We start from the raw sequence: 57,671 nt of genomic DNA, 5'->3' as shown, positions 1-57,671 counted from the left end.
AGTTAGAGTTCCGCCGCTAACTGTTTTTAAAGAAGCTTTTCCTTTACCAGCTTTTATTGCTTTTGCAATATCAGAACTATTCATTTTACCGGCCACTACATGATATGTCAATATAGTTTGTAATGATTTAATATTCTCAGGTTTCAATAATGTTTCAACAGTTCCAGCCGGCAATTTACTAAATGCTTCATTTGTTGGTGCAAAAACAGTAAATGGCCCTTTACCTTGTAAAGTTTCAACTAATCCTGCTGCTTTTACTGCTGCTACCAAGGTGGTATGATCCTTTGAGTTTACCGCATTTTCTATAATATTTTTATTAGGATACATAGCTGCTCCACCAACCATTACTGTTTTTTGTGCAAATGATGTCAATCCAAATCCTAATGCCAGGATTGCTGCTGCTAAAAATTTTCTAGTTTTCATAATTACTTTTTTTAAGTTATAAAGTCATTTACGCTTTAATATTCTTTTTGGTTTTAAAAGAGGTAAAAAAATAAATTAAAATGAATACAAGGGGCGAATTGATATATTAATAATGAAAGCTCCAATATTCCCTATTGCTATTTTAGCATTATTCAGCCCACTCATTAATCCAGCTGCTAACAGTCTGGCACCACTTCTGGTCGTCATTCAAACAGGGAATAGCCAGGAAATTTTCTCCTCCATTTTTCTCAAAATCTTCTTTGGCGCGCATGGCGATTTCTTCGAGTGTTTCTAAACAATCCGAAACGAAAGCCGGTGTTACAACCGCTAGTTTCTTGATTCCTTTTGCCGGCATGTTATCAATTTCAACATCTGTATAAGGTTCTAACCATTTGTCTCCGGCTAAACGCGATTGAAAAGTCAGACTGTATTTATCAGCAGGAAGTCCTAATAATTTTATGACTTGTCTTGTAGTTTCATAACATTGGTGACGATAACAGAAATCGTGTGCTGGAGATGGAATGCTGCAGCAGGAACCGTCAATTTTACAATGTGATTTGGTTACATCTGTCTTGCGAATATGACGCTCGGGAATTCCGTGATACGAGAATAATAAGTGATCGTAATTAAAACCAACTAAATGTTTCTGAATGGAATCGGCTAAATTCCTGATGTAATCCGGTTTGTTGTAAAACGCAGGAACATCAGTAAAAGTCATGTGTGGGAATTTCTTCTTGCGGATTTCTTCAGCCTTTACCAAAATAGTCAAAGTCGAAGCCATTGCATATTGAGGATATAACGGAAAAAGCAGTACTTGGGTAACTCCTTTATCGTTTAATTCCTGAAGTCCTTTCTCGATGGTCATGCTTCCGTAACGCATTGCAAGTTCAACCGGTACATTTACCAAAGGCTGTACTTTTTTCTGCATTCTTTCTGAAAGCACCACAAGGGGCGAACCTTCATCCCACCAGATTTTTGCATAAGCATGTGCCGATTCTTCGGGTCTTTTTCTTAAGATGATGCCTCGCACTAATAAAGCTCTAAACAAATACGGAACATCGATCACGTATTTATCCATTAGAAATTCATCTAAATACGGTTTTACATCTTTTGGTGCGGGACTTTTGGGAGATCCCAAATTTACTAATAATACGCCTTTCATTATCGTTTTTGTTTTAAGCTTTGTTCAAACTCAGTGCTTGCCGTTTCTTAGAAATTAATCAATATATTTTTATTTATGCTCTAATTTATAAAAGCGATACTGTTTTTATGATTGGTGTTAATGGACATTAGATATCTTTTTGGGGTTGTGGAAAATTTTTTCTTGAATCCCGCAATAAAGTGGCTTCCGGTGCTGTATCCTATTTTCAGCCCGACTTCATTTACATTGTAAGAACCGCTGTCCAATAGTTTTAAGGCGAAATCCATTTTGTAGTCAAACAGAAAACCGTATACCGTATCACCATAAATTTGTTTGAAGCCTATTTTTAATTTTTTCATATTCAGTCCAATTTCATCTGCCAGCTGCTGCAGTCCTGGCGGTTCGGCCATATTAGCGATAAGTATTTCTCTGGCTTTTTTGATTTTCAGCACGTTATCTTCATCAATCAAAAACGGACATTGCACTGCGTTTGGATCTTCCATTTTATTGAAATACAAACTCAATAATTCATATCCTTTTCCTTTATAATAAAGGTTCTTTAGGGAAGGATGAAGGCTGTAATGAAATAACTGGCTCAAAACAACAGCCATAGAAGGACAGATGGTCCCTTCGGCATAATACTTTTTTTTCTTCTTATCGGGGCTTAAAATAGAAATATAATCTGCTTGAACGGAAAATAACGAGTGAAATTTATTAATCGAAACAATAACAGAAATCACCCATGAATTTGGAGAAAGTTCTAACTTAAGAAATGACTGATGCTGCAGATTGCACAAAATCAGTGATTTTTCCTCTTTCAATTCTAAAGTGCAATGGTTCTGACTGGACAAAAAAAATGCATTGCCTTTTAGTCCGAAATGAAACTGTATCAGCCCGGCACCTATTTCGCGCTGTGCAGAAAAAGATTCTGAACTGTCGTTCTGGAAACGAATAAGGGTAAGACCGTCCTCAATTTGTATTTCTTCCTCCATTTTTTTGATATAAAAATTACTGACTTTTCAAGATAGTGTTTAGGAGGTTATTGTCTTTTTGTACCTAAGACTGCGACAACTTGGATATTTATTTTATTGGAAAGCTTGCTTTTAACCAAATTTGGGATTTCAATATTAAAATCACTGGCATTTACGCTGAAATTACATGAAATGCTGACACCTGATGGTGATCTGCTTATCTTTGCAGCTGTATTTATATCCCTGGATTTACCGTGAAGTTCTAATTTGCCTTTAATGATAAAATCCTTAGCATCTGCGCTTAAACTTTGAAGATCAAATCCTTCTATTTTTCCTTTAAATACGGCTTTTGGATATTGGTCACTTTCGATGTAATTTTCATTAAAGTGTTCTTCCATTAAAGCAACCTTAAACTGGAAACCTTTCATCAGTGCTAAACTTGCAATCTCTCCTGTTGCTGGATTCAAAACAAAAGTAACATTCCGATTTACTGCTTTAACTTCTTCAAAAGAAGGAACGGAAGCTTCAAAAGTAACTTTTGCCGATTTACTGACCATTTTTTCTTGTGATACGCCAATGGCGCAAACACACAGCATTGCAATAAGTATTGTTTTTTTCATTATTTCGCCTTTATTTTTTTATAAAATCATTCTACTTTTGCGCAGTCTTATTTTAAAACTGCAATAATTTGAATTTTGACTTTATTATCCAGTTTATATTTAATAAGCGCTGGAATTGGAATGTTAAAATCACTTGCATTTATTTCAAAATCAGATATAAGGGTGACTCTGGAACCCGATCTTGTAATTTTTGCACTGGCACTTATATCCTTGGATTTTCCATGTACTTCTAATTTTCCTTTTATGATATAATCTTTATAATCTTCAGTTAGATTTTTAATGTCGAATCCTTCTATTTGCCCTCTAAAAATAGCTTTTGGATATTTATCGGTTTCCATGTAATTTTCATTAAAATGTTCTTCCATTAATGCCATTTCAAATTCAAATCCTTTCATTAAAGCCAGACTTGCTACTTCTCCAGTTGCGGGATTCAAAACAAAAGTTACATTGCTGTTAGTTCCTGCAACCGGCTGAAAAGAAGGTACTGAAGCTTCCAGAGTTATTGTTGCAGATTTGGTTACTATTTTTTCTTGTGAAAAAACAATAAAAGAAGCCAATAGCATTGGCATTATTATGATTTTCTTCATGTTCTTGTTATAGATTATTTTTCTAATAATCCATCCTGATTCCATTTATTTATAATGTCAATAGTCGCTTGAGGCAATCTTGGGCCACCCTGTGGCATTAAGGAACTATCTCCATTTTCTAAAGAAATTCGTGTAAGCAATCCTCGATTTAAAACTGCATTTTTAACCTGTTCATAAGTAACTAAAGACATCGGCGCTCCATTTTTAGGAACTGCCGCATGGCATACAACACAGTTATTATCAATAATAGATTTTACATTTTGGTTGTATGTTGCCAAACCATTAATTGGTGTAGAGTCAATTAAAGTACTTGGATCATCGTTGGCACAACTTACAAAAATTGAAGCTAATGATGAGATGGCGAAAAGGGTTTTTAAATTCATAAGATTGGTTTTTAGTTATAAATAAATACATGATTTTTTTAAGGATCATCAGGCATTTCAAAATTATATACGTTGAAAAGAATAATACAGATTTGGCAAGAGGCATATTTAATGATTTAAATCCAATAGGTATTTTTTAACGTAGATAATTTGAAATACTAAAAACCAGTTATGAGAAAAAAAATACTAATTACAATTTTCCTTTTTATAATAATCGGAATTTCAGCGTACCTCTACATCTACAAAGGGCATAGAAATATAGAATCAGAAACTGCCGATTATGTTGTAACCGTTAGCGAACTAGAAAGAGAGTTTACTTCAAACGACAGTCTGGCTTACATCAAATATCAGGACAAAACAATTGAACTATCTGCACGAGTAACAAGTATTGATAAAGCCAGTAATGGAATTGTTATGAGCGAAAAAGTATTTGTGACATTCAAAAACCGTTTGCCGCAAAATATTATATCTGGAAAAACCCTAAAAATTAAAGGGCGTTTTTTAGGATATGACGAATTGCTCCAGGAATTTAAAATAGACCAATCTTCAGTTGTACACTAATACAAATAACAATTTAAAACTAACCTCATGAAAAACTTTATTCTATTATTTTTTTTATTTCCGCTGTTAACCTTCTCCCAAACCGATTTATTGTCTGGAGTAGAAACTCCTTCTGCAAAAGAAAAAGTGACATCTGCATTCAAAGCCTTAAAAATCGTTAATCTCGAATCTACAAAATTGGCCGCAAAAGGCGATTTGTATTTTGTTGTTGCACACCGATTCGGCTCTATTAAAGATGGTTTTGAAGGTTTTTATGGACTCGATAATGCCAATACGCAGATTAAATTTATTTACGGTGTAACAAATGGACTTAATGTAAGTGCAGCCCGAAGTGAATTTGCTTATGACTTTGCAACAAAATATATGCTGTTTCCTCAAATAAAAGACGGTTTCCCTGTTACTATCGCCGGATTTAATAGTTTGTCTATTAATAATACATTAAAAGAAAGTCTGTATCCGAAACTTCAATTTAAAGACAGGCTTACTTATGTTGCGCAGCTGCTGATTTCCAGAAAATTTTCTGAAAAGCTGTCTTTAGAAATTGTGCCGTCATTCTTTCATCAAAATTTTGTTGAAGACGTAGACCAAAGCAATACTCAATATGCCGTGGGGTTTGGAGGTAGATATAAATTCGCTAAACGCTGGTCTTTAAATATGGATTATGCGGCGCATTTAAACAGAGCACCAAATTCTCTTTATAAAAATCCGTTATCTATAGGTTTTGATTTAGAAACCGGCGGGCATGTTTTTCAAATGCATTTTACCAGCTCTCAAGCAATTGATGAAGCTGGATATCTTGGAAGAACAACAGGAGACTGGACAAAAGGAGATATATTTTTTGGATTTAATCTTGCCAGAGTTTTCTAGTATCTGCTTTATAATTAAATTATTAGGTAATTTCTGTATTTAAAATGATTCTAAATTGATCGATTTGCAACTATTTCTAAAACCGCAGCTCTGAAGTACACGTAGATAATTTTAAAACCATAAAAAATTATGAAGACTAATAAAATAATCAAAAAAGGACTTTTAATTCTGAGCGGAATATTTGTACTGTTTGTCGCGATTTTGCTTTTTCACATTATAACGGCCAAACCGCCCGTTTATGACACCCCAAATCTTCAGGTAAGCAGAATCGATTTTAAATCAGATATTGATTCTCTGCAGGCCAGAAAAATCTGTGCCGACTTAAGAAGCATAAAAGGCCTGACATCAGACTCTATCATCGTTAAAAGAAATGTTGTGGTGTACTTCCACAATAATAAAATTACAAACTCTGAGAAAGTTTTCAACGAGCTGATGGCTAAAGGACGTTATGATGCCCAGCGTTATATTTTACCAGCCAATTTAGCAAACAAAGAAGTCTGCCCCATGAATCAAAATAGTTTGAGCTATAGACTGTCTCAAAAGATAAATCGTTTTTTTAATTAACCCTTTAATACCTTTAAATTTATGAAAATTTATTCAAAACTTACACTTAGTGTATTACTTGCTGCATCTGCAGCTATGATTTCCTGCAGCAGTAATGACGACGAAACCCCAGCACCTCCTGTAAAGGCATCAATCTATGAACGCTTAGGCGGGACTAAAATGGTTGCCGATCCGGATAATTCAGGTCAGATGATCGAGCAGGGACGTTTGAGTTTCCGAAAAGTCGTAAATTCAGCTATAGGATTAATTGTTGCTGACGTTCAATCGAATGCTGCAGGAAACCTGCAGGCACATTTTGCCCCTTTGTTGGCAGAAACTGGAACTACCCAGTCTACTAATATTGCTAAATTATCAGATAATCTGACTGATTTCTTTTCATTTAACACGGGAGGCACCAATGCTGTAAATACATATTCTGGTTTGAACATGGTTGCTGCTCATGATCCTGCAAAAAATCCTCGTATGGGAACAAAATCAAGCAGTGCAGATTATACAAAATTTGAAGGATATGTTGGAGCTGCGGCCAATGCGAATGGCGTTGCTTCAAATACAGAACTTTATACTGATATTGTTGCTGTTTTAGAATCATTGAGAACTCCTATAGTTCAAAAATAAATTTCTTCTCAAAACGCTGCCTTATTAAGGCAGCGTTTTATATTTCATTACTATTTGCAGTGCCGGACTCTTAATATTATACAATCAGTATATAAATATTTTGAAACTATGATTTCTTGTATAATGGCATGAATTATATAAAATTGCCAATTTGAATCCATTTATTCCACAGCGATATATTAAATCCTTCTGGCGTTATTATATATAAATTAGTTAGTAATATTTTTTTGAACTTTTTAAGCAGAGCATAAATATGGAAAATTTTAATATGTCCAGATCCACTACTTTTTACGCATTAGGGTTAAGCTATAAGAAAGCAGATGCAGCAATTAGAGGAAAATTTAGTTTAGATACTAAAGCGCAATCTGATTTATTGATGCAGGCCAAAGCGGAAGGTATAGAATCATTAATAGTTACTTCTACCTGCAATAGAACTGAAATTTATGGTTTTGCCCATCATCCTTATGAGCTCATCAAACTGCTTTGCGAAAATAGCAATGGATCTGTAGAAGAATTTCGGCAAGCTGCTTATATATATAAGAATGAAGAAGCTGTCAGCCACATGTTTCGGGTAGGAACAGGTTTAGACAGTCAGATTCTGGGTGATTTTGAAATCATCAGCCAGATTAAAACCGCCTTTAACAATAGTAAACGGGAAGGTTTGGTCAATACATTTCTGGACCGGTTGGTAAATACAGTTATTCAGGCGAGCAAAAAAGTTAAAACGGAGACGAAAATTTCTTCTGGTGCAACTTCAGTTTCTTTTGCATCAGTGCAGTATATTATCCGAAATGTGGCGGATATTGGAAACAAAAATATTTTGTTATTCGGAACGGGGAAAATAGGAAGAAATACGTGCGAAAACTTAGTAAAACATACTAAAAACAGCCATATTGCCCTTATAAACAGAACAAAAAACAAAGCCGAATTACTGGCTGGCAAGCTGAATGTTATTGTAAAAGATTATGCTGATTTAAAACAGGAACTGCAGCAGGCCGATGTGCTGGTTGTAGCTACAGGAGCACAAAATCCGACTATTGACAAAACATCGCTTGCTTTACAGAAACCCTTATTGATCTTGGATTTATCCATCCCTCGCAATGTAGATACCAATGTAGAAGAAATCCCCGGTGTAACTTTGATACATCTGGATGATTTATCTCAAATTACTGATGACACGCTAGAAAAGAGAAAACAGCATATTCCTGCTGCGGAAGCCATTATTGATGATCTGAAATTAGAACTGAATACCTGGGTGAACGGCCGAAAATGTGCTCCGACTATTCATGCCTTAAAATCCAAGCTAAATGATATTGTATCAGCAGAATTTGCTTTTCAAAAAAAGAAAACAACCCATTTTGATGATGCACAGATGGATTTAATCAGTTCAAGGATTATTCAAAAATTAACAAACCATTTTGCATCCCACTTAAAAAATGAAAATACTTCAGTAGATCAAAGTATTGAATTTATTGAAAAAGTATTTCAAATAGGACATCTCGCAACTAACAAGCCTGCATCACCAGTAGAAGAAAAATACAAAATCAATCTCTCATAAGTACTTAATTAACTACAGTTCCGGACCTATACGAGGGGACTGAAACAAGCTATAAAAAAATAGAACCCGTCAGCGGCGTTGTATGCTGCGACGGGTCTGTCCATAAACATAATCTTCCAAAAAATGTTTACTTAATTTTGCATAGGAGTAATCAATTCCTTATTGAGTAAAGTTAGATTAATTAATTTAGTGACAATTTACATGATTATTAATTAATTTTATAATTACCTTGTCTACTATAAGTAATCTGAGATCATTAATCCATCTTATAAAAAAGAAGTGAATCAATTTTTTTACTACAGCTGGGCAACAATTGATAATTAGAGTGAGAGCAGAAAACTAAATAGATGATAAATATCAATGTGATTGTAAAAAAGAAAAATACACCAAAAAAAGTATCTACCCCAATATTTCTTTATATTGTCTTAGCTTTTGCATAAGAAAAGGGTATCCACTTCAGCCAGCAGAATTAAAGCAGTCTGTAATCGGTTTGTGTGAAATTCCACCAGTGTGCAGTATTAAATCCAAAAAAGCGCATATTGAACAGGATCAATATGCACTTTTTAGTTAGGACTTCTTATGGGGTTAAACTTTTCCTAAAGTATAAAGCTGCTCCATTGTAGGTGTCAGGCTTCCCCCTGCAGGTTCCAGCGTGATGCCAAAAGCTTCAGCTGAATCGGTTTGGCTTACAGCGAAGATTTTTTGGGAGTTTTCTTCAAAATTATCCAGCAGACCAATACTTGTCGGGGTAAGCACCGGACTTAGTTTTAAAGACCAAACCTGGTAAACCATTCCTTTTGGAGGGTTTGGCAGACCTGCCGCGTCGATATAAGTCGTTTTTGTTTCTTTGTTCCAGTACACTTTTGCAAATGATGTTGGAGATAAAGATTGTCCGCCCAGAGTAACGCTTGTGTTTTTAATATCTCTCACAATGCTTAGGTTCTTCTCAGTCTGTTTATTCTGCTGATCTAAAAAAGCATAATCCCTTTCAATTTTATTTTTTTCGCCTCCAGCCTCAGAGACTGCCTGTTTAGATTTTGACAGTTCTAAAGTCTGATATCCAAAACCTAACAACATTAATACTGCAGCTGCCCAGCCCAAGTATTGCGGCAGGTTTGATGATGGCTTTATATTGACAACTTTGGCATGATTAAGCTCTAGACGCGCTTTTGTTTTCTCGAAATTAGCAACCGAGTGAAAAGGTGAGAAGCTTGATGATAAGGCCGAAACAGCTTTTTCTATTGAAATGATTTCACTTTCAACCTCCGGGTTTTCTCTAGCCAGTTCGGCAATTTCCAGATTCTCTTTTTCTGTCAGCAGGCCGTAAACGTACAGTTCTAAAATGCCTGATTCAATATATTCCTTCGCTTCCATTATATCTTTAAATAATTTCTTAAATCGTTGATACAGTTTCTGTTTTGTGTTTTGATAGTGCCCAGCGGCATGGCAAGCTCGTCCGATGCTTCCTGCTGGGTGTATCCCTTAAAGAATAGCAGATCAATAATCTCGATACATTTTGGTTTCAGTTTTTTTACGAATTCCTGAATTCCTATAGAATCAATTCTGTTTATGAGCTTACTGCTATCATCTAAGAGATTTACGAAATTATCCGAGGAAAGGTTTTTTTGTGTGTTGTTGAAATTTTTGGATCGCAGCTTGTCAATCGATGTATTCCTTGCAATATTAAGGATCCAGGTGTAGAACCGGCCCTTGCTTTCGCTGTACGTATCGATGTTCTTCCAGATTTTTACAAAGACTTCCTGCAGGACATCTTCGGCTTCTTCCCGGTTTTTCACCAGAACATTTATTACCGAAAACAAGCTTTTTGAATACATATCATAGAGATGGGTGAAAGCTCTTTCATCTTTTTTGCGGATTAATACCAATAATTCTTCTTGGCTCATAGGATTGGATTTAAGGCTTAAATAAATTTTAATTTCTTTTAAAGCGGTAATGCCGGATAAAGGTAATTTTTTTTAAGCAAATAGCCCAAAAGATGAAATAAAGGGTGTCATTTTCAAAATGCCAATTTTCGGGGGATTATACTATGCTGATGTTTTTGCCTTGCACCGTTGCTTTTTCTTTTTACATAAACTAAAATTATTGTTAAAATAAAGATTGTGAAAATCTTTAAGTCTAATGTTTACAGTATCTTATGGGTAGTTTGTGTCCTGTAGAGTTAACTCTACAGATTTACAAACCGCTTGCTTTTTAGATGTAAAAGATGGTTAAATCGCAGCAAAAAGGCCAAAAAAAAAGCTAAAACTTTCGTTTTAACTTTTTTTTAAGAGTGAACCTTACTGAACAATTTACAAACCATTTTATGAATGATTTAAAGAAATTGGCTTATTCTGAGGTTGTTTTGTAAGATAATTAATCTGATATTTAATTGGGAGACGGTTTGTATGTATTGTAGGGGTTAAACGTTAAAAAATTTTAAAAAATTTTAATCCATATACATTTTTAATGTTATTAAGTTGTAACATTCTTTTGTGGAATTCTTGAATTCGAAAAAGGCATTTAAAAAAGTTACGGATTTAAAAATATGCCCTTATCATTATCTGCAATTTTCGTTTGCATATCCAAATATTAATGTTCCTCATATTACAAGCAAATTACTTTCTGACTCGTTTTTTATAATTAAAATTTCAACAACAACAGAGATTATGTTATAACTTCAGTTGATTAGGTTACTTCTGCTTTGCATTTAAGACGGAACTTTGTATCATCAAAAAGAGATATTATGAACGCATTGAAATTATTAATTATTGTTACTGGGATTAATATGTATGACGATGGCCAATTGCCAACTGGTCTATGGCTCAGTGAACTTACCCATATCTATGATAAAGCTAAAGAGCAAGGGTTTGAAATTACCATAGCAAGTCCAAACGGTGGAGATACACCGATTGATCCTGAAAGTTTAAGACCTTTAGTTTTGGATAAAGTATCTAAAGGATATTGGAATAATATTCAATTTAGAGAAGAATTAAAGCACACCAAAAGTTTAAAAGAAGTATCAAAACAAGAATTTGATTGTGTTTATTTAGCAGGTGGACATGGGACTATGTATGATTTTCCAAATGATACTATTCTACAAAAAATCATTAAAGATCATTTTGAGAACAATAAAAAAGTGGCTGCGATTTGTCACGGTGTAGGCGGATTGTTGAATGTTAAACTTTCCAATGGCGACTATTTGATAAAAGGCAAAAAGATAACTGGATTTAATTGGTTTGAAGAAAGTCTTGCCGGACGAAAAAAGAAAGTTCCATTTAATCTTGAAGCAGCATTAAAGGAAAGAAACTCCGATTATAAAAAAGCTTTTATTCCTATGACTTCAAAAGTAGTTGTTGACGGTAATTTAATTACTGGTCAAAATCCTTTTAGCTCTAAAGAAATGGCTAGAGTAGTAATGAAAGAACTTGAAAAAATTAAAACAAACTCAGATACTAAATAAAACTATAACACAGTGAAAAAAATAAAAATCATATTTTTTGTAGCAGCCCTTGGTGTAATTCTACTTTTTATACCAGGCTTCTTTCTAAGCAGTGCCATCATTAATACAGCATCTGCAAATTCAAATCTGAAAGCAATAAACAACGATTCAATAGCTAAAAACGATACCATTATTGAATTGGCAGGTCATCAACTACCTGTTTTAAAGGGCGGTATGTTTGACAGATTCCATTCCAACTCACCCCTTTCCGTAGTCGCAGAGGAAAGACCTGATATAGATTTAAGCTGGTTCAAGACCCTTCACAAAGAAAAAAAAGATGTTGGCTTTATCACATATTCACCGAACTTTTATTACAGCAATAGTAGTATTACTGCTATTTATACAGCAGATATGAGCAAAATAAAAGAGCTGCTTCCTGCGGAAGTAAACGAATTGGTCAAACCGATTTCTTATACACCCGGTAGAGGATTGATCGCTATTACTTCCTATGCTTACCATTTTTGTGATAATGATTCATACAATGAACTCTCTATCTCTATTGTAACCACTAAACCAAATAAAAGTAATTGGGGACTGATTTCTTTAATGGGTGAAGTAAATGACAAAAGTCTATGGGGTTATGTGTTGAAATTGCCTGTTAATACCGAATTAGCAAGAGTTCGTGGAAAAGTTGGATATAATTTACCAAAATGGTTAATCCCTATTGATTATAATACTGATGGAAACAATGTAACTTTCACTTATTACGATGAAAAAGGGAATTTAGATTTTTCAATGACAGGTAAAAAATTAGAGGTTACCAATTCAATACCTGAAATTAACCGTTCGAATTTTATCAATCTTAATACAAAAGGCCAGTTAACACACGGTTACAGTGATGTAAGAGCAATAAAAAAAGCAACAAGCAAAAAGGCTGAAGATATTCAATTTAATCTTTCAGATGGTCCGTTATCAGCCTTTATCAAATCATTGGAACTTAAAAAATTAGTTCGCTATGATTACCAACCGGAATTTCAAGCAGCTTTATACACACCTGAATTAGTGACTGAAAACAATAAATAATTCAACTCATTTTTAAAAATTAAGGAAATGGAATTCGCTAAAATATTTCAATCGCAGAAGGAGTTCTTCAACACTCATCAAACAAAAGATGTGGCGTTTAGAAAGGAAACTTTACTAAAGTTGAAAGATATTTTGAAAGGAAACGAACAACAACTATACGATGCGATTTACAAAGATTTTCGCAAAGGTACTTTCGATACTTTTTTAACTGAACTTAATTTAGTTCATAAAGAAATCAACTTTTTTTTGAAAAATTTAGATAAGCTTGCTAAACCCAAAAAAGTAAAAACGGCTCTCAGTTTACAACCCGGAAGCAGCCATATTTATGCAGACCCTTTGGGCGTAACTTTGGTAATTGGGGCGTGGAACTATCCTTATCAATTGACTTTAGTTCCTTTGATTACAGCCATTGCAGCCGGAAATACTTGTGTTGTAAAACCAAGCGAATTACCCGAAAATACAATGCGCCTTTTGGCGGAATTAATCAATACTAATTTCCCTTCCAATTATTTGTATGTTGCTGAAGGCGGCATACCGGAAACAGCCGAGTTATTGAAATTGCGGTGGAGCAAAATTTTCTTTACTGGAAGTTCAAAAGTAGGGCAGATTGTGTATGAAGCAGCTGCGAAAAACTTGGTCCCCGTAACGTTAGAATTAGGAGGTAAATCGCCCGCTATTGTAACAAAGACAGCTAATTTAGAAGTGGCCGCAAAACGTATCGTTTGGGGTAAATTTTTAAACGGTGGTCAAACTTGTATAGCACCTGATTATTTGCTGGTTGAAGAATCAGTCAAAGACAAATTTTTACAATTGTTAAAAGATAAAATTGAAGAAACTGGATATATAGATGGTGCAGAGCACTATACAAGTATAATCAATAAAAGAAATTATGACAGAATATTAAGTCTGATTACTCCTGGTAAAATATTTTATGGAGGGAAACATAATGAAGAAATGCTTTACATTGAGCCCACAGTCCTGACCAATGTAACGTATGATGATGCTGTCATGCAGGAAGAAATTTTTGGTCCGGTTTTGCCAGTGGTTTCCTTTAAAAATTATGATGAAGCTCTTGAAAAAATCATTAATGGAGAAAAACCTTTGGCAGCCTATCTTTTTACAAATAATGATGATGAGAAAGATAAACTACTAAACAGAGTTTCCTTTGGTGGTGGTTGCATCAATGATACGTTGATGCAGATTACAAGTGATTATCTTCCTTTTGGCGGAGTTGGAAATTCCGGGATTGGTCATTATCACGGTGAATTCGGATTTTTGACATTCTCACATCAAAAATCAGTAATAGAGAAAACAACTTGGGGCGAACCCGATTGGAAATATCCGCCTTATTCAGATAAAAAAATGAAGTGGCTAAAAAGGGTAATGTAACAGAGATAATGTTACAACAACCCATAACAGAGTTACGTCTATCACTATGATAATACTGAACTTTGCAGTAGAATTTAAAACTAAAAAAATGCAGGTAATATTAGGAGCCAATGGTCAAATTGGCGAAGAATTAGCAAGAGAATTGAAGAGAAGTTATACTTCAGAGATAAGAATCGTAAGCAGAGAAGCAAAGAAAGTTAATGATACAGATATAGTATTTTCTGCTGATTTATCTAATAAAAAAAGTGCTATTGAAGCTGTAAAAGAAAGTGAGATTGCTTATTTTACTTTAGGGCTTCCTATTAGTTCTGCCTTATGGGAAAAACAATTTCCTCTCATTCTGCGAAATGTCATTGATGCCTGTAAAATCAACGGAACAAAATTGGTTTTTTTTGACAATACTTATATGTACCCACAGGATGGTCGTTTGCTCACTGAAGAAACCCTTTTCGATCCAGTTGGAAGAAAAGGAAAAGTAAGAAGAGAAATGGCTGAAATGGTTTTGAAAGAAATAGAATCAGGTGAACTCGAAGCGGTTATTTGTCGTGCACCAGAATTTTATGGACCTGGTAAAACACAGAGTGTAACCAATACTTTGATTTTTAATAGTATAAAGGAAAATAAAAAATTGAAGGTGCCTTTGAGAGATGATAAATTGAGAAGTTTAATTTGGACGCCAGATGCAAGTAGGGCAACAGCTTTAATTGGTAATACACCTGATGCTTTCGGTCAAACTTGGCATTTGCCGATTGATGATAACATGTTAAATTATAATCAGTTTATCAATCTGGCATCAAAAATTTATGGAAAAGAATTAAAATATTCAGTTGTACCAAAATTTGTTTTTAAAATTGGTGCAAGGTTTAATGAAAGAGTGAAAGAATTGCAGGAATTACTTCCAAGATATAAATATGATAATTTATTTGACGATTCAAAGTTTAAAAAGCGTTTTCCTGAATTTCAGGTGACAACATACAAACAAGGCATCGAACAAATTAAGAATGAAAAATTATTAAAATAAAAAATTGTAACTTAGTGATGTATAAGTCAGAATTTCAACAAATGAAAACTCCTTCAAAAGTTTCATCAATAAGTGCATTACATCAATTTTTAGGATTAAAAAGCCCTTCTAATCCGTTGATCAGTGTATTTAATTTTGATGATGTAAAGTTGGAGCCTGAAACAATTTTAAGCACCATAACAACTGATTTTTATGTGGTTGCTCTTAAAAAAGAGTGTGCAGGAGGCAAATGTAAATATGGCCAGCAATATTATGATTTTGATGAGGGCATAATGTACTTTATAGCTCCACATCAAGTATTGCAGTTTGAGGATGTTCTTCTTAATGGTGTTAAAGGATTTGTTGCGGTAATACATCCCGATTTTTTGCAGGGATACAACTTGGCTGCCATAGTTAGAGACTATGGCTACTTTTCATATTCAACCAGTGAAGCTTTATTTCTATCTGAAAAGGAAGAAAAATCGATAATGGACATAATTGAAAATATCAGTAGTGAGATTGATGGCAACATGGATTCATTTACTCAGGATTTATTAGTGTCTAATATCGATTTGCTTCTGAAGTATTGCAATCGTTTTTACAACCGTCAGTTTTTGACAAGAAAAAAAGCCAATAACGATTTACTTAGTAAATTGGAAAATGTACTTGATGGTTATTTCAAAAATGACAAATTGGAGAAAGATGGCATTCCTACGGTTCAATATGTTGCTAACGAATTACACCTAAGTCCTAATTATTTAAGCGATATGTTAAGAGTTCACACAGGACAAACAACTCAACAGCATATTCAGAATAGAATTATCGAAAAATCAAAAGAACTGCTCTCTACCACTTCTTTGTCAGTTTCTGAAATTGCTTATCATTTAGGTTTTGAACACCCTCAGTCTTTTCACCGCTTGTTTAAAAACAGAACCTCTGTTTCGCCTTTAGAGTTCAGACAATCATTTAATTAATGCTATTTAAAATAACGATGAATTTAACTGAAATATTAAATTTTAGACGTTCCGTGCGGGTTTATGATAAAGAAAAACCTATTGATGAAGAAAAGGTAAAAGAATGCTTAGAATTGGCAACTTTGGCTCCAAATAGTTCCAATATGCAATTATGGGAGTTTCATCATATAACAAAACCAGAATTATTAAAACAAGTATCTAAGGCTTGTCTAGACCAAACTGCAACTTCAACAGCTTCACAAATTGTAATTTTTGTAACCAGAAGAGATTTATTTCGAAAGAGAGCGAAATTTGTTTTAGATTTTGAAAAAGGGAATATTCGCCGGAATAGCCCGCAAGAACGTCAAGAGAAAAGAATTAAGGATCGTGAATTATACTATGGTAAAATAATGCCTTTACTCTATTCGCGTTTTTTTGGGTTACTTGGAATTTTCAGGATAATTTTAACAAAGATTATTGGATTATTCAGGACTATTACAAGAGAAGTCTCTGAGAATGATATGAGAGTAGTTGTTCATAAATCATGTGCTTTGGCGGCTCAAACTTTTATGATTGCAATGGCTAACGAAGGGTATGATACCTGCCCTTTAGAAGGTTTTGACAGTAAAGTTTTAAAGGGCATTTTAAAATTGCCTCAAAGTGCCGAAATTAATATGGTAGTTTCATGTGGAATTAGAAAAGAAAATGAAGGCATCTGGGGAGAAAGATACAGAGTTCCTTTTGAAGAAGTATATATAAGAAATTAATTTTCAAATATATATTTCAACCAGAGATTTGGTTACACACTTATTTGATTCAGTTACACAATCTTGCCAATTTATCAGGAAATTTGTTAGTGATAAGTTTTATCAAAATCTAAGTCAAGAATAAAAATTACTTAGAGCACTTTGTTTAAAAATATTAATCATTAAAATTTACTATTATGGCACAACCAATTCCAGCAGAAAAAGACCCTCAAATCCTCTTACAAATTAGAGATTTTTTAAATGCTCTAAATAACAGTGGTGGCAAACCATTGGAAACAATGACGCCTCAAGACGCAAGACAAGTACTGATAGATGCTCAAAAGTCAGTAGAATTTGATTATTCAAATATTGTTGAATCCGAAAGAGAAATTACACAAGATGGTTATACAGTAAATATTCATATTGTAAAACCTGCCGATGCAGTTTCTGAAAAACTACCAGTATTTATGTTTACACATGGTGGTGGATGGATATTAGGGGATTATCCTACCCACAGGAGATTGGTAAGGGACTTAGTCGTAAATAGTGGGGCAGCAGCAGTTTTTACAGACTATACACCATCGCCTGAAGCTAAATATCCAACCGCTATTAATCAAATTTATGCGGCTACAAAATGGGTTTCAGAAAATGGAGACCAGATAGGAGTAGATGGTAAAAATATGGCGGCCGCCGGAAACAGCGTTGGCGGAAATATGACTGCTGTACTTTGTCTTATGGCAAAAGATAAAGGTGGCCCTGAAATAAAATTCCAATTACTTTTATGGCCAGTAACAGATGCTGATTTTACACGTGAATCTTGGCAAAAATATGCTGAAGGCAGATTCTTAACAGCAAGCTTAATGAAATGGATGTGGGATAACTATACTACAGATTTAGAGCAAAGAAAAGAATACTATGCTACCCCGTTCAGTGCTTCAATTGAAAAATTGAAAGGATTGCCACCTGCATTAGTACAATTAGCCGAGAATGATATTCTTTTTGATGAAGGATTAGCTTATGCCCGTAAGTTAGATGAGGCTGGTGTTCCTACAACAATTCAAACCTTTAACGGATTTATCCATGATTATGGTTTGTTAAACCCATTAGATCATATTGATGCGGTTAAATTTTCATCTGAACAAGCTGCCTTGGGCTTAAAAAAGGCTTTATTTAGTTAGTAAAACTTAAAAATGTGTAGAGGTCAGCTCATAGTTGCTGGCCTCTTTTTTTTATGATTAGTCGGATATTTTCCTCAATACTTCTCTTCTTCAATTTCCACAAACTTAAATTATTGTTAATATAGAGATAATGGATTTGTTGCAAATGTAGTGTTTACAATGTTTTACTGGTGGTTTGTGTCCAGTGGAGTTAACTTGATAGGATTTACAAATCTCTCTTTTTTAGATGTAAAAGATGGTTAAATAGTATAGAAAGGACATAAAAAAACGCTAAAACCTAAGTTTTAACGTTTTTTTAAGAAGTGACCCTTACGATACAAATTCCAAACCACCTATTTTTCAATGATTTAGAAAGGATTTTAAGTTTTAATTTATGCAGTTATAATATATTGGAATATAGTGATTTACGTGTTGCTGCTTAATTAATTACTTTTATTCGTTAAAAAATGATTTTCGTAAAAAAAAAATGAAAAATAATAAGATGTAGAAATATACTGAAAATTTACAAAATTTGAGAACACTATGAAACTATATAGATTTGAAGATTTACCGGATATTATTGGAGAGCTACTTTTGAAAATGAACAGTATTGAAAAACTCTTGCAAGAAAATAAAGTAAAAACTGTTGATGCTGATGATGATTTGCTAACTATTTCTGAGGCTGCAAAATTATTAAAGTTGTCTGTAGCCACTATTTACACCAAAGTCTGTAGAAATGAGATTCCTGCCAATAAACAGGGCAAGCGTTTATATTTTTATCGTGGAGAATTATTAAATTGGATAAAATCTGGTCGAATTAAAACTATTGCTGAAATACAACTAGAAACTGAAGCTAAATTTAATTCAAAAAACATTTATAAATAAACAAGAAAGATATTACTCAAAGTAATATCTTTCTTGTTTTAGGATATCTTATTTTAAACTTATTCTCATCGAAGCTTCTCTTTTTTTCTCATCAATTATTTTGGTATATATTTGAGTAGTTTTTACACTTTTATGGCCAAGCATTTTGGATACAGTAAAGATATCGGTACCCGAAAAAATCTGTAACGTAGCATAGGTATGTCGGAAACAGTGAAATGTAATATGCTTTTTTATGTTTGCATGGGCAAGCCATACAGGAAGAACCCTATCGACGTCCCATTTTTTTAGTCCCAAAAAGACTTTTTCATCTTCATTTCCACTCTTGCCAAGCAATTGGTACGCTTCTTCCGAAATAGGCATAGTCTGGAGGCCTTCGGTCTTTTTCTGTTTGAACCTTATGTAGTATCCATCTTCTTCAATAAATTCAATTTCTGACCATGTTAATTTTGCTATATCTGAGTACCTGAGTCCTGTCAATGTTGAAAACATAGATATTCTATATACAATTTGGTTCGAACACGACGTTTTAAAAAGTCTTTTTGCCTCATTTAAAGTCAAGAAATTGCGCTGGGTTTCAGATTCTTTTATTGAGTCGATCCCGGCGTTGATATCAGTTCTCAATTTTCCCTCTTTGTAGGCTCTCTTAAGTGTAGTTTTAAGTTTGTTGTAGTAGGAGAGGGCACTATTGCGGGCTATAGCATTTCCTGTTTCTCTTCTGCTTTTTGCTTTCAGTAAATACTCCTTGTAGTCATTTACTAAAGTTACTGTAACATCTTTAAAACTGACATCATTGCCGTTAAGGAAATTTTCAAAATGTGCGATTGCAGTTCTCCATATTAAGTAGTTTTTGCCTACTTTTAGAGCTGCCAGATCATTAAAATATTTCATAAAAGAGCCCTTGCCGATTCTCTGCAGTTCCAGTTGTTCTTTTTCAAATGTTGAATACACATCATGTTTGCGGAGTTCATTTTGTCTTCGGATCTGGATAAGTTCTGCTGTTTGCAGGCTCTCCATATTTGAAATTTTCTGAATCTGGTTTTTAGGTTTTTCAAAAAGATAAAGTTTAAGAAATTCACGTCTTGTTTGTCTGTTTGTTTCAGTGTCCAGTATTGGAGGGTAGAAATCCAGATAAAGTGAAATTCTGCCATCAGCGAGAACTTTCTTTCTGAGCGTTACATTAGTCTTTTTCATTGTCTCTTGCATTAAATATAATATTAATATCTTTTTTTGCTACGTAATTAAATTTTCCAACTGAATATTTAGCTATTCCATGACGCTGTATCAACTTATATAATCCTACTGGCGAGATTCCAAATTTTTGCTGAATCTGAGTTATGGTATAACATTTTGAAAGTCCTGGAAATTCCTGTACAGGACGCAGCATTGATTCTTCAAGTGGTAAAGAGAAGAAACCATCCAAATCACATCTGCGGATGACGGTTCTTGTTCCAAATTTGGCGACATCCAGCTCTCCTCGTGAAATAATTCGATAAATGGTCCGCCTGCTTATGCCAAGAAGGGTACTTGCCTGATTTACGCTGATAAAATCTTTGGTTTTTACAATTTCAAGATCAGGGTTTTTGGCAATTTGGGTCTGTCTGTTGCTTTCTGCAATTTTTGACTGCCTGGTTCTTGATTTGTAGGCTCTGGAACTGCATTTAAGCGAGCAATAGAGCGTTTTTGTTGTGCGTGCTGTAAACTCATTTTTACAGAATTCGCAGATTCTGATAATCTCAATTTTTGAACTCATAGATATGTGACGTTAAGTGTCCCACTGTGACTATATGTGTCTCTATGTGCCATAATTTGGCCAAAAAAAAATATTTCTTGCAGCTCAGTTTTTCGAGGTACAAACAAGGTACAAACAAGGTACAAATTTAATCAAAACATTGCCAAACAACCAAAAGAAAAGACGAATAAAAAACGAGTTAAAATATTGTTTATCAATACTTTAACTCGTTTGTTTGTTTTTATTTTGCGTTATTTTGTTGCTCTATTTTCCGATGCAGAAATTAGCAAAAATATTCCCCAGCAATTCATCATTAGTAACCTGACCAGTAATAAGTCCGAATTGATATAAAGCTTCGCGAATATCCAGAGCCATTAAGTCACTTGAAAGATTTGTTTCAAGACCGAATTTTACTTTTTGTATTTCATCCAAAGCTTTAAGTAAAGAATCATAATGTCTTGTATTTGTAACAATAGTTTCGTTATTTCTTAAAGCGCCAGTATTGACAAATGAAAGTAGTTCATTCTTTAATTCATCAACACCAATTTTTTCTTTGGCAGAAATCAATAAAAGTTTTGCGTTCAAATTTTCAAGCTGATTGGTAATGTTTAAAACTTCATCTTCGGACAAAATGTCTTTTTTATTGACTACAATCAAAAGTGGTTTTAATGGATATTTATTTTTAATTTGTTCAATTTCCGAAACAAATTCAGAGCTTGAAGTTTTGAACTTCAATCCATCAAACAAATAAATCACAACTTGTGCCTGATCTATTTTTTCGAATGTTTTTTTGATTCCAATGCTTTCTACAACATCTTTCGTTTCGCGAATTCCAGCAGTATCAATAAATCGGAAACCAATACCGCCAATAACCAATTCATCTTCAATTGTGTCACGAGTTGTCCCGGCAATGTCCGAAACGATGGCGCGTTCTTCATTTAATAAAGCGTTTAATAGAGTTGATTTTCCAACATTTGGTTCGCCAACAATTGCTACCGGAATTCCGTTTTTTATTACGTTTCCAACAGCAAATGAATCAATTAAACGTTTTAAAACAAATTCAATTCGGTTTAATAATTCATGAAATTGGGTTCTGTCGGCAAATTCAACATCTTCTTCCGCAAAATCTAATTCTAGTTCAATTAAAGAAGCAAAATTCAAAAGTTCTTCGCGAAGTTTGGCAATTTCATTACTGAAACCGCCGCGCATTTGCTGCATTGCAATTTGATGTGAAGCTTCGTTATCAGATGAAATCAAATCAGCAACTGCTTCTGCCTGAGATAAATCAAGTTTTCCGTTTAAAAAAGCTCGTAATGTAAATTCACCAGCATCGGCCATTCGGCATCCTTTTCTTAATAATAACTGAATAATTTGCTGCTGAATATAAGTTGATCCGTGACAAGATATCTCAATAGTATTTTCGCCTGTGTATGAATTTGGCCCTTTAAATATCGAAACCAAAACCTCATCAAGTGTTTTTTCATTATCAACAATATGACCTAAGTGTAGTGTATGAGTTTTCTGCTTAGTTAAATCCTTGTTTTTTATAGATTTAAAAACAGAATTTCCGATTGTGATTGCTTCAACACCTGAAATACGAATGATAGCAATAGCTCCAGCTCCAGACGGAGTAGCTAATGCAACTATAGAATCTTGATTTATCATGACGCAAAGGTATAAAAAATGCGCTAAAGTTTAAATGTCGGACTACCTGTTGAATATACAATTTGAAACTTCTTAAAATTTGATTTTTAAGAAATTATTAAGTGTTAAAATACTGATAATTATCAGGTTGTTTTGTTTTTAGAATGATTAAATTTGAGAAAACAATACACTAATTCTAAACAAAATGAAAAAGATATTATTTCCCACAGATTTTTCTGAAGCAGCAACAAATGCGTTTGTTCATGCATTAGAATTTGCAAAAATAGTCAACGCCGAGCTTGTTTTACTTCATACTTTTGAGATTCCGGTGTATGACAGCCAGTTTTTTCCGGAGAATTATGCATCGATTTACAGCTCAATAGAATTAGCTAAATTTGAGATGTTTAAAGATGAAATTCCAAAACTCAGAGCAATTGCTACAGAACGAAAATTAGATGATATTGTAATCAAACATCGTTTAATGGATGGTGATTTGATTTTCAATCTAAAAAACGCCGTTGAAGAAGACGATATTGATTTTGTGATAATGGGAACTACTGGAGCTTCTGACTGGACAAAATTTTTTACAGGATCTAATACAAATTCAGTAATATCGGAGGTAAAAGTACCCGTATTATGTGTTCCCATTGATGCCAGATATAAAAAAGTGAAAATTATTGGCTTTACAACGCGATATCGTGAAAAAGATAAAGCGGTACTTCGTCGAATACTTAAAATTGCAAAGAAAACAGATGCAAAAGTGAAAAGTTTATATGTAAAAACTTCAAATTCTGATGTTTCTGATATGACAATTAAAGAATGGGAACAAGAGTTTGCAAACGATAATGTTGAGTTTTTGGTTTTACCAAGTGATGAAGTCAAAGAAACTATTCTTGATTTTATTTTATACAAAGACATTGACATTCTGACGACTATAACTCATAAGAGATCTTTTTTTGAAAGCATTTTTGAATCAAGTTTTTCTAAAAAAATTACTAAAGAAGTTTCTGTACCTGTTTTGGTCATGCATGAAAAGGAATAAAAGATAAATAATTTTAATAGCAGTTTTGAAAGTGTAAAATATATATTTGTACTTCAATAAAATTTTAAAATGGAAGTATATCATAATAAAGTCACACACTTTTCCAATATTTATAATAAAATCAATAAAAGATACAACAGTATCAGTATTTTGCGTCTGTTAACAGTTTTTCTTTGTTTGTTTATGTTATTTTATTACATCAAAACCAATGATTTGCTGTATGTCGTAGTAGCTTTTTTATCTTTTGTTGGTTTTATTTTTTTAATGAAAATCCACACTAAATTATCTTTTCAAAAACAACTCACAACGGCACTTTTAAAAATCAATGAAAATGAGATTTCGTATTTAAAAAGAGAAAAAATACCTTTTGAAAACGGAATAGAATTCAATGATTTTCATCATCCATACGCTTATGATTTAGATATTTTTGGCGATCATTCTTTATTTCAAAATTTAAATAGAACTGCGACATTTGTCGGAAAAAAAACATTGGCAAATCAATTGCTGCATCTTTTTCCAAATGAGATTATTTTAGAAAATCAAAAAGCTGTTGATGAACTTAAAACTAAGATCGACTGGCGCCAGGATTTTTTAGCATTGGCAACTGTCAGTTCTGACAGTAAGTATTCATACGATTCTATAATTCATTGGAGTTCATTTAAAAATAATTCATTACCTAAAGCTTTAGTTTTATTGTCTTTTGCAATGCCTGCTTTGTTTTTTGGAGTATTACTTGCCTATTTTGTTACTTCGAAAACAATTTTATTATCTTATCTGACATACATTTTTATTGCTAATATGATTGTTTTAGGACAGTCAATAAAGCGTATCAAATCAGAAATTGCGCAGGCGGATAATGTTGATAAAATAATTAAGCAATACGGTTTATTGGTTGAAAAAATTGAATCGGAAAAATTTGAGTCTAAAAAATTAGCTGAATTACAACAACAACTAATTTCTAAAAATATTTCGGCTAGTGCACATTTAAAACAATTGTCTGAATTGTTTTCAAGAATGGATACCATTAATAATTTTGTTACAGCAACTGTTTTTAATGGAACTTTTTTGTTTAATCTTCATGTTTTGAAAGCGCTTTTAAAATGGAAAGAAGATTATTCGCATGAACTTGAAAATTGGATTGCTATTATTGGCGAATTTGAAGCTTTGAATAGTTTGGCAAATCTAGCCTATAATAATCCTGATTTTGTATTTCCAGAGATTAACTCCGAATATAAAATTGAATTTAAAAACTTAAGTCATCCACTATTAAATCCAAATAACAGAGTAGGGAATGATACTTATTTTTATCCAGAATCGTATGTGATTTTAACAGGATCTAATATGTCTGGAAAAAGTACTTTTTTGAGAAGTTTAGGTGTTAATATGGTTTTAGGCGGAATCGGTTCAGTTGTTTGTGCTTCAGAAGCTAATATTCATCCACTTCCAGTTTTAGTTTCAATGCGATTATCAGACTCTTTAGCAGATAGCGAATCGTACTTTTTTGCAGAAATCAAACGTTTAAAGCAAATTATGGATGCGCTGGAAGAACGTCCGGCTTTTGTTTTATTGGATGAAATTTTAAGAGGAACAAATTCTGATGACAAACGAAACGGAACGATTGAAGTGGTTAAAAAAATAATCGCGAAAAATGCAATAGGTGCAATTGCAACGCATGATATTGAAGTTTGTTTGACGACTAACGAATTTCCAAATATTTTAAAAAATCAATGCTTTGAAGTCGAAATCCAAAACAATGAATTGCATTTTGACTACAAATTGAGAAACGGAATTTGCAAAAATAAAAGCGCCACTTTCCTGATGCAGAAAATGGGAGTTATTTAAACCCAGCCTGTTTTTGCATACTGAAGTTTAATTATAATAAAAATGGCTAAAGAATGATTTCTTTAGCCATTTTTTTTGTTTTACAAATGAGATTTTATATAGTCAATAATCTCTTGTATTATTTTGTCTATTTCGCTTTCTTCGGCATTAAACAATGTTCCGTCAAAGTATCTGGCGTGAGTTCCTTCGCCAGTTGGAGATCCGTGATGCGCATCGATTGATTTTCGCCAGTATTCTGCATGATTTTTCCATTCTTCGGTATTTACCAAGGCTGGTTCAACAAACCAAAGATTCCAGGATAACACATTTCCAGGCTGAAGCATATTACCAGAAGCCAGGTTAAAAGCTTTCATGATTAATTCATTGAAGCCATCGACAATTGAATCTTTAGTTTTTTTAATGTCTCCAATTTCTACTGCTATATATCCTGTTGTGTAAGATTCTGCTTCGTGAAGTGCAAATGCCGGATTTTTGAATTCAGGTGAAATTCCTTTATTTACCGGAAAAATAGGTTGGTTGGGATTTCCGGGATCATAAGTGACTACACGAATGGCATTTTCCTTATCTAATGGGAATTTCGGAAGACTGTATCGTAGTAAAGGCCAAATTTCTTTTATTTTGTCACCTTGATGTTCACTTGGCGTAAACCAGATTTTGCCTTCAACGGTCATATCTAAGGCCAGTTCTTTGGTATTTTCATCTACCCAACCTCTTTGTCCAGTAACAGTTACTTCAACATTTAAGCAAATTTCATCTTTAAGCCAAATTCCTTGTTGCGGACAAATAACAGAATAAACTCTTCCTTCATCTGTATATCCCACTCGGGAAATGTATGGTGCAAACTGTTGATAACATCTTTTGGTATCTGGAAAGCCTTTTAAAGTTTCCCAGCTAAATTCTGGCCATTTTACTCCAAGCTGACGCTGAAGAAAATTAATATTGTCCATATTGCCCAACATTGGCAAAGAGGATAAATCGCGGGTAGGGTATCTCATAGGAGAATTTGCAGGAGGGAACCCGCCAACCCATCCGTTTGGGATGCATGAATCTTGATTTTTTTCCATTGTTTTGTGGTTGTTTATATTTGATCTGGTAAAACTAATATAATGTATAATCTTACAATAGAGTAGAATTACCTGTTTTTAAATAATTGTAAATCAATTAAATAAGGTAAATATTATTCATTAGTGTTTGAATTTTTTTTGTATAAAAAAATCCCGATTCTTAATGAATCGGGATTCTGAATAATTAACTATTTGTAGGTTTGTTTAATAATTTGAAATAAACAAGTTAATAAACAATATTTCCGTTGTGAATAAGCATTTTTGGAGGTGACATTCTCGAAACAGCTTCAGCAGAGCAGCTAGTTTTCAAAAATACTAAATCAGCTTTGTCGCCAACTTTTGGCCATTGCTGAGTTCCTTTGTCATCTAAAGGAATTAGTCCAGAAGTTGCTAGTTTCAGCATTCGCGATAAGTTAAATTCTGTCACATGCCCATATAATTGTGCTGCAAGATTGGCTTTTTGTAAAACGCTTCCTGTCCCAAACGTGTTCCAATGATCAATAATGCTGTCATTTCCGGTCATTACATTTACACCAGCTTTCATTAAAGTTGGAATTGGCATTACCAAACTTCCGAAAGGAATTGTAGAAACTATACCAATCTGGGCTGCGCTTAATTTTTCAGCCATTTCTTCTTGTTTGGATTTTTCCAATTTTCCAAGAGCAAAGCAATGGCTTAAAAAAGTCTTTCCTTTTAAGTTTGTATTTTCGTTTACTTTTGCAATTAGATATTCTATTGTTTTTATCCCAGATTCTCCAGATTCATGTAAATGAATATCAATTCCTTTATTATTGTCTAAAGCCAATTGTACTGTAAAGTCAATTGTTTTTTCAATGGCTCCGTCAATCGAAAAAGGATCAAGTCCGCCAATGAAATCTATATCCATTTTCGCAGCTTCTTTCAAATAAGGAACGGAATCAGTATAAAAGACACCATGTTGCGGAAAAGCAACTAATTCAGCACCAAAAGTAGTTTTCTTGTTTTCTAAAGCTTTTTGCAGATTTTTTAAAGACTGCAATTTTGAAGTAGGTTCAATATTTACATGGCTTCGGGCAAATGAAGTTCCGTGCGATTGCAATAACTCAATTAATTTCTCCGCTTTTTGAGTGGAGTTTTTAAGCATTTCAGGCAAAATTTGCTGTTCTAGAGCAATCATTCCTTTTACACCACCAGTTCGTTTTTTTACGGCATGCCAATCATCATAAAATGTTTTATCCAAATGAATGTGCATGTCGCGAAAAGCAGGAAGCATTAAAAAACCTTTTGCATCAATAGCTTGGGCGTTCGGTTTATTTGCTGAAATTGATTTGATTTTTCCGTCGCTGATTTCAACGCAGAATAATTCTGTTTTAGTACGAACGACTTCGCCTTCTTCGTATTCGAAGCCAGTTTCTAACCTAACATTTTTTAAAGTAAAATTTTTGCCTGAAGTAATATTTATATTTGAATCTGGTTCAGATATTGTAGAAGCTGTTGCAGAATTTATAAAACCTGAGCCAACTGCAAGTCCGGCAACGCCTAAAACTGAATTTCTTAAAAAATCTTTGCGAGTAATATCAGAGTTTTTCATACGAAGTAATTTGTATACAAAAGTAAACTTCATATAAATATCAAGAATAGAAAATTTATCTCAAGGCTTGAAAGATTTATAACTGTTCACGGAAAAGAGTGGGTGTGATTCCGGTTTGAGCTTTAAAGAAATTTGAAAAGTAGGCATGATCTATAAAACCTAATTCAAAGGCAATTTCTTTAATTGAAAGGGCTGTAGCTTTCAAATGTCGTTTAGATTCCAGAACAATTCGCTGCTGAATTAATTGTGTAGCTGAAATTTTTAAATGTTTCTTGCAGAGAATATTTAGATAGTTGGCTGAAATATGAAGTTTTGCAGCGTAAAAGGAAACTAATTTCTCTTCTTTGAAATGATTATCGATTAATTCCTGGAACTTTGCGATTCGAGGTTCTGTTTGATAAATATCATGACTCTGAAATACTTTTGCGGCTTCTTTGCTTATGATAGATGCAATAACGCCGGTACGTGAACTAATCAATTCCTGAAGGCAATCTTCATTTTCAAGTTCATTCTTTATTGCATCAAATTCGTAATGCAAAAGATTATAAGATTCCTGACTAAGCTCAATCACGGGATGATTGTGATATTGGGCAAATGAAAATCTAAAACTGCTAGAAAAGCTTTCAAAGAAATCTCTGCCAATCATTAGTTGGTAACCTGTAGTTTCAGGTTCGATATTCCATTTATGCACTTGTCCAGGAAAAAGCAAATGAATTTGATGGTTGCCGATTTTATAATCTATAAAGTCAATATTGTGAACGCCTTTTGCCTGATCAAAAAGTACAATAATAAAGAAATCATGCTGATGTGGTTTATGAATATGGCGTTCGCCATGCAATTCATTAAACAAGAGCTGATCGTTATATCTGCTTTGGTCTTTTTTGAATTCCTGAAGTCCAATAAGTGGAATATTTTGGTCTTTTTTGATTGGCATTTTCAAGAAACAAAACAGTTATTGAAGATTACTTCAGAACTTCATTAATCGTGTTTACAAAAGCTTCAACAGGCTGAGCACCAGAAATCGCATATTTTCTATCAAAAACAAAAAACGGAACGCCTTGTACACCAATTTCTTGTGCTTCTTTGATATCATGATGAACATTTTGTAGATATAAATGCTCGTTTTGTAAAACTTCCAGAATTTCCTCTTTATTCAAGCCTGCTTTTTCGCCAAGTTCTAATAAGGTTGGACCGTCATTTAAGTCGCGGCCTTCAGTGAAATAAGCGCTGAAAAAGATTTCTTCCATTTCGTCACCAAGATTTTTGGTTTTAGCCAAATGTATAATACGATGCGCTTCAAGGGAATTTGAAATGACAGCTTTTTCAAAATGATAGTCTAAACCAACGCTTTTTGCGCGTTCTGTGACGCTTTTATGCATTTCTTTAGATTGTTCAAGTGACATGCCTTTTCGTTCAGCTAAAAACGTGAAAACGTCTTTTCCGGATTGTGGCGTAATAGTTGGATCGAGCTGAAAGCTTTTCCATTCAATTTCAAATTCATTTTCTGGAAATTTTGCCAAAGCTGATTCTAATTGTCTTTTCCCGATATAACAAAACGGACACATGATGTCCGACCAAATTTCTATTTTCATATTGCAAAATTACGGAAAAAAAATGTTTCAGGTTTGAAGTTTAACCGCAAAGCACGCTAAGTTTTTTAATTAAGATTGAGTTTGTAAACGCAAAGTTCGCAAAGCTATGTGAAAAATAACTTTGCGAACTTTGCGTTCCTGATAATTATCGGCATTGCGCTCTTTGCGGTGAAATTACTGATATGGTATGTCAACTTGAAACATAAAACCTGAAACCTGAAACAAAAAACAGAGCTAAATAAAAAACCGCAAATCTTAAAAAAAGAATTGCGGTTTCTAGGTATAAAAAATGGTTGGTTAATAGCGATATTTTTTTTTACAATGATATGTCTTTAATTCGAAACTAAAAAAAATCCCTGTAACAAAAAGAAGTTTTGATGTTAACTATTTAACATTACAGGCATTACCAGCATTGTTACTGTTTCGCCTTCTTCAAGACCATCAACAGGAGTAAGGATTCCAGCTCTGTTTGGTAATGACATTTCTAACATAATCATGTCAGATTGTAAGTTAGTAAGCATCTCTGTTAAAAATCTTGAATTGAAACCAATCTGAAGATCATCTCCTTGGTAATCACAAGTCAATCTTTCTTCAGCTTTGTTTGAGTAATCAATATCTTCGGCAGAAACATTTAATTCCGCTCCAGCGATTTTTAAACGAATTTGGTGTGTTGTTTTGTTTGAGAAAATTGCAACACGACGAACAGAACTTAAAAATAAAGAACGGTCAATCATTAATTTGTTTGGATTTTCTTTTGGAATTACCGCTTCGTAATTTGGATATTTTCCGTCGATCAAACGACACATTAAAATATAGTTATCAAATGAGAAAGTCGCATTTGAATCGTTGTATTCAATTTTTACTTCAGCATCAGAACTTCCTAAAATACTTTTTAAGATATTTAAAGGTTTCTTTGGCATAATAAAATCTGCAACTTGAGATGCTTTTACATCTGTACGTGCATATTTTACCAATTTGTGAGCATCTGTAGCAACAAAAGTTAATCCTTCTGGTGAAAACTGGAAGAATACTCCAGACATTACCGGACGTAAATCATCATTTCCGGCAGCAAAGATAGTTTTGCTTACAGCAGTTGCCAAAACATCAGCAGGAACAAGAGTTACAGACGGATCTTCAAGACTAACTGATTTTGGGAATTCTTCTCCAGCAGCGTATGCTAATGCATATTTTCCTGAGTTAGAACTAATTTCAACTGTATTGTTATCTTCAACTGTAAAAGTTAAAGGTTGTTCTGGAAACGTTTTTAAAATTTCAAGCAAAAGTTTAGCTGGTACAGCAACGCTTCCTTTACTTTTAGAATCGATTGATAATGTAGCCGACATAGTAGTTTCAAGATCTGAAGCCGAAACTGTCAACGCATCATTGTCTAGTTCAAATAAAAAGTTGTCTAAAATAGGCAACGTGTTGTTACTATTGATTACACTACCTAAAACTTGTAATTGTTTTAATAAGTACGAACTCGATACTATAAATTTCATCTGTTATATTTTATTTTTTTGATGTATTCTTTAGGATTTGGGAGACTAAAGATAAGGATTACAAATATATCGTAAACTATCTTAGTTTCGCAATTTTTTTATTAACATCTATTTGCTGTATTTTCTTTTTCTAATGAACGTAAAAACTAGTCCGAAAACCAATAAAATTAGAATTGGAAGTCCGATAGTTATGAATTGAGTTACCGTGTAATTTTCATAAACTTTATCTTTATCCAATAAAGGCAGTTCTACGTCTTTGCTTCTAATGTTAATAAGTCCGGTATCGTCAAGTAAATAATTGATGCAGTTCATCATGAAATCTTTATTATCGTATAGATTTCCTGTACGTTGATCATATCCTAATTCTACTGGCATCATGTTTTTGTCTAATTGATTTCTTGCCAAATCTCCGTCGGCAATCACAATCATTTTATTTGGTTTTCCTTGTGTCTGAAATGAACTTTCTTTAAACGGTAAAACGCGATTTTGAAATGCTGAATGGAAAGAACCTTCTAACAAAACAGCAAGCGGAAGATTCCCTTTGTTTAAATAATCTTGTGGAGAAGTCTTTTCTGTCACAATATTCAAATTGATCTCTGTTGGACTTCCAATTTTTTTAGAATATTGTGATGACTGAAGCAAAACTGTTTTTTTGATTCCGTTTTTTAAAGTGTCAATTTGGTTAGCAAAATCGAATTTGACTCCTCCTAAATTTTTCACAATTGGATGTTGGCTTGTTGGGATAACAATTGGAGCAAATTTCCAGATAAAATTCTGATACTGTGTTGCACTTCCTTGTTCTCCAGTTGCTAATTTTAATGGACTTCCTTGTTCGTCTTTTACTAAATCAGGATTAATTCTAAATCCGTATTTAAAGAACATGTCATTCAAATTCAGATCTCTTGGGTAAGCCAAAGTCGCACCAGATTGATTGTATAAACTGTCCATATCAGCAGCAACTTGATCAATTAACCAAATTGTTTTTCCGCCATTCATAACAAACTGATCCAAAACCTCTTTTTCTTCATCAGAAAAAGTTTGTGTTGGTTTTGCGATAATAGCCAAGTCATATTTTTTAAGAGCGTTTAAAGTTCCATTTGGATCTTTTGCAACAGAATCCAATGTGAAAGGACCAATGTAATAGCTTTCTTTGATTTGACGTAGCAAGTTAGCAACATGAACTTCATTTAATTCACCGTTTCCTTTTATATAAGCTACTTTCTTTTGCTTGGCTTTTGTAATTTTATTGATAGCGTCAGCAATTGAGTATTCTAAATGCTGAATCGATCCTTTTACTTTTTGCTCCGTATTGGCTCCCATAATGTTTTTCAACAATGGGATATTAACTTCTTTGTTATCGTAAACTGCAATTGCCCATGGAAAAACCATTGCTTGTGATTGCTTTCCTTTATCGTCAACTGTAATGTTTACTGGCGTAAGTCCTTTTTGGTAAAGCGATTTTACTATTTCCATGCTTTCGTCTTCGTTTTCCATTGGGTTTACGAATTCGAAAACAATATTGCTGTTATAGGCCTGAAATTCTTCTAGTAATTGTTTGGTTTCCTGTTGTAAACGTCTAAAATCTGCAGGAAGTTCACCCTGCATGTAAATCTTAATCGATAACGGATTTTTAACCTGTTTTACAATATTTAAAGAAGTTTCAGATAAGGTATATCGTTTGTCTTTGGTTAAATCAAAACGATGGAAGAATAAAGTTCCGAGAACATTTAAAACAATTAAAATAAAAATTGTAATGCCTAATGTCTTTAAATTTAATTTATTAGATACTTTCATTACGCTTTAAAAGATTTTAATTGATAAACAGTAAAAGATAAAAATAATACGCTGATACTTAAAAAGTAAATTACATCACGAGTATCAATAACACCTCGACTCATACTTTTAAAATGATCCTGCATTCCAAAAGCCGAAATTAGAGTCGATTCTCCCGGAATTAAAGAGGCAATACCTTCAAAACCAAAATAAAATATAAAGCAAAGGAAAACTGCGATAATAAAAGCAACAATCTGATTTTCGGATAGAGTAGAAGTGAAAATCCCGATTGCAGAATAAGAAGCAATCAAAAATAATAATCCGAAATAAGAACCAATTGTGCTTCCCATATCAATATTTCCTTCTGGATTTCCTAAATTAGAAATTACGAACACATAAATGAATGTTGGAATTATTGCCAAAATGATTAGCAACAATGACCCGAAAAATTTTCCGTTTACAATTTCCCAAACAGAAAGAGGTTTGGTTAAAAGTAATTCTAGAGTTCCTTGTTTTCTTTCATCAGAGAAACTTCTCATGGTAACAGCCGGAATAAGGAAAATCAAAATCCAAGGTGCTAAAGTGAAAAATGGAGTCAAATCGGCGTAACCTGAATTCAGAATATTGTAATCTCCTTCAAATACCCATAAAAATAAACCGTTGCTGATTAAGAAAATCGCAATGACCAAATAGCCAATAGGAGAACCAAAAAAGGATTTTATTTCTCGTAAAATGATTGATTTCATTTGTGTTTTTGTTTTTTATTGTTTCAAGTTTTATGTTTCAAGTTACTCGCTAAACGTGAAACTTGAAACATGAAACTAATTTAAACTAACCAGTTTATCAACGCTCCAAGCTTCTGGTTTTGCATTAAATAATTTCTTTGTAAAATCCCAAACGTTATTAAATAATTCAGAATTCCTGTAATTTTCTAAATCTTGTTCGGTTTCCCAATAACTATAGGTGAAGAAAATACATTTATCATTTTTGTCCTGATACAACTCTAAAAAACGATTTCCGTCTGCATTTCGTATTTTTTCTTTCACTGATTCAAAATTCTCCAGAAAATCAGGAATTTTTTCTTCGTGGAAACTCATTTTTACTATTCTGACAAACATATAATAATTTTAGATTTCTGATTTTAGATTTGGCGCAAAAGTACCAAATAGATTTGTTGCTTTTGAAGTTTTTACCAATCTATTTCAGATTCTGTTTCAATATTCCAAAATATTCCGGTTTTAAAGTCACTTAGAATGAAATTAAATATTTTTAGCCCAGAATCATCTGCTAAAAGTCTACCATTTATGCTACTATTAGGAGATATATCCGTTTGTACCCATCCTGGATGAACAGATGCAACACTTTGCTTATTAATAAGTCTATTGCTTAATATTTTTGTGTACATGTTCAATGCCGTTTTAGACATTCTGTACGCAGTGGAATCTGTCAAAGCACAAAACTCAATTGATCCCATTTTAGAAGATATGTTGATGATTTTTCCATTCATCTTAATAAATGGTTCCAACAATTCAGTTAAAAACACTGTCCCAATGACGTTGATGTCAAAAGTTTTTTTAAAACTTTCGATATCAGGTTTTAAAGTGTCTAGATCAGGACCAATTCCGCTATTATTTATTAAAATGCTTATCTCAATATTGTTGTTTTTTAAAAACTGTGCAATGTTGTTTATATCCTTTTCGTCTGATAATTCGAGTTTTAGATTTTTAAAATTAGGGTGTTCGAAACTCTTAATTTTTCCAGTTGTGCTTGTCCCGATTACATTATAATTGTTTTTCAAAAAACATTTTGCTAATGCAAGACCGATTCCTCTACTTGCACCTGTAATTAAAACGGTTTTGTTCATGGTTTAATTTATTCGATGAAATTTAAAATGGCTTTAAAAGAAATGAATGTACTACTTAACTTAAAAACTTAACCGTAATAACATCACGATAATTGAGTCCCAACAAGCTGTTCGCAGAACCTACTTTAGAAGGATTGCTTCTAAAAATTGCAATTTCAAGGAAACCAGCTTCGTTAAAAATTGCCAGTTTTTCTCCTTCATACGTTTTAATCGGATATTTTTCCGAAGTCGCAATAGCCGAATAATTCGGAAGAATGGTTTTGATACTTTTTGGTTTCATCACAATTTCATACGGACGTCCGCGGGAAATTTCCAGAAACTGTTTTTTTGAAATATTCGTCACTACGTTTCCGAAATGATCAATATATATAACATATCCTTTTAGAGAATTTCCATCGGCAGCAACAACGGCCTGAAGTTCTGTAACTTCTTTTACGGCTGGAATTTCTTTGCCAATTACATTCAGCAAACCACCTTTTGCAATATGACAGGCAACTTGTATGAAAATATCCAAATCGCTGAATTCACTCGGAAAACGGTCATGAATGTTAATTTCGACAATTTTTTGCGGAACGATCTTTTGCGTAAGCATACTTAAAATTCCGTTATCGGCACAAATAAAGAAATGATCGTTCCATTGCATGACAATATGCTGATTTTCTTTATTGCGTTCAATATCGACTCCAATTAAGTGTACAGTTCCTTTTGGAAAACTCAAATATGATGCTCCAACAACGTAACTTGCTTCGGCTGTGTTGAATGGATCAATGTCATGTGAAATATCAATAATTTTTGCATCTGGAAGTTCAGAAATAATTTTACCCTTCAGCGAACCAACAAAGTGGTCTTTTAAGCCGTAATCAGTAGTAAGGGTAATTATTGACATCATTTTGTTTATAACTATTGATAGTATTTAAATCTAATTTTCATTAAATTTGAGAAATGCAAATCTAGTAATAGTAAATACAAATTGAAAGAAAGAAAAGACAATTTGCGTTTAAAGATATGAACATACCCGACAGCCATAGATTTACAAAACAAATTTATTTTTAATTTAAATTTATCTCATTTGAACGAAAGAATTATAGAGCTTATAGACATCGCTCCAAAAGACTTTTGGGGCGCGCAGGATTCTCATCTTGAAATAATCAAAAAGTACTACCCAAAGCTTAAAATAGTAGCGCGAGGGACGACTTTGAAAGCCTTTGGCGAAAAAGAAGTTTTAGATGAATTCGAAAAGAGATTTCAGAGGCTGATGCTTCATTTTACCAGATACAACAACATTGATGATAATGTAATTGAACGTGTAATAATGAGCGATGGTCAGGAAGAAAAAAAAGCTTATGATCACGATAAAATACTAGTTCACGGAGTTGGCGGTAAAATTATCAAAGCCATGACGCCAAACCAGCAGTTACTGGTAGATACCATCAAAAAAAATGATATGGTGTTTGCAATTGGCCCTGCTGGAACAGGAAAAACTTATACAGGCGTTGCAATGGCTGTAAAAGCGCTAAAAGACAAAGAAGTAAAAAGGATCATATTAACGCGTCCGGCAGTAGAAGCAGGGGAGAACCTCGGATTTTTACCCGGAGATATGAAAGAAAAACTGGATCCTTATATGCAACCGCTTTATGACGCTTTGCGCGATATGCTTCCAAATGAAAAACTCGAAGATTACATCTTGAAAGGAATTATTCAGATTGCGCCTCTGGCATTTATGCGCGGACGCACACTTGATAATGCTTTTGTAATTCTAGATGAAGCACAGAATACAACCCACTCACAAATGAAAATGTTTTTGACCCGTATGGGAAAAAATGCCAAGTTTATGATTACGGGTGATCCTGGTCAGGTCGATTTGCCACGAAGAACTATTTCTGGTCTTAAAGAAGCAATTTTGGTTCTGAAAGACATTGAAGGCATCGGAATTATTTATCTGGATGATAAAGATATCGTTCGCCACAGATTAGTAAAAAAGGTAATCGACGCTTACAAGCAAATAGAAAATCACGACTAAAGTTTAATTTTAGTGAAATGTTGAATGTAAATCGTAAAATGTGTTTTGACATTTATTAATATTCGTTTTGTACTTTTTCTAAATTTTTAGAAATGTGCAAAACGAATATTTTTTTAAAGGAATATAGAATAAAATGAAGATCAGAATTTTCAATCTTATAATATTAGTTTTTTTAATTTCTTGTAAAAAGAAAGAAGTAGAGGGGAATAAATTCTATGAAGAGCTGTCAATGCAGAGAAAAGAGATGTTATTGGAAAATATTGGAAAAAAATATTATGAAAAAAATTGCGTCAGTTGTCATGCAGGAAAAGATGCAAAGGACAATTTTCTAGTAAATTCTGTTAGAAATCAAAAAAGAAATGAGAGTTTTTTTATCGATTTTATAACAAAACAGGATAGTTTATTAAAGTATGAGAATAAAGAGGCTTTAGCATTGAAAGATTGGTCAAATGAGAATGCTTATATTCATAATTTTGACTTTAATGACAATGAAATTAAAGCTATTTTATATTATTTAAAGAAGTAAATAATGAAACAACTAGATGATTTCTATCAAAATCATGAAGAACCCATAAAAGGGACATTTCTTGCTTTGCGTGATATTATCTTAAAACAAGACAAAGACATTACGCACGTTTTAAAATACGGAATGCCATTTTTCTGTTATAAAGGAAAAATGTTCTGCTATTTATGGATACATAAAAAGTTCAAAAAACCTTATTTGAGTATTGTGGAAGGAAAGTATTTTGATGAGCCTTTTTTGCTTCAGGAAGCCCGTTCTCGAATGAAAATAATGTTGTTTGATGCTGATCAGGATTTGCCTTTGGAACAAATTGAATCCGTTTTAGTAAAAGCATTAAATTTATATCAATCAGGAATTGTAAAGATTTGAATTTATTTAACGAAATAGTTAAATAAATAATAAACTTGCCGTATTTCAGCTTGCAAAAGCCTTTTAACTTTGGTCTTCTGATCTTAAAACCTTAAATTTGCACATCAAAATATTTGATAATTAATATGACAAAACTTAAAAATATAAAAGTTGTAGTAAGTGATCTTGACGGAACTTTACTCAACCCTCAGCATAGAATTTCAGAATATACAAAATCTATTTTTCAAGAATTGCATAACCAAGGTTATCTTATTGTTGTAGCCACAGGGCGTCATCATTTGGATGCAATGGGAATTATTGACACGCTTGAAGTTCCGGTTTATTTAGTGAGCTCAAACGGAGCAAGAATTCATTCACCAGAAAAAGAACAGCTCTTTTCTTTTGATTTAGACAGCGATGTGGTAAAAGCAGCTTTAAATGTTGAAATCGATCCGGAAATTACAGTTGTTTTGTTCAAAGAAAATGTTTGGCAGACCAATAAATGGAACGAAAGACTTAATTCATTTCAAGCAGATTTAAAATACCGCCCGGAATTAGTTGATTATAAAACAATTGAAGATTTTGGCGCTATTAAAATTTTCTTTTCATGCGACAATCATGAGAAATTAGTAAAATTAAAAGATGATATTCTGGCAAATTCATCAGAACATTTACATCACGCCTTTAGTTTACCTACTTGTTTGGAATTTATGGACAAGTCTGTAGATAAAGCAGTTGCTATTGAACAAGTTCTTGAAAAGGAAGGTTTTACTTTAGCAGAAGCGATGACTTTTGGCGACGGATTTAATGATGTTCAAATGCTTGCATCAGCAGGAAAAGGATTGATTATGGGAAATGCCCCAGCTTTATTGAAAGAAACTTTGCCAAATTTGGAAGTTATTAAAACAAATGCCGAAGATGGCGTTGCAAGATATATAGCATCAAAAATTCTAAACAAAGAGTTTGTGAGTTAATAAGGAATGTTTTGAATTTGGCTTTTTGCTGAATGATAAATTATAGTTATTTTTATAAGAGCTAATTCGTTAAGAATCAGCTCTTTTTTTTAACCTTAATTTGTTTAGCGATGAAAGAATTTTTAGGTCAAGTTGAGAGAAATTGCATTTCGGGAGCATTAGTTTTATTACCGCTTCTTGTATTTTTTGTGTTATTGGGAAAAGTTTGGAAATTTTTCCAGACTTATGGTGAAAAATTTGCACATTTTCTGCGTCTCGATCTTGTGTTAGGAAAATACGCTACAGACATTGCTGGTGGTATTATTTTGATAGTTTTGATTTATTTAAGCGGCTACTTAATGCGTTTGTCATTATTAAGAAGATTCACTAAATGGGTTGATGATAAATTAATGATCTTTTTGCCAGGTTATGAAAAAAACAAAAAAGAAGCGGAAGAAAAATTAAAAGGAAGAAAGAAAAAACCAAGTTCTGATTTGCCAATTTTACTGAAAAATGGCGATTTTTGGCAGCCTGCACATTTGATAGAAGAAGATCAAAATGGAAATGCAGTTGTTTTCGTTCCGAATGCACCGGCAAAAGATCAAGGGCAAATTCTAATTGTAAAAGCAACCGACTTTAAAAAGCTACCAGAAACTACACTTGGAAATTTGGATAATTCTATAAAATCTTTTGGAAAAGGAATTTTGAGTTTTAAATAGCACTTTTATTAGAATTTATATAAAATCCTCAATATAAATAGTTGGGGATTTGTTTTTTATAATATATTGATAATTAATGTAATATGTTTGATTGAATAAAAACAATTTTTTTAATAGTTTTCAAAGTGTATTTTTGTTTTCTCAAATACAACTACCATGATAAAAAACAGTTTTATTCTTGCCTTTCTATTACTTTCCATAACAGGAAATTCTCAGAAATTAAAATTAGAAGAAATAATGAAAGGAGAATCTTTCATTGGAAATCAACCCACTAACGGACGCTGGTCTTTAGACGGAAAAAAGGTTTATTTTGAATGGAATCCGAAAGATGAACTTGGAGCAAGTACTTATTATTGGCAAAAAGGAATGACAAAACCAGAAATCGTTCAGCCAAAAGAAGCTGTTTTTTCTCAAATGGATTTCAAAAGCAAACCGGGTTCTGATATTGTTTATTATGTAGATAAAGGAAGCTTGTATTCTTATTCAATTAAGTCACAAACAAGTAAAAAATTGATTCAACAATCAGCAGCAATATCAAATCTGCAATTAGGATCTGAAGCTGGCGTTTTATTCTTTTCTCAAAACGATAATATTTTCAAATACAATACAAAAGAAGGAACTGTTTTGCAGATTACGAATTTCAGCAAAGGAGCTAAAAAAGAAACAAAACCAGAAAAAGAGACTTTTTTAAACACACAACAAAAAGAATTATTCCAGTTTATAAGAGACAAAGAGGCCAAAAAACAATGGAATCTTGCTAAAACAAAAGCAGTTAAATCTGACTTTGCCAAAGAATATTTTTACGGAAAAGATAGATTTACAAGTCTTAAAGTAAATCCAAACGGGAATTTTGCGACTTTCAGATTAGTTGAAGAAAATGAAGTGAAGCAAGAAAAAATGGAGGTTTTTATTACTTCTGATGGTTATAACCAAAATCCAGAAACGAAAGAAAAAGTTTCGACTAATAATTTTGTAAAAACGAAATTCGGAATTTATTCGGTTGCAAAAGATTCTGTTTATTATGTGAATTTTTCAACTTTAAGTCATATTCAGGATACACCAAAATATTTCCAAGAATATGAAAATCTAAAAAACAAACCAAAAGAAGACAAACTGATTGTAGCTCAAGCTCCTGTTTATAATGAAAACGGGTCATTGGCAATTGTTGAAATCAGAAGCCAGGATAATAAAGACAGATGGCTTGTAAATTTAAATTTGGATAAAGGAACTTTTGAAGAAATTGAATACCAGCATGATGAAGCCTGGATTGGTGGTCCTGGAATTCCGTCGTATTCATTTGCATCTGGAAATTTAGAATTTTTAGCTGATAATGAAACAATTTATTTCCAGTCTGAAGCTACGGGATATTCTCATTTATATACTTATAATGTAAAGACAAAAAAGAAAACACAATTAACAAAAGGAAATTGGGAAGTTCGCGATGTAACTTTATCTAAGGATAAAAAAGTGTTTTATTTAAGCACAAATACGACACATCCGGGAAATAGAGAATTCTATAAATTAATTCCGGCTGATGGAGTTTTACAGCCAATTTTAACAAAAGATGGCGCGCATGAAGTAGTACTTTCGCCAGATGAAAAATCACTTTTAGTCCGTTATTCGTATAAAAATATTCCATGGGATTTTTATGTTGCTGAAAATAAAAAGAATACAACTTTACAGCAGATTTCTTCTTCGGTTACTGAAGATTTCAAAAAATACCAATGGAGAACACCTGAAGTAATTACATTTAAAGCGCAAGACGGAACTTCGGTAAATGCGAGATTATATACACCAACTGCAGAAACTAAAAATAAAGCAGCTGTTATTTTTGTTCATGGTGCTGGATATCTTCAAAATGCACATAATTTTTGGAGCAATTATTACAGAGAATATATGTTCCATAATTTGCTGACTGACTTAGGTTATACAGTTTTAGATATCGATTATAGAGGAAGTGATGGTTACGGACGCGATTTTAGAACTGGAATTTATCGTTTTATGGGCGGAAAGGATTTATCAGATCATTTAGATGGTAAAAAATTATTAGTTGAAAAATACGGAATTGATGCTGACAGAGTTGGTATTTACGGTGGTTCATACGGAGGTTTCATTACTCTAATGGGAATGTTGACAACTCCAGGCGAATTTGCATCGGGTGCTGCGTTGCGTTCCGTTACGGATTGGGCACATTATAATCACGGTTATACCGGAAATATTTTGAATTTCCCTGAAACAGATCCACAAGCATACAAAAAAAGTTCTCCAATTTATTTTGCAGATAATTTAAAAGGAAATTTAGTGATGCTGCACGGAATGGTTGATGATAATGTTGAATATAAAGATATCGTACGTTTGTCACAGCGTTTCATTGAATTAGAGAAAAAGAATTGGAGTTTGGCTTCTTTTCCAGTTGAATCTCACGGATTTAAGGAAACGTATTCTTGGATTGATGAATATGGCAGAATCCTGAATTTATTTAATTCGACGCTTTTGAAAAAATAGGTTTCAGTCACAGTTTTGAAGACTGGAAACTGTGACTGTATACTGAGACTAAAAAAAGAATCTGAATAGATTCTTTTTTTCTTTTAATTAGTTTTAAATTTGCATTCATAAAAAAACAACACAACAAATAATGAGCAATACAATCACAACTACAAATTTTAATTTTCCGAATCAAAAATCAGTTTACCGCGGAAAAGTTAGAGAAGTTTACAATATTAACGACGAGCTTTTAGTAATGATAGCTACTGACAGACTTTCGGCTTTTGATGTGGTTTTGCCAAAAGGAATTCCATACAAAGGACAAATTTTGAATCAGATTGCAACAAAATTTATGGAGTTGACTCAAGATATTGTTCCAAATTGGTTGATCGCTACTCCTGATCCAAACGTTGCTGTTGGATATTTATGCGAACCTTTTAAAGTAGAAATGGTTATTCGCGGTTATGTTTCAGGTCACGCGGCTCGTGAATACGCAGCAGGAAGAAGACAAATTTGCGGTGTAACAATGGCTGAAGGCTTAAAAGAAAACGACAAATTTCCGGAACCAATTATTACGCCAACTACAAAAGCAGATAATGGTTCTCATGATGAAGATATTTCTCGTGAAGACATTCTTTCAAAAGGAATTGTTTCTGAAGAAGATTATTTGATTTTAGAAAAATATACTCGTGCTTTGTTCCAAAGAGGGACTGAAATTGCTGCATCTCGCGGATTAATTTTAGTGGATACAAAATATGAATTTGGAAAAACGAAAGACGGTATTATCGTTTTAATTGACGAAATTCATACACCAGATTCATCTCGTTATTTTTATGCTGATGGATATGCAGAAAGACAAGTAAAAGGCGAGGAGCAAAAACAATTATCAAAAGAATTCGTTCGTCGTTGGTTAATTGAAAATGGTTTCCAAGGTCAGGAAGGACAACAAATTCCGGATATGAATGATGCTTATATAGAATCTGTTTCTGAAAGATATATCGAATTGTATGAGAATATCTTAGGAGAAAAATTCGTAAAAGCTGATATTGACAATATTGATCAACGTATTGAAAAAAACGTATTAGATTACCTTTCTTCAAAATAGTAATTTCGGGTTTAAACTAATTATTTAAACCATGAAATCAACAATAATAAAAAATGCCCTTCTGTTTCTATTTATGACAGCAGGGCATTTTCTTTTTGCGCAAATTGATAAAAAAGCCACAAAAGAAACCAAAATTTTATATCAGAATTTAAAATTAATTTCTAAAAAACATATTCTTTTTGGACATCAACACGCACTGGAATATGGACACGGTTGGAAAAATGAGCCTAATCGTTCTGATGTAAAATCGGTTACGGGATCACACCCGGCTGTAGTCGGAATTGATTTCAGCGATTTCTCCGGGCGCTCTGAAGATGTGATTGAAAAAACGAAAGAAACGCTCAGAAAAAATGTAATTTCAACTTATGAACGTGGCGGTATTACTACTGTTTCGTGGCATTTTAATAATCCGGTTTCTGAAAATGGGTTTTATTGGAAAGATTCTGTTTCTTCGCCTGCAATGGCATTGATTAAACCAGGTGGTTCACATCATAAAAAATACAAAGAAATTCTAAAAACAATTGCTGATTTTGCGCATTCAGTCAAAGCAAAAGATGGCACTCTAGCTCCAATGATTTTCAGGCCATATCATGAATTTGACGGCGATTGGTTTTGGTGGGGAAAAAAATATACTTCTCGCGAAGATTTTATTGCGGTTTGGGAATTTACGGTTTCTTATTTGAGAGATACTTTAGGCGTCCACAATTTTATTTATGCTTTTTCTCCGGATGTCAGATTTAATTCGGAAACAGAATATTTGGAACGTTATCCAGGTGATAATTTTGTAGATATGTTTGGAATGGATGATTATGCCGATTTTGGTCGTGATGGAAAATACAATCTTGAAGCAGGAGTAAAGAGGCTAAAAATAATTTCAGATTTAGCAATTAAAAAAGAAAAACTGGCCGCCTTTACAGAAACAGGCTTAGAATCTATTCCAAATGAAAAATGGTGGACAGAAATATTGCTGAAAACGCTGAAATCTGAAAATTTAGAATTGGCTTATGTTTTAGTATGGAGAAATGACAGCACAAACCCAACCCATTATTTTGCACCATTTCCGGGACAAGTCAGCGCGCCGGACTTTATTCAATTTTATGAAGATCCATATACTTTATTTGAAAAGGATTTAAAAAATATTTACAGTAGTCAATTTAAAATTTAGTTCTCTATCAAATATTTTAGAAAGCGCAATTCTGCCAAAATGGGATTGCACTTTTTCTATTATTATATTTTTTTTAAATGATGCAACCTAATTGATTGTTGAGTCGTCTAAGTAGAAAATCATCATCAATCATTTAACAAACAATCATCATGAAAAAAAGAGTAATTATTTTAGGAGCAATTTTAGTATTCGGAAATGTATTAAATGCATCAAGTTTAAAATTTAGGATTAAAAATGAAATGGCGTTTTCTAGTAATACAAAATCACCTCTACATCTTGCAATAAGCAAAGGTGATATTGAAAGTGTCAAAAGATTTATTCAATACGGCGTAGATATAAATAAAATGGTGAATGATATGACACCGTTAATGATTGCGGCAAGATTTAATGAATTTGAAATCATAAAAATTCTGCTAAAAAATGGAGCAACACCTTCTGATAAAAATGAAAAAGGCTTTACGGCTTTAAATTATGCAGAATATGCAAAAGCAACTGAATCAATTGCTATTCTGAAAAACTTGAAATAATATAATCACGAAGCAATAAAAAAGTGCAATTCAGATTCTATTTTGAATTGCACTTTTGCTTTATATTTTATTGAATATTATTCTAATTTCTTTTTCAGATTTTCCAATCCTTTTTGTAAATCATTTCCAATCATTTCATCCATTTTCATGAAGGGAAGCATAATATTCATTGGATATGGAATAACACCATTGATACCCCATTTTACTTTTGTCTGATTTCCGGAAACAGTTTCTGTCGACATAAAACCTTCTGCAGTATCATTCATTGGCTCTTTAAAACGTAGAGCAAAGTCAATGCGTCTTCCTTCCGTAATTTTTGTAATTTCTTGTTCACCGGATCCAACATTTTCGACTTTACTTTCCCAAGCCGAAATCGATCCAACTTGTCCGTCTGTGCCAGAAAAAGTCGATTTCATTTTTGGGTCCATACTTGCCCAAACACTAAATTCATTTTGATTTTTTAAGGATCTTACATAATTAAAAACCGAGTCAACGGGTTTATTAATGGTTATTTCTCTTTCTACAGCATAATTTTTAGGCATAAAAAAAGCTGCAATAAGTATAACAGCAAATATTAAAATTAAAGCAATTAGAATTTTTTTGATGATTTTCATGTTTTTTTCGGTTTTAAGTTTGTTAGATGTTTTTTGTTCTATTAAATGTACATAAAATCTTTGAATAAAAGGTCTTACATGTTGATTTTGAGTGTGATGAAAACAGCTTTAAATCATTGGATTATTTAGCTTAAAAAAAATATTCATAAGATTTTTTATATTTTTTTAATTTAAACTGTAACATATTGACTTTTTGTGCGTCTATTAAGAAAGCAAATTATTAACGTTCAGTTTGATTTATAGCGCTTATATTAATTGAATGTTAATAATTAGTTAAAACAAGGTACTTTGTTATACATAATACATAAAAATAAATTACCTTTACATCGAAATTAAAAATCATCAATAATCAATCAATTTAACAATCAATCAACATGAAAAAGTCAGTAATTATTTTAGGAGTAGCTTTAGTAGCTTTTGCCAATGTTTCAATGGCAGCAAATCACACATCACTAGTTGGAAATCCAAAAATCGAAGTTTCTAGAAACTTCTCAGCGCCATTGCACGTAGCAGTAAGCAAAGGAGATTTAGAAGTAGTGAAAAAATTCATTGCTTATGGAGCAAATGTAAACGAACAATCTGAGGATATGACACCTTTGATGATCGCAGCACGATATAACAAAGTTGAGATCCTTAAAGTTTTATTAGAAAATGGTGCACGTCCAGAAGATAAAAACGAACAAGGTTTTACAGCATTAAAATATGCACAATTGTCAAATGCAACTGAAGCAATTGCAATTTTAAAAGATTTAAAATAATACAGTTTAAATCTAGTTTGAGTTAGAGTTAGTATACTTAACGGCCTTCCTTGAGCAGAGGGCCGTTTTTTATTTTTATAATATTACGAAGTTTTAAAAATTAATTTCTTTGATTTTTTTGTCTTGAAATCTGGAGAATAAAATCAAAGCTGTAATTGCGCCAATAGTTGCAAACAGCATATCAGATTGTGTATCCCAAACATAACCCTGAGTTCCTAAAAAAGCATCTCCGCCGTCTCCGGTTGCCAGAGAAACAAACCATTCTATAAATTCATACACGGCACTTATAGCCAAACAGATACTGACAATAATAAAATTGAAAAAGCTTTTATTATTGATGACTTCTTTGCGAATAAATAATTCTCTAATAATCATTGCAGGAACAAAACCTTGCGCAAAATGTCCAACTTTATCATAATTATTTCGGCTTTGATGAAATATTTCTTTTAGGTAATCAAAAAGAGGAACTTCGGCATATGTATAATGACCTCCAATAAATAAAATAATACAATGAATTAAAATCAAAGTATACGTAAAATTGGTAAAACGGAATTTTTTGAAAGTGAAAGCTAAAATCAGAAATCCTATTATAGCCGGAATGATTTCAAGAAAACAAGTAAATCCTTCTTTTGGATTTATTACCGAAGCCAATAAAGAAATTGAAAAAATGGTTATCAGAAAATAGATGTATTTCATAAATCAGTTTTATAGTTGTAATGCAAGATATTAAACTAATTTGTAAAGGAAATAAAAAAAGCACCATTAAAATTAATGATGCTTTTGTCTGATTAAGTTTTATACTTTTTTATTCAATTGGAACATTCTTTTTACGATTGAAAACCCAGAAAATAATTGGAAAAACTAATAGCGTCAGAATAGTTGCAGTAACTAAACCACCGATAATTACTATTGCAAGAGGTTTTTGCGATTCAGAACCAATTCCTGTTGAAATTGCTGCAGGCATCAAACCTATTGAAGCCATTAACGCTGTCATTACTACCGCTCTTGTTCTGGCTTTTACTCCCATAAAAATAGATTCTTCGAGCGTAAATTTTGCCTTGAGATTATGATGGAATTCGGATATTAAAATTACACCGTTCTGTATACAAATTCCTAACAAAGCAATAAAACCAACACCTGCCGAGATACCAAAATTCATACCCGTAATATGCAGTGCAATAATCCCTCCAATAACCGCAAACGGAACATTGGCTAAAACAAGTAGTGAATCTTTGATATTTCCAAATAAAATAAAGAGCAAAACAAATATTCCAATTAAACTGATTGGCACTACTTGAGTCAAACGGGCGCTCGCACGCACCTGGTTTTCAAATTCACCTGTCCAACCTGTTGTATAGCCAGCAGGCATTTTTAATTCGGCTACTTTTTTCTGAGCTTCGGCAATTGTACTTCCTAAATCTCGGTCACGGACAGAGAATTTTACGCCAATAAAACGTTTTGTATTATCTCTGTAAATAAAAGCCGGTCCAGTTATGGTTTTGATGTCGCAGATTTCTTTCAACGGAATTTTAACTCCGCTAATCGTTGGAACTTTCAGTTCAGCCAAATCTTCTTCATCTTTTCGATATTCTTTTGAAAAACGAACTCTGACATCAAATTTCTTTTCATCTTCATATTTTTCTGTAGCTGTTTTTCCTCCAAATGCCAATTCTAAAACGGCTTGTGCATCGCTTAATGTTACGCCATATGCGGCCATTTTTTCTCGGTCTAAAATTACACTGATTTCTGGCTGTCCAACATTACGAAGAATTCCGACATCTTTTATTCCTGGAATATTTTTGATTTTATCCAAAACTTCATTGGATAATTCATCCAATTTATCAAGATCATCACCATAAATTTTTACAGCATTTGAAGCTTTAAAACCTGCAACAGATTCGGCTACGTTATCGATGACAGGCTGAGAATAATTATAAGTAATTCCTTGATGAACTTTTAGTTTTTCATCCATTTGATTAATCAAATCATCCATTGAAATTTTTCGTGTCCATTCCGATTTTGGTTTCAAATCAACTTGCAACTGAATAAAACCAAAACCGTTTGGATCTGTTCCGTCATTGCTTCGTCCGGTTTGTGATAACACTTTTTTCACTTCAGGAAAACTTTCCAGGTCTTTTCGAATCATTGCCGCAGTTTGGACACTTTCAGGAAGTGACGAACTCATTGGCAATTCTGCTGTTACCCATAAGGCGCCTTCGTTTAATTGAGGAAGGAATTCTGTCCCTAAAAAAGTTGCAGAAAAGAAAACAGTAACTAATATAGCCACAGAAGCGATCAGCGTTTGTACTTTATGTTTAAATGTCCATGCAAAACCTTTTCCAACAATTCTGTCCCAGAAATTCACAAATGGATTGTGTTTTTCTTTTACATTTTTATTCAATAAAATGTGTGATAAAACCGGTACCAGCGTCAAAGTAAAAAGTAATGCTCCCATTAAGGCAAAACCTAAAGTGTAGGCTAGGGGAGAGAACATTTTTCCTTCTACTTTCTGGAATGAAAATATTGGCAATAATGCTGTGATGATGATTAATTTCGAAAAGAAAATGGCTTTTCCCATTTCAGTTCCGGTTTTTTTAATCAAGCTTCCTTTTGCAATTTTGTTGTAAGCTGTCATTCCCAGTTGATGCGCTCGATGATCAAGTACAACAAACAATCCCTCGACCATAACTACCGCACCATCAATAATAATCCCGAAATCGACTGCTCCCAAACTCAGTAAGTTAGCGCTCATTCCCATCATTTTAAGACATAAAAATGCAAATAATAAGGATAGCGGAATTACTATAGAAACGGTGAATGTTGTTCGCCAATCGGCCATGAATAAGAATACGACGCAGGTAACCAGAATAATTCCTTCAAATAAATTGTGCATTACCGTTTCGGTAGTGAAATTCATTAAATTATCACGATCGTAAAACGTTTCTATTTTAATGTCTTTTGGAAGGATGTTATCATTTAAATCCTTTATTTTATCTTTGATCAAGGCTAATGTTTCTTGTGCATTTTCGCCTTTTCTCATTACGACAATTCCTTCAACGGCATCATCGTTTTTCCCAATTCCGGTTTGTCCAACCCTTGGCATTGCGCTTTCATAAACATTCGCTACATTTTTTACCAAAATCGGATTTCCTGCAGCATCATCAACAATAATGTTTTCAATGTCCGAAATTGATTTTAAAAGCCCGACACCACGAACAACAAATGCTTGTCCGTTTTTTTCAATAATATCTCCACCAACATTTAAGTTTCCGCCATTTACGGCATTATAAACCTGCAAAGGTGTAATGTTGTATTTAGCCAATTTAATTGGATCAACTCCAACTTCATACGTTTTTGTCTGACCACCAAAAACGTTCAAATCTGCTACACCAGGAACTGCACGAAGCTGTTTGTCAATAACCCAGTTTTGGTAAGTCAATAATTCACGGCTGTCTCTGCTGTCACTTTTTACAATATATCGGAATATTTCTCCTGTTGGACCATAAGGAGGTTGAACATCTGGCTCCACATCATCAGGAAGCGAAACATTTTTTAGTAAATTATTTACTTGCAAGCGTGCAAAAGTATCGTCGACGCCATCATCAAAAATGATTTTTATTACAGATAAACCGAACATCGTAATACTTCGAACGCTCGTTTTTTTCTGAACCGAGTTCATCGAAATCTCGATTGGAGAAGTCACAAAACGCTCTACTTCTTCGGCACTTTTTCCGTTCCATTGTGTAATGATGATAATCTGAGTATTCGTAACATCCGGAAAGGCGTCGATGGGCATATTTTTGAAAGAAATGAATCCTGCAACTGCCAGTAATCCCACCCAAAAAAAGGTGAATGCTTTATTCTTAAGCGAAAAAGCAATTATATTTCTAATGAATTTGTTCATTCTAAAAAGTATTTTTAATGATGAATTTTTGTTTTTTTAATTCTGTTGCTTCGTTTTAAGAATGCATATTTAGTATTCTATATTTAGAACTCGGTATGAAAACGTAAGGCAAAAAATTGAATTGGACCTCTATCTTTATTATAAGCCGGATTCATTGCAAATTGATAATCTGGTGATAATGTAATATGTGTATTGGGCACTAAAAAGGAATAAAATACTTCTACAATTTGTTCGACACCATAATCTAAAGTTCCGTCGCCAATCATAAAACCATTTCCTCCAAGTTTCTGGTATTCTTTATGAGGATTTGACAATCCGTTTGCTACGAGCGCAATTCCGCCGAAATCATCAGTTCGATTCCACATTTTTCCATTCAAATGAATTCCCAATTGCGCCGATCGGTCAATTTCTGTAAATGCCCAGGTTTCATTTTTTCCATCATTATAGCTTATTCGACCAAAAAGCCCCCAGTTATCATTGTGTGTATAATCCATATTTAACCCAATTCCGTATTTGGTGCGACCATTTTGTCTTGTACTTTGTATATCGGGAGTTGTTGTGAAATTGGAATTTGCTTCGTCATAATTCCCCATTCCGGCTACATTTCTAAAACCTAATAATTTTATATTGGCGCTGTCATTATTTTTAAAGATGATTTTTTTCTCCACTTCTATGTTTATTGCATTCGAATTGGCGAAGCTAAATTCAACGTTTGGACCATTGGCATAAGTAGGTAATGCAGTTAAGGAACCTCTAACTTGCCAGGTATCAAATTGATAATTGGCATACAAACCATCTGTGTATCCTCTGGTGTTTGCAGCATAATCCCAAGCTCCGTAAGTCATTAGCGACCAGTTTAAAAATTGTGTTCTGGGATCATGTGAATAAAGGCTGTTGTCGAAATAGTCTGATAATCCAAATTTTCCAAAAACCAACTGTAATGATTGATTATTTTTAAACTTAAACTTTTGTTCCAATAACATTCTTGCCACATAAACTACAGGTTTTGTATCTCCAATTCTGAATGTTTCTCCATTTGGAAAACCTCCTAATCCTCTGGCTGATGATAATCCTTCACCTCCGGACATTTCTGGATTAAAAGTTACTGTAGCGCCTTTCCAAAGCGGTACATCAAGATATAATGTTGATGTCAATGATAATGCACCTTCATCTTTTGGATGCATACTATTTGTTCCTGAATAGTCTGCATGAAAAGCGGGATGATATTGATATATAGATGTCATTTGAAATTTCAGACTATATTTTCGGATCGAATCTGTTTCTTGAGAAAATGAAAGCGTTGAAACAAATAACGTAGCAAACCCCAGTATTTTTACAGATTTTTCCATTTTCTTACTCGTTTAAGGCTCGGTAAATGAATAGCTGATTGTTTGTAATAACTTTTTCATTTTCTTTCAAACCACTTGAAATGTAAGTTGTTTTTCCAACGACTCTATAAACGTCGACTTGTCTGGTTTCAATATTATGACGATCTTTAAAAATCATTACGAAGTTTTTGCTTTTATCAAAAACAATGGCATCACTCGGAATCGCAATCATTGAATTATTTTCTTTGAAACATAATTTTATGTTGGCATTCATATCTGGTTTCAATAAATAATCTGAGTTTTGAAGTTTAATTCGGGCTTGCATTGCTTTAGTTTCAGGATCAATTACGTTGAAAATTTTATCGACTTTTCCTTTAAAAACTTTATCCGGATAACTTAAAGTGGTAACATCGGCATCAATTCCTAATTTTACTTTATTGATATCCATTTCGTTGATATTGGCCATTGCCCAAACTTCGCTTATTTCTGCAATATCAAAAATGTTTTCAGAGCGGTCGTTTCTTAAAAGCATATCCTGATTAATACTTTTTTGAATAATAAAACCGCTTATTGGCGCTGTTACTTCATATATAGAACCTGCTTTAATATTGTAAATTTTATACGTTTCCTGAATTTTGCCTAATTGTGACTGCGCCTTTGTCACTTCAGATTTTGCCTGAAGTACATCACTTTCAGAATTTAATTTACCGTCAAATAATTCTTGGGCAACTTTCAAATTGTTTTTGGCTACCAATAAATCACTTTTAGCATCTAAAGATTGTTTTTCAAAATCGGCTATATCTGTACTTCTTATGGTTGCCAGAACTTGTCCTTTACGAACATAATCTCCAAGCTCAACATTTACTTTTATTACATTTCCGCCCACTAAAGGATAAACATCAATCATTTTGTTATTGTCAGCGGTAATTTTTCCGTAAAAATTCAATTCGTTTGTTACGGGTTGTGTTTGCGCGACAGCAGTTGTAGTTGTTTTTAGCATTGAATCACTTAATGCAAAAGACGAATTGGTCTGCGGATTTTCTACCTCTTTTTTGCAGCTTGCTAGGGATAAACTCACGATTGCGATTCCTATAATTAGTTTATGTTTCATCTTTGTATATTTTTAGAATAAGTCTTTATTGATTGTACTATTTAGTTCTTCGCCTGAAAGGGCCAGTTTTTTCTTTAATTCATTTACTAGAATTGTAGCCTGATTATAACTTTCCATGAAATCGGTAAATTCTAATAAACTCACATTTCGTTTTTGGAAGTTGTTAAGCATTCCGTTGTAAACTGCTTCAAAGTCGGCATTTACGGTTGGTTTTATTACCGAATAATTTTTGCGTGATTCCTCCCATTTATTCCAGGCCGAAGTAATTTCTGTTTGCAATTGCAGATCAAAATTTTGTTTTTCAACTTTAGACTGTTCTAAAATGGTTTGTGCATATTTAATATTTCCTTTGTTTTTGTTCCAAAGTGGAAGCGGAATGCCAAGTGTTACATTTGCTTCTTTATTAAAAGCGCCGCCTCGTTGATCATAATTTGCACCTAAAGTTAGATCTGGAATCGAAAGTGATTTTTGCCATTTTACATTCAATTCATTTGCATCAATTTCTTTTTGTTTAGCCAAATAATCAGGTCTGTTGGCAATGGCTTGATCTTCTAAAGATTTTAAATCGAAAGGCATTGTTTTCAAATATTTGCTGAATTCATCTTTTGAAACTTCTGGAACTATATTTTCAGTTGAATTCAGTAATAATCTCAAATTACCTTGTTCTTCAATATTATCATTTACTACTTCCATTCGTTCATTTTTAAAATTGAGATACAACGATTGTAAACGAACAACATCTTTTAAAGGAACATTTCCTTTTTGTGCCTGAACGGAGTAGGAGTTAATTAAATCTTCAATATGGGCAAGTTGCTGATCTGTCGTTTCAAGACTTTTTGTATTGTAATAGACAGTGTAAAAGCTCTTGCGTAATTGAAGTTTTAAAGTCCTTAAAAGATCATTAAATTGTAATTCAGCCAATTGTTCATTGGTTTGAGCCAATTTAACTTCATTGCGTTTTTTTCCGCCTAAATAAATCAGCTGCTCAATACCAAAGGATTTTTGTCCTTCTTTTCCAATATCAAAATATTTGTTTGCATCGGGATTGTAAGCATTTAATTCTGCTGTTAAAGCTGGATTGTCCCAAATTTTTGCCTGAATCGTCAGCGCTTTAGAAGCATCAATATTATATTGAGAGGCCAGCAAAAAAAGATTTTTTTTAAGAAATTGACTTTCACAATCTTGAAGAGTGATTGTTTTTTGAGCCATTACTGCTTGATTTAGAACAACAAGCAGAAAAAATGCATATGCTTTTTTCATTGTATCAATTTTAAGTTGTACAAATATGCTATCGACAGACTTTAAGTAACCTTAAAATCTACCTTAAAAATACCTTAAAAAAGAATATTAATGAAAGAAAAGTTGAAATAAATTTATATTATCAGCTGGAACACTGTAGGTTATAGTTGTGTTGTGCAGGGAAAGTATTCGCTGAACAATACGCAGACCCAGCCCAAAGCCTGAAGTCCCTTTTGAATTTTTGCCTCGCATAAAAGGTTGGAAAAGATTTTTTTGCTCGTTTTCGCTTAAAGTTTTTCCGCTATTTGAAATCGAAATTACAAGATGATTATCTTGTACGCTAATTTTGACTTTGGCTTGCTTGTCATCAGAGTACACACAAGCGTTTTTTAAAATATTGCCTAGTGCAATTTCTAGGAGATTTTTATTTCCTTTTACTTCTAAAACAGAATCCAGATTATCACTTTCTTCCATTTCAAAAAGAATTACAAAATCAGGAAAGCTTTTATTTAAATTTTCTATGGCCGAAAATAAGATTTCGTCCATGCGTTGAACTTCTGTATTTTCGTGGTTTTTATTGTCAATTTTCGAAAGAATCAATAAAGAATTAATTAATTCTGTTAATTGGTTTACGTCTGATAAAATGGTTTTTAAAAATGATTTTCCTTTTTCAGAAGTGGCAGGATCTGTAACAACATTTTCAATCTGTGAAGTGATTCTGGATAAAGGCGTTCGCAATTCGTGCGATGCGTGTGCGGTAAATTCTTTTTGTTTTTGATATGAAATCTCAATTCTATCCATCATGAAATTGAATTCGTTTGCAATTAAATCAATTTCATTTTTATTGCTTTTGGATGCTACGCGCGTATCAAGATTATTTTCGTTTATGTTTTTTATTTTTTGATGGAATACACTCAACGGATTCATAGCTTTTTTAACCATGAAGGATGTCAAAACCCAACAAATACAAGTAAAAAAGATATAAGATACGACTAAAGTATAGCGAAGAAAAAGAAGTTTTCGTTTTCCATAATCATCTGTAGCCGAAATTAAAGCATAAAAATCTTTGTCTTTAGTGTCATAAAAAACGCCGTAAACTTCATAGTCGCCTTGTTGTTTAAAAAAGGTTTTATGTTTTTTTAGGTATTTTAAATCTTCAATTGACCAATTTATCTTTGCATCATCAATACTGCTGTAAATCAGTTTAAAATGAGAATCAAAAACCAAAGTCTTTTCATCATACAATTTGTTGATTGAATTTTGATCGATAATTTTCAAAAGCTGATCATCAACCTCTTTTACATTTACTAAAAGTTTGATGTTCGAAAGCGCTTTAATTTCTAAACGATCACGGAATTCTTCTTTTCGAAAATTGGAATACAAAACAAATATCACCGTTGAAGCTAATCCAAAAAGGATTGTAAACAGCAAACTTACCAAAAGTGATATTCTGTTTTTTAATGTCATTCCTGATTGCTTAAATAATAACCGTAACCGACTTTGGTTCGAATAAGTTTTGTTTCGTGATCTTTGTCGATTTTTTTTCGAAGAAAATTAATATAGACTTCAATTGTATTTTGGTTGGTTTCGATATGGTAATCCCAAAGTTTTTCGGCAATAAATTGCTTGGATAGCACTTTTCCTTTGGCATGAGCCAAGATCATAATCAGCTTGAACTCTTTTGGAGTAAGCTTGATTTCTTCGCCTGAGCGGAATACTTTCATTTCTTCTTCCAAAATTTCCAAATCTTCTATAATAATCTTTTTTTCAATTTGCTGCGGAATCTCTTTTCGTCTTAATAAAGATGAAATTCGGGCAAACAATTCTTCGAAATGAAAAGGCTTTACTAAATAGTCATCGGCGCCATTGTCAAAAGAAGCAAGTTTGTCATCAATTTCACTGAAGGCCGTCAACATAATTATTGGCGTTTTTTTATCATTTTCACGAATGCCTTTGCAAACATCAATCCCATTCGTACCGGGGACATTAATATCAAGAATGATTAAATCATATTCATAAGGAACGTATTTTTTCAACAATAACGCGCCATCATAATAAGGAAAGCACTCAAAGCCTTTCGAAGAAAAAAATGCGGAGATTTCTTTCGATAAAGTAAAATCGTCTTCGAGCAATAAAATTTTCATATATAGCCTATTTATAAATTAGGCCGTTTTAAAAACAGCCTAATTTATGTTTGTACCTTGTTATTATTTAAAATAAGAAAAAGTTTCGTTGTTTTCAATTTTCAATAATGTTTCATAAATCAGCTGAATTACATTTTCAACATCCTCTTTATGTACCATTTCAACTGTAGTGTGCATATAACGCAAAGGCAAAGAAATCAATGCTGATGCCACACCGCCATTGCTGTAAGCAAAAGCATCAGTATCTGTTCCTGTAGCGCTTGAAGTTGCATTGCGCTGAAACGGAATTTTATTTTCTTCAGCTGTATCAACAATTAAATCACGGAGTTTGTTTTGAACAGCAGGAGCATAAGCAATTACAGGCCCTTTACCCATTTTTAGATCGCCTTCGACTTTTTTGTCGATCATCGGAGTTGTAGTGTCATGGCAAACATCAGTTATAATAGCAACATTCGGCTTAATAGTTTGTGCAATCATCTCAGCACCGCGCAAACCAATTTCTTCCTGAACAGAATTTACTATATACAATCCAAACGGAAGCTCTTTTTTATTCTCATGCAGAAGTCTTGCAACTTCCGCAATCATAAAACCGCCCATTCTGTTGTCAATGGCACGACAAACAAATTTATTTTCGTTTAAAATCATGAATTCATCAGGATAAGTAATAACACATCCAACATGAACTCCCATAGCTTCAACTTGTTCTTTGGTTTCGCATCCTAAATCAATAAAGATATTGCTTAATTTCGGAGCTTCTTCTTTATCACGTAAGCGTGTATGAATAGCTGGCCAGCCAAAAACGCCTTTTACAATTCCTTTTTTGGTATGAATGTCAACTCGTTTTGAAGGAGCAATTTGATGATCAGAACCACCATTTCTTATTACATATATTAATCCATCATCTGTAATATAATTTACATACCAGGAAATTTCATCAGCATGACCTTCAATTACAACTTTAAAAGGAGCGTCTGGATTGATAACGCCAACAGCAGTTCCGTAAGTATCAGTGATAAAAGTGTCAACGTATGGTTTTAAATATTGCATCCAAAGTTTTTGTCCCTCGCTTTCATATCCAGTAGGCGATGCGTTATTTAGATAGCTTTCAAGGAAAGCAATTGAAGTATCTTTTAAGATAGAATTTGAACTCATAAAAATATTTTTTTGCTAAATTATAAATTTGGTATTAGAGTTGTGTATAAATATATAATTTTACATTTAAATTATGACTCAATGAGATTTACCAGCATTCTTTTATTCTTTATATTGTTTTCACTCTCAAGCCGTGCTCAGGTTACGCCAAAAGAGAATCAGCAAATGGGCTATACTTTAACAGAAAAAGATTCTATTTTAGGCGATACTATAGAATTGCCAGAGATTATTATTACTAAAGAAAAGCTCGATCCCGAGGCGCAAAAACAATTTTTGATTCTTCAAAACAGAGTTTATAAAGTCTATCCGTATGCAAAATTAGCAGCAGATAGATTGACAGCATTAAATAAAGGAATGGCGCGTCTTAATTCAAACCGTGAAAAAAAGAAATATTTCAAAATCGTTGAAGACTATCTTAACAATGAATTTGAAGACCGACTTAAAAAGCTTTCGCGAAAGCAAGGTCAGATTTTAGTAAAGTTGGTTCATCGACAAACAGGGATTACAACATATGATTTAATTAAAACCTTAAAAAGTGGATTCAAAGCATTTGTTTCAAACACAACAGCCAATTTATTTGATATAAGTTTGAAGACGGAATACAATCCTTATGAAGTCAATGAAGATTATTTAATTGAAACAATTCTTCAGCGTGCTTTTGAATCAGGAAGATTAGTAAATCAAAAAGCAGCAAATCCTGTTAATTATAATGATTTAATGAATAAATGGGAAGAAAAAGCAAAAGCTCCAGCGAATCAATAGAAGGGTAGCCTAATCATCTATTATAGTATATATGTAATTAAAATCGTTAGATTTTAAAATTTAACGGTTTTGTTTTTTCTATACATATATATGTATATAGAAAGCTATGCTATATATAAGGGTAAAAAAACCGAATTTTGGATTTTGTATAAGGAGCTATTTCCCGCTATCCGCTCCAATCTTTTGCTTTTTAAAGAAAAAAGCAAAAGGATTTCGGCTTCTATCGGGGCTATGGTAGCTGTTTTGAGAAGAAA

General features: G+C 33.0%; 56 protein-coding genes (1 of these 56 running past the window's edge). 26 read left to right on the top strand and 30 right to left on the bottom strand.

The features are described 5' to 3' along the window. The 6 genes from FN795_RS20645 to FN795_RS20620 all read right to left on the bottom strand — a co-directional run. Positions 1-423, bottom strand: the 5' portion of a protein-coding gene (locus FN795_RS20645; protein ID WP_095955070.1) for a fasciclin domain-containing protein. It extends 132 nt beyond the left edge of the window; only the first 423 of its 555 coding nucleotides appear in the window; its start codon is at positions 421-423; its stop codon lies off the left edge, out of view. 148 nt (positions 424-571) lie between these two features. Continuing rightward, on the bottom strand, positions 572-1,585 hold the full coding sequence (gene hemH, locus FN795_RS20640; protein WP_142452376.1) for a ferrochelatase: 1,014 nt from the start codon (positions 1,583-1,585) through the stop codon (positions 572-574). A gap of 80 nt (positions 1,586-1,665) precedes the next feature. Further along, on the bottom strand, positions 1,666-2,556 hold the full coding sequence (locus FN795_RS20635) for an AraC family transcriptional regulator (RefSeq protein ID WP_142452375.1): 891 nt from the start codon (positions 2,554-2,556) through the stop codon (positions 1,666-1,668). Between the two features lie 47 nt (positions 2,557-2,603). After that, complete coding sequence (locus FN795_RS20630; RefSeq protein ID WP_142452374.1) at positions 2,604-3,155, bottom strand: YceI family protein; 552 nt, start codon at positions 3,153-3,155, stop codon at positions 2,604-2,606. A 47-nt stretch (positions 3,156-3,202) separates the two neighbouring features. Then, positions 3,203-3,742, bottom strand: coding sequence for a YceI family protein (locus FN795_RS20625; RefSeq protein WP_142452373.1), 540 nt, complete (start codon positions 3,740-3,742; stop codon positions 3,203-3,205). Between the two features lie 14 nt (positions 3,743-3,756). Beyond that, positions 3,757-4,125 carry a hypothetical protein gene (locus FN795_RS20620; protein WP_053471238.1) on the bottom strand — a complete coding sequence of 123 codons (369 nt, stop codon included), beginning with the start codon at positions 4,123-4,125 and terminating at the stop codon, positions 3,757-3,759. Positions 4,126-4,296: 171 nt separating this feature from the next. Between FN795_RS20620 and FN795_RS20615 the strand changes: the two genes are divergently transcribed. From FN795_RS20615 to hemA, 5 genes are all read left to right on the top strand, one after another. After that, positions 4,297-4,686 (top strand): OB-fold protein, encoded by a 390-nt coding sequence (locus tag FN795_RS20615; protein ID WP_142452372.1) that lies wholly within the window; start codon positions 4,297-4,299, stop codon positions 4,684-4,686. Positions 4,687-4,713: 27 nt separating this feature from the next. Continuing rightward, the gene (locus FN795_RS20610; RefSeq protein ID WP_142452371.1) at positions 4,714-5,553 is read left to right on the top strand and encodes a DUF5777 family beta-barrel protein; all 840 of its coding nucleotides are present in this window, start codon (positions 4,714-4,716) and stop codon (positions 5,551-5,553) included. 129 nt (positions 5,554-5,682) lie between these two features. Further along, on the top strand, positions 5,683-6,117 hold the full coding sequence (locus FN795_RS20605; protein ID WP_142452370.1) for a hypothetical protein: 435 nt from the start codon (positions 5,683-5,685) through the stop codon (positions 6,115-6,117). A gap of 21 nt (positions 6,118-6,138) precedes the next feature. Then, positions 6,139-6,732, top strand: coding sequence for a globin family protein (locus tag FN795_RS20600; RefSeq protein WP_142452369.1), 594 nt, complete (start codon positions 6,139-6,141; stop codon positions 6,730-6,732). 253 nt (positions 6,733-6,985) lie between these two features. After that, positions 6,986-8,290, top strand: a complete 1,305-nt coding sequence (gene hemA, locus FN795_RS20595) for a glutamyl-tRNA reductase (RefSeq protein ID WP_142452368.1) — start codon at positions 6,986-6,988, stop codon at positions 8,288-8,290. 585 nt (positions 8,291-8,875) lie between these two features. Here hemA and FN795_RS20590 read toward each other — a convergent pair. Further along, positions 8,876-9,664 (bottom strand): anti-sigma factor, encoded by a 789-nt coding sequence (locus FN795_RS20590; protein ID WP_142452367.1) that lies wholly within the window; start codon positions 9,662-9,664, stop codon positions 8,876-8,878. Further along, the gene (locus FN795_RS20585) at positions 9,664-10,194 is read right to left on the bottom strand and encodes an RNA polymerase sigma factor (RefSeq protein WP_142452366.1); all 531 of its coding nucleotides are present in this window, start codon (positions 10,192-10,194) and stop codon (positions 9,664-9,666) included. The genes FN795_RS20590 and FN795_RS20585 overlap by 1 nt, the downstream gene beginning before the upstream one ends. A gap of 839 nt (positions 10,195-11,033) precedes the next feature. Here FN795_RS20585 and FN795_RS20580 point away from each other — a divergent pair. The 8 genes from FN795_RS20580 to FN795_RS20545 all read left to right on the top strand — a co-directional run bounded on the left by FN795_RS20580 (position 11,034) and on the right by FN795_RS20545 (position 18,942). Then, positions 11,034-11,750 (top strand): type 1 glutamine amidotransferase domain-containing protein, encoded by a 717-nt coding sequence (locus FN795_RS20580; protein WP_142452365.1) that lies wholly within the window; start codon positions 11,034-11,036, stop codon positions 11,748-11,750. 12 nt (positions 11,751-11,762) lie between these two features. Continuing rightward, positions 11,763-12,812, top strand: a complete 1,050-nt coding sequence (locus FN795_RS20575) for an acetoacetate decarboxylase (ADC) (protein ID WP_142452364.1) — start codon at positions 11,763-11,765, stop codon at positions 12,810-12,812. 27 nt (positions 12,813-12,839) lie between these two features. Beyond that, positions 12,840-14,201 carry an aldehyde dehydrogenase gene (locus FN795_RS20570; RefSeq protein ID WP_142452363.1) on the top strand — a complete coding sequence of 454 codons (1,362 nt, stop codon included), beginning with the start codon at positions 12,840-12,842 and terminating at the stop codon, positions 14,199-14,201. A gap of 88 nt (positions 14,202-14,289) precedes the next feature. Then, positions 14,290-15,222, top strand: coding sequence for an NAD-dependent epimerase/dehydratase family protein (locus FN795_RS20565; protein WP_142452362.1), 933 nt, complete (start codon positions 14,290-14,292; stop codon positions 15,220-15,222). Between the two features lie 41 nt (positions 15,223-15,263). After that, positions 15,264-16,175 carry a helix-turn-helix domain-containing protein gene (locus FN795_RS20560; protein WP_208743586.1) on the top strand — a complete coding sequence of 304 codons (912 nt, stop codon included), beginning with the start codon at positions 15,264-15,266 and terminating at the stop codon, positions 16,173-16,175. Positions 16,176-16,192: 17 nt separating this feature from the next. Further along, entirely contained in the window at positions 16,193-16,921 is a 729-nt protein-coding gene (locus FN795_RS20555) for a nitroreductase family protein (protein ID WP_017497227.1), read from the top strand. Positions 16,922-17,097: 176 nt separating this feature from the next. Continuing rightward, entirely contained in the window at positions 17,098-18,078 is a 981-nt protein-coding gene (locus FN795_RS20550) for an alpha/beta hydrolase (protein ID WP_142452360.1), read from the top strand. A 522-nt stretch (positions 18,079-18,600) separates the two neighbouring features. Further along, positions 18,601-18,942, top strand: coding sequence for a helix-turn-helix domain-containing protein (locus tag FN795_RS20545; RefSeq protein WP_167498107.1), 342 nt, complete (start codon positions 18,601-18,603; stop codon positions 18,940-18,942). A gap of 48 nt (positions 18,943-18,990) precedes the next feature. On the opposite strand, the gene FN795_RS20540 is transcribed toward FN795_RS20545, so the two are convergent. The 3 genes from FN795_RS20540 to mnmE form a co-directional block, all read right to left on the bottom strand. Continuing rightward, positions 18,991-20,133, bottom strand: a complete 1,143-nt coding sequence (locus FN795_RS20540) for a site-specific integrase (RefSeq protein ID WP_142452359.1) — start codon at positions 20,131-20,133, stop codon at positions 18,991-18,993. Beyond that, a complete protein-coding gene (locus FN795_RS20535; protein ID WP_142452358.1) occupies positions 20,120-20,692 on the bottom strand; it encodes a helix-turn-helix domain-containing protein in 573 nt (190 codons plus the stop codon). The genes FN795_RS20540 and FN795_RS20535 overlap by 14 nt, the downstream gene beginning before the upstream one ends. 243 nt (positions 20,693-20,935) lie before the next feature. Continuing rightward, positions 20,936-22,336 (bottom strand): tRNA uridine-5-carboxymethylaminomethyl(34) synthesis GTPase MnmE, encoded by a 1,401-nt coding sequence (gene mnmE, locus FN795_RS20530; protein ID WP_142452357.1) that lies wholly within the window; start codon positions 22,334-22,336, stop codon positions 20,936-20,938. A 184-nt stretch (positions 22,337-22,520) separates the two neighbouring features. Between mnmE and FN795_RS20525 the strand changes: the two genes are divergently transcribed. Both FN795_RS20525 and FN795_RS20520 read left to right on the top strand, forming a co-directional pair. Continuing rightward, positions 22,521-23,357 carry a universal stress protein gene (locus tag FN795_RS20525; protein ID WP_142452356.1) on the top strand — a complete coding sequence of 279 codons (837 nt, stop codon included), beginning with the start codon at positions 22,521-22,523 and terminating at the stop codon, positions 23,355-23,357. A gap of 69 nt (positions 23,358-23,426) precedes the next feature. Next, positions 23,427-25,199 carry a MutS-related protein gene (locus FN795_RS20520; RefSeq protein ID WP_142452355.1) on the top strand — a complete coding sequence of 591 codons (1,773 nt, stop codon included), beginning with the start codon at positions 23,427-23,429 and terminating at the stop codon, positions 25,197-25,199. Between the two features lie 80 nt (positions 25,200-25,279). Here FN795_RS20520 and FN795_RS20515 read toward each other — a convergent pair whose 3' ends face one another. From FN795_RS20515 to FN795_RS20470, 10 genes are all read right to left on the bottom strand, one after another. Continuing rightward, complete coding sequence (locus tag FN795_RS20515; RefSeq protein WP_142452354.1) at positions 25,280-26,263, bottom strand: hypothetical protein; 984 nt, start codon at positions 26,261-26,263, stop codon at positions 25,280-25,282. Positions 26,264-26,489: 226 nt separating this feature from the next. Next, positions 26,490-27,833, bottom strand: a complete 1,344-nt coding sequence (locus FN795_RS20510) for an amidohydrolase (RefSeq protein ID WP_142452353.1) — start codon at positions 27,831-27,833, stop codon at positions 26,490-26,492. A gap of 76 nt (positions 27,834-27,909) precedes the next feature. Further along, positions 27,910-28,767 (bottom strand): AraC family transcriptional regulator, encoded by an 858-nt coding sequence (locus FN795_RS20505; protein ID WP_142452352.1) that lies wholly within the window; start codon positions 28,765-28,767, stop codon positions 27,910-27,912. A gap of 28 nt (positions 28,768-28,795) precedes the next feature. After that, complete coding sequence (locus FN795_RS20500; protein ID WP_142452351.1) at positions 28,796-29,425, bottom strand: DsbA family oxidoreductase; 630 nt, start codon at positions 29,423-29,425, stop codon at positions 28,796-28,798. Positions 29,426-29,805: 380 nt separating this feature from the next. Continuing rightward, positions 29,806-30,924 carry a DNA polymerase III subunit beta gene (dnaN, locus tag FN795_RS20495; protein ID WP_026730732.1) on the bottom strand — a complete coding sequence of 373 codons (1,119 nt, stop codon included), beginning with the start codon at positions 30,922-30,924 and terminating at the stop codon, positions 29,806-29,808. A gap of 108 nt (positions 30,925-31,032) precedes the next feature. Continuing rightward, a complete protein-coding gene (gldG, locus tag FN795_RS20490; protein ID WP_142452350.1) occupies positions 31,033-32,718 on the bottom strand; it encodes a gliding motility-associated ABC transporter substrate-binding protein GldG in 1,686 nt (561 codons plus the stop codon). Then, positions 32,718-33,443 (bottom strand): gliding motility-associated ABC transporter permease subunit GldF, encoded by a 726-nt coding sequence (gldF, locus tag FN795_RS20485; protein WP_142452349.1) that lies wholly within the window; start codon positions 33,441-33,443, stop codon positions 32,718-32,720. Before gldF ends, gldG begins: the two co-directional genes overlap by 1 nt. Before the next feature lie 75 nt (positions 33,444-33,518). After that, entirely contained in the window at positions 33,519-33,815 is a 297-nt protein-coding gene (locus FN795_RS20480) for a putative quinol monooxygenase (RefSeq protein ID WP_142452348.1), read from the bottom strand. Between the two features lie 71 nt (positions 33,816-33,886). Beyond that, the gene (locus FN795_RS20475; RefSeq protein ID WP_142452347.1) at positions 33,887-34,561 is read right to left on the bottom strand and encodes an SDR family NAD(P)-dependent oxidoreductase; all 675 of its coding nucleotides are present in this window, start codon (positions 34,559-34,561) and stop codon (positions 33,887-33,889) included. 55 nt (positions 34,562-34,616) lie between these two features. After that, a complete protein-coding gene (locus FN795_RS20470; RefSeq protein WP_142452425.1) occupies positions 34,617-35,447 on the bottom strand; it encodes an SAM hydrolase/SAM-dependent halogenase family protein in 831 nt (276 codons plus the stop codon). A gap of 183 nt (positions 35,448-35,630) precedes the next feature. On the opposite strand from FN795_RS20470, the gene FN795_RS20465 reads away from it, so the two are divergent. From FN795_RS20465 to FN795_RS20425, 9 genes are all read left to right on the top strand, one after another. After that, positions 35,631-36,581, top strand: a complete 951-nt coding sequence (locus FN795_RS20465; protein ID WP_035652417.1) for a PhoH family protein — start codon at positions 35,631-35,633, stop codon at positions 36,579-36,581. A gap of 133 nt (positions 36,582-36,714) precedes the next feature. Further along, the gene (locus FN795_RS20460) at positions 36,715-37,107 is read left to right on the top strand and encodes a c-type cytochrome (protein ID WP_142452346.1); all 393 of its coding nucleotides are present in this window, start codon (positions 36,715-36,717) and stop codon (positions 37,105-37,107) included. A 3-nt stretch (positions 37,108-37,110) separates the two neighbouring features. Next, positions 37,111-37,473, top strand: a complete 363-nt coding sequence (locus tag FN795_RS20455) for a DUF1801 domain-containing protein (RefSeq protein WP_142452345.1) — start codon at positions 37,111-37,113, stop codon at positions 37,471-37,473. Positions 37,474-37,598: 125 nt separating this feature from the next. Then, entirely contained in the window at positions 37,599-38,426 is an 828-nt protein-coding gene (locus tag FN795_RS20450) for a Cof-type HAD-IIB family hydrolase (protein WP_142452344.1), read from the top strand. Between the two features lie 110 nt (positions 38,427-38,536). After that, positions 38,537-39,124 (top strand): hypothetical protein, encoded by a 588-nt coding sequence (locus tag FN795_RS20445; protein ID WP_142452343.1) that lies wholly within the window; start codon positions 38,537-38,539, stop codon positions 39,122-39,124. Positions 39,125-39,280: 156 nt separating this feature from the next. Beyond that, the gene (locus FN795_RS20440; protein WP_142452342.1) at positions 39,281-41,629 is read left to right on the top strand and encodes a S9 family peptidase; all 2,349 of its coding nucleotides are present in this window, start codon (positions 39,281-39,283) and stop codon (positions 41,627-41,629) included. A 130-nt stretch (positions 41,630-41,759) separates the two neighbouring features. Beyond that, positions 41,760-42,713: a phosphoribosylaminoimidazolesuccinocarboxamide synthase gene (locus tag FN795_RS20435; RefSeq protein ID WP_142452341.1), complete on the top strand. Its 954-nt coding sequence runs from the start codon at positions 41,760-41,762 to the stop codon at positions 42,711-42,713. A gap of 31 nt (positions 42,714-42,744) precedes the next feature. Beyond that, positions 42,745-43,878 (top strand): glycoside hydrolase family 26 protein, encoded by a 1,134-nt coding sequence (locus FN795_RS20430; RefSeq protein ID WP_142452340.1) that lies wholly within the window; start codon positions 42,745-42,747, stop codon positions 43,876-43,878. A 149-nt stretch (positions 43,879-44,027) separates the two neighbouring features. Continuing rightward, entirely contained in the window at positions 44,028-44,405 is a 378-nt protein-coding gene (locus FN795_RS20425) for an ankyrin repeat domain-containing protein (RefSeq protein WP_142452339.1), read from the top strand. Between the two features lie 77 nt (positions 44,406-44,482). Here the strand turns inward: FN795_RS20425 and FN795_RS20420 are convergent, their stop codons facing one another. Beyond that, entirely contained in the window at positions 44,483-45,019 is a 537-nt protein-coding gene (locus FN795_RS20420) for an SRPBCC family protein (protein WP_142452338.1), read from the bottom strand. A gap of 374 nt (positions 45,020-45,393) precedes the next feature. Here FN795_RS20420 and FN795_RS20415 point away from each other — a divergent pair, with 374 nt between their 5' ends. Then, entirely contained in the window at positions 45,394-45,777 is a 384-nt protein-coding gene (locus FN795_RS20415; protein ID WP_035652445.1) for an ankyrin repeat domain-containing protein, read from the top strand. A gap of 93 nt (positions 45,778-45,870) precedes the next feature. On the opposite strand, the gene FN795_RS20410 is transcribed toward FN795_RS20415, so the two are convergent. The 8 genes from FN795_RS20410 to FN795_RS20375 all read right to left on the bottom strand — a co-directional run bounded on the left by FN795_RS20410 (position 45,871) and on the right by FN795_RS20375 (position 56,655). Continuing rightward, positions 45,871-46,473, bottom strand: coding sequence for a DUF2238 domain-containing protein (locus FN795_RS20410; protein WP_142452337.1), 603 nt, complete (start codon positions 46,471-46,473; stop codon positions 45,871-45,873). Positions 46,474-46,582: 109 nt separating this feature from the next. After that, on the bottom strand, positions 46,583-49,681 hold the full coding sequence (locus tag FN795_RS20405; protein ID WP_142452336.1) for an efflux RND transporter permease subunit: 3,099 nt from the start codon (positions 49,679-49,681) through the stop codon (positions 46,583-46,585). Between the two features lie 83 nt (positions 49,682-49,764). Further along, positions 49,765-51,030, bottom strand: a complete 1,266-nt coding sequence (locus FN795_RS20400; protein ID WP_142452335.1) for a carbohydrate porin — start codon at positions 51,028-51,030, stop codon at positions 49,765-49,767. A 4-nt stretch (positions 51,031-51,034) separates the two neighbouring features. Beyond that, positions 51,035-52,120 (bottom strand): efflux RND transporter periplasmic adaptor subunit, encoded by a 1,086-nt coding sequence (locus FN795_RS20395; RefSeq protein WP_035652452.1) that lies wholly within the window; start codon positions 52,118-52,120, stop codon positions 51,035-51,037. 12 nt (positions 52,121-52,132) lie between these two features. After that, a complete protein-coding gene (locus FN795_RS20390) occupies positions 52,133-53,380 on the bottom strand; it encodes a TolC family protein (protein ID WP_142452334.1) in 1,248 nt (415 codons plus the stop codon). Between the two features lie 87 nt (positions 53,381-53,467). Next, positions 53,468-54,826: a HAMP domain-containing sensor histidine kinase gene (locus FN795_RS20385; protein WP_142452333.1), complete on the bottom strand. Its 1,359-nt coding sequence runs from the start codon at positions 54,824-54,826 to the stop codon at positions 53,468-53,470. Continuing rightward, positions 54,823-55,503, bottom strand: coding sequence for a response regulator transcription factor (locus FN795_RS20380; RefSeq protein WP_142452332.1), 681 nt, complete (start codon positions 55,501-55,503; stop codon positions 54,823-54,825). The genes FN795_RS20385 and FN795_RS20380 overlap by 4 nt, the downstream gene beginning before the upstream one ends. Positions 55,504-55,566: 63 nt before the next feature. After that, positions 55,567-56,655, bottom strand: coding sequence for a M42 family metallopeptidase (locus FN795_RS20375; protein WP_142452331.1), 1,089 nt, complete (start codon positions 56,653-56,655; stop codon positions 55,567-55,569). A gap of 81 nt (positions 56,656-56,736) precedes the next feature. Here FN795_RS20375 and FN795_RS20370 point away from each other — a divergent pair, with 81 nt between their 5' ends. Next, positions 56,737-57,417 (top strand): DUF4294 domain-containing protein, encoded by a 681-nt coding sequence (locus FN795_RS20370; protein WP_142452330.1) that lies wholly within the window; start codon positions 56,737-56,739, stop codon positions 57,415-57,417. The last annotated feature ends 254 nt before the right edge of the window (positions 57,418-57,671 follow it).

The organism is Flavobacterium resistens, assembly GCF_900182645.1.
Taxonomy (GTDB): Bacteria; Bacteroidota; Bacteroidia; order Flavobacteriales; family Flavobacteriaceae; genus Flavobacterium; species Flavobacterium resistens.
This window is presented reverse-complemented; position numbering and strand designations above follow the sequence as displayed.

Coding starts and splice junctions, on each gene's coding strand:
- FN795_RS20625 (WP_142452373.1), bottom strand. CDS start 3,742: ATGAAGAAAATCATAATAATGCCAATGCTATTGGCTTCTTTTATTGTT.
- FN795_RS20385 (WP_142452333.1), bottom strand. CDS start 54,826: ATGACATTAAAAAACAGAATATCACTTTTGGTAAGTTTGCTGTTTACA.
- FN795_RS20480 (WP_142452348.1), bottom strand. CDS start 33,815: ATGTTTGTCAGAATAGTAAAAATGAGTTTCCACGAAGAAAAAATTCCT.
- FN795_RS20515 (WP_142452354.1), bottom strand. CDS start 26,263: ATGGAAAAAAATCAAGATTCATGCATCCCAAACGGATGGGTTGGCGGG.
- FN795_RS20370 (WP_142452330.1), top strand. CDS start 56,737: ATGAGATTTACCAGCATTCTTTTATTCTTTATATTGTTTTCACTCTCA.
- FN795_RS20505 (WP_142452352.1), bottom strand. CDS start 28,767: ATGCCAATCAAAAAAGACCAAAATATTCCACTTATTGGACTTCAGGAA.
- hemA (WP_142452368.1), top strand. CDS start 6,986: ATGGAAAATTTTAATATGTCCAGATCCACTACTTTTTACGCATTAGGG.
- FN795_RS20630 (WP_142452374.1), bottom strand. CDS start 3,155: ATGAAAAAAACAATACTTATTGCAATGCTGTGTGTTTGCGCCATTGGC.
- FN795_RS20445 (WP_142452343.1), top strand. CDS start 38,537: ATGAAAGAATTTTTAGGTCAAGTTGAGAGAAATTGCATTTCGGGAGCA.
- FN795_RS20565 (WP_142452362.1), top strand. CDS start 14,290: ATGCAGGTAATATTAGGAGCCAATGGTCAAATTGGCGAAGAATTAGCA.
- hemH (WP_142452376.1), bottom strand. CDS start 1,585: ATGAAAGGCGTATTATTAGTAAATTTGGGATCTCCCAAAAGTCCCGCA.
- FN795_RS20470 (WP_142452425.1), bottom strand. CDS start 35,447: ATGTCAATAATTACCCTTACTACTGATTACGGCTTAAAAGACCACTTT.
- FN795_RS20425 (WP_142452339.1), top strand. CDS start 44,028: ATGAAAAAAAGAGTAATTATTTTAGGAGCAATTTTAGTATTCGGAAAT.
- FN795_RS20500 (WP_142452351.1), bottom strand. CDS start 29,425: ATGAAAATAGAAATTTGGTCGGACATCATGTGTCCGTTTTGTTATATC.
- FN795_RS20635 (WP_142452375.1), bottom strand. CDS start 2,556: ATGGAGGAAGAAATACAAATTGAGGACGGTCTTACCCTTATTCGTTTC.
- FN795_RS20600 (WP_142452369.1), top strand. CDS start 6,139: ATGAAAATTTATTCAAAACTTACACTTAGTGTATTACTTGCTGCATCT.
- FN795_RS20400 (WP_142452335.1), bottom strand. CDS start 51,030: ATGGAAAAATCTGTAAAAATACTGGGGTTTGCTACGTTATTTGTTTCA.
- FN795_RS20450 (WP_142452344.1), top strand. CDS start 37,599: ATGACAAAACTTAAAAATATAAAAGTTGTAGTAAGTGATCTTGACGGA.
- FN795_RS20590 (WP_142452367.1), bottom strand. CDS start 9,664: ATGGAAGCGAAGGAATATATTGAATCAGGCATTTTAGAACTGTACGTT.
- FN795_RS20570 (WP_142452363.1), top strand. CDS start 12,840: ATGGAATTCGCTAAAATATTTCAATCGCAGAAGGAGTTCTTCAACACT.
- FN795_RS20395 (WP_035652452.1), bottom strand. CDS start 52,120: ATGAAACATAAACTAATTATAGGAATCGCAATCGTGAGTTTATCCCTA.
- FN795_RS20430 (WP_142452340.1), top strand. CDS start 42,745: ATGAAATCAACAATAATAAAAAATGCCCTTCTGTTTCTATTTATGACA.
- mnmE (WP_142452357.1), bottom strand. CDS start 22,336: ATGATAAATCAAGATTCTATAGTTGCATTAGCTACTCCGTCTGGAGCT.
- FN795_RS20475 (WP_142452347.1), bottom strand. CDS start 34,561: ATGAACAAAACCGTTTTAATTACAGGTGCAAGTAGAGGAATCGGTCTT.
- FN795_RS20535 (WP_142452358.1), bottom strand. CDS start 20,692: ATGAGTTCAAAAATTGAGATTATCAGAATCTGCGAATTCTGTAAAAAT.
- FN795_RS20555 (WP_017497227.1), top strand. CDS start 16,193: ATGAATTTAACTGAAATATTAAATTTTAGACGTTCCGTGCGGGTTTAT.
- FN795_RS20615 (WP_142452372.1), top strand. CDS start 4,297: ATGAGAAAAAAAATACTAATTACAATTTTCCTTTTTATAATAATCGGA.
- FN795_RS20460 (WP_142452346.1), top strand. CDS start 36,715: ATGAAGATCAGAATTTTCAATCTTATAATATTAGTTTTTTTAATTTCT.
- FN795_RS20560 (WP_208743586.1), top strand. CDS start 15,264: ATGAAAACTCCTTCAAAAGTTTCATCAATAAGTGCATTACATCAATTT.
- FN795_RS20375 (WP_142452331.1), bottom strand. CDS start 56,655: ATGAGTTCAAATTCTATCTTAAAAGATACTTCAATTGCTTTCCTTGAA.
- FN795_RS20585 (WP_142452366.1), bottom strand. CDS start 10,194: ATGAGCCAAGAAGAATTATTGGTATTAATCCGCAAAAAAGATGAAAGA.
- FN795_RS20440 (WP_142452342.1), top strand. CDS start 39,281: ATGATAAAAAACAGTTTTATTCTTGCCTTTCTATTACTTTCCATAACA.
- FN795_RS20520 (WP_142452355.1), top strand. CDS start 23,427: ATGGAAGTATATCATAATAAAGTCACACACTTTTCCAATATTTATAAT.
- FN795_RS20605 (WP_142452370.1), top strand. CDS start 5,683: ATGAAGACTAATAAAATAATCAAAAAAGGACTTTTAATTCTGAGCGGA.
- FN795_RS20390 (WP_142452334.1), bottom strand. CDS start 53,380: ATGAAAAAAGCATATGCATTTTTTCTGCTTGTTGTTCTAAATCAAGCA.
- FN795_RS20610 (WP_142452371.1), top strand. CDS start 4,714: ATGAAAAACTTTATTCTATTATTTTTTTTATTTCCGCTGTTAACCTTC.
- FN795_RS20545 (WP_167498107.1), top strand. CDS start 18,601: ATGAAACTATATAGATTTGAAGATTTACCGGATATTATTGGAGAGCTA.
- FN795_RS20510 (WP_142452353.1), bottom strand. CDS start 27,833: ATGAAAAACTCTGATATTACTCGCAAAGATTTTTTAAGAAATTCAGTT.
- dnaN (WP_026730732.1), bottom strand. CDS start 30,924: ATGAAATTTATAGTATCGAGTTCGTACTTATTAAAACAATTACAAGTT.
- FN795_RS20435 (WP_142452341.1), top strand. CDS start 41,760: ATGAGCAATACAATCACAACTACAAATTTTAATTTTCCGAATCAAAAA.
- FN795_RS20405 (WP_142452336.1), bottom strand. CDS start 49,681: ATGAACAAATTCATTAGAAATATAATTGCTTTTTCGCTTAAGAATAAA.
- FN795_RS20620 (WP_053471238.1), bottom strand. CDS start 4,125: ATGAATTTAAAAACCCTTTTCGCCATCTCATCATTAGCTTCAATTTTT.
- FN795_RS20550 (WP_142452360.1), top strand. CDS start 17,098: ATGGCACAACCAATTCCAGCAGAAAAAGACCCTCAAATCCTCTTACAA.
- gldF (WP_142452349.1), bottom strand. CDS start 33,443: ATGAAATCAATCATTTTACGAGAAATAAAATCCTTTTTTGGTTCTCCT.
- FN795_RS20380 (WP_142452332.1), bottom strand. CDS start 55,503: ATGAAAATTTTATTGCTCGAAGACGATTTTACTTTATCGAAAGAAATC.
- FN795_RS20580 (WP_142452365.1), top strand. CDS start 11,034: ATGAACGCATTGAAATTATTAATTATTGTTACTGGGATTAATATGTAT.
- gldG (WP_142452350.1), bottom strand. CDS start 32,718: ATGAAAGTATCTAATAAATTAAATTTAAAGACATTAGGCATTACAATT.
- FN795_RS20525 (WP_142452356.1), top strand. CDS start 22,521: ATGAAAAAGATATTATTTCCCACAGATTTTTCTGAAGCAGCAACAAAT.
- FN795_RS20540 (WP_142452359.1), bottom strand. CDS start 20,133: ATGAAAAAGACTAATGTAACGCTCAGAAAGAAAGTTCTCGCTGATGGC.
- FN795_RS20455 (WP_142452345.1), top strand. CDS start 37,111: ATGAAACAACTAGATGATTTCTATCAAAATCATGAAGAACCCATAAAA.
- FN795_RS20420 (WP_142452338.1), bottom strand. CDS start 45,019: ATGAAAATCATCAAAAAAATTCTAATTGCTTTAATTTTAATATTTGCT.
- FN795_RS20415 (WP_035652445.1), top strand. CDS start 45,394: ATGAAAAAGTCAGTAATTATTTTAGGAGTAGCTTTAGTAGCTTTTGCC.
- FN795_RS20410 (WP_142452337.1), bottom strand. CDS start 46,473: ATGAAATACATCTATTTTCTGATAACCATTTTTTCAATTTCTTTATTG.